47 protein-coding genes (2 of these 47 running past the window's edge) are annotated in these 57,671 nt (G+C 52.6%); 23 read left to right on the forward strand and 24 right to left on the reverse strand.

From position 1 onward, the window contains the following. The 3 genes from nagB to LX87_RS12605 all read left to right on the forward strand — a co-directional run. Positions 1-613, forward strand: partial view of a glucosamine-6-phosphate deaminase gene (gene nagB, locus LX87_RS12595; protein WP_111628598.1) — the final stretch only. Its footprint begins 1,346 nt before the window's first position; only the last 613 of its 1,959 coding nucleotides appear in the window; its start codon lies off the left edge, out of view; the stop codon is at positions 611-613. Between the two features lie 155 nt (positions 614-768). Beyond that, positions 769-1,926 (forward strand): acyltransferase family protein, encoded by a 1,158-nt coding sequence (locus tag LX87_RS12600; protein WP_111628599.1) that lies wholly within the window; start codon positions 769-771, stop codon positions 1,924-1,926. A gap of 65 nt (positions 1,927-1,991) precedes the next feature. Next, positions 1,992-4,868: a M16 family metallopeptidase gene (locus tag LX87_RS12605; protein WP_111628600.1), complete on the forward strand. Its 2,877-nt coding sequence runs from the start codon at positions 1,992-1,994 to the stop codon at positions 4,866-4,868. Between the two features lie 130 nt (positions 4,869-4,998). On the opposite strand, the gene LX87_RS12610 is transcribed toward LX87_RS12605, so the two are convergent. Continuing rightward, complete coding sequence (locus tag LX87_RS12610; RefSeq protein WP_111629182.1) at positions 4,999-5,355, reverse strand: VOC family protein; 357 nt, start codon at positions 5,353-5,355, stop codon at positions 4,999-5,001. A gap of 208 nt (positions 5,356-5,563) precedes the next feature. Between LX87_RS12610 and LX87_RS12615 the strand changes: the two genes are divergently transcribed. Further along, positions 5,564-6,436: a c-type cytochrome gene (locus tag LX87_RS12615; RefSeq protein ID WP_111628601.1), complete on the forward strand. Its 873-nt coding sequence runs from the start codon at positions 5,564-5,566 to the stop codon at positions 6,434-6,436. Here LX87_RS12615 and LX87_RS12620 read toward each other — a convergent pair. Then, on the reverse strand, positions 6,399-7,283 hold the full coding sequence (locus tag LX87_RS12620; RefSeq protein WP_111628602.1) for a sterol desaturase family protein: 885 nt from the start codon (positions 7,281-7,283) through the stop codon (positions 6,399-6,401). The two genes, LX87_RS12615 and LX87_RS12620, sit on opposite strands and share 38 nt — an antisense overlap. 175 nt (positions 7,284-7,458) lie before the next feature. On the opposite strand from LX87_RS12620, the gene LX87_RS12625 reads away from it, so the two are divergent. Further along, a complete protein-coding gene (locus LX87_RS12625; protein WP_111628603.1) occupies positions 7,459-8,184 on the forward strand; it encodes a 6-phosphogluconolactonase in 726 nt (241 codons plus the stop codon). Here LX87_RS12625 and LX87_RS12630 read toward each other — a convergent pair. After that, positions 8,181-10,109, reverse strand: a complete 1,929-nt coding sequence (locus LX87_RS12630) for a hypothetical protein (RefSeq protein ID WP_111628604.1) — start codon at positions 10,107-10,109, stop codon at positions 8,181-8,183. The two genes, LX87_RS12625 and LX87_RS12630, sit on opposite strands and share 4 nt — an antisense overlap. Positions 10,110-10,247: 138 nt before the next feature. Between LX87_RS12630 and LX87_RS12635 the strand changes: the two genes are divergently transcribed. Then, positions 10,248-11,306, forward strand: a complete 1,059-nt coding sequence (locus LX87_RS12635) for a 2Fe-2S iron-sulfur cluster-binding protein (RefSeq protein WP_111628605.1) — start codon at positions 10,248-10,250, stop codon at positions 11,304-11,306. A gap of 106 nt (positions 11,307-11,412) precedes the next feature. After that, positions 11,413-14,337 (forward strand): excinuclease ABC subunit UvrA, encoded by a 2,925-nt coding sequence (uvrA, locus tag LX87_RS12640; RefSeq protein WP_211325305.1) that lies wholly within the window; start codon positions 11,413-11,415, stop codon positions 14,335-14,337. 74 nt (positions 14,338-14,411) lie between these two features. On the opposite strand, the gene LX87_RS12645 is transcribed toward uvrA, so the two are convergent. From LX87_RS12645 to aat, 4 genes are all read right to left on the reverse strand, one after another. Beyond that, positions 14,412-15,392 carry a sterol desaturase family protein gene (locus tag LX87_RS12645; RefSeq protein ID WP_111628606.1) on the reverse strand — a complete coding sequence of 327 codons (981 nt, stop codon included), beginning with the start codon at positions 15,390-15,392 and terminating at the stop codon, positions 14,412-14,414. A gap of 121 nt (positions 15,393-15,513) precedes the next feature. Further along, on the reverse strand, positions 15,514-16,764 hold the full coding sequence (locus LX87_RS12650; RefSeq protein ID WP_111628607.1) for a glutamate-5-semialdehyde dehydrogenase: 1,251 nt from the start codon (positions 16,762-16,764) through the stop codon (positions 15,514-15,516). A gap of 15 nt (positions 16,765-16,779) precedes the next feature. Then, positions 16,780-17,808: a glutamate 5-kinase gene (gene proB, locus LX87_RS12655; protein ID WP_262511076.1), complete on the reverse strand. Its 1,029-nt coding sequence runs from the start codon at positions 17,806-17,808 to the stop codon at positions 16,780-16,782. A 102-nt stretch (positions 17,809-17,910) separates the two neighbouring features. After that, positions 17,911-18,537, reverse strand: a complete 627-nt coding sequence (aat, locus tag LX87_RS12660) for a leucyl/phenylalanyl-tRNA--protein transferase (protein ID WP_111628609.1) — start codon at positions 18,535-18,537, stop codon at positions 17,911-17,913. A gap of 360 nt (positions 18,538-18,897) precedes the next feature. On the opposite strand from aat, the gene LX87_RS12670 reads away from it, so the two are divergent. From LX87_RS12670 to LX87_RS12690, 5 genes are all read left to right on the forward strand, one after another. Next, complete coding sequence (locus LX87_RS12670; protein ID WP_111628611.1) at positions 18,898-19,602, forward strand: GNAT family N-acetyltransferase; 705 nt, start codon at positions 18,898-18,900, stop codon at positions 19,600-19,602. 203 nt (positions 19,603-19,805) lie between these two features. Next, the gene (locus LX87_RS12675) at positions 19,806-21,014 is read left to right on the forward strand and encodes an argininosuccinate synthase (protein WP_111628612.1); all 1,209 of its coding nucleotides are present in this window, start codon (positions 19,806-19,808) and stop codon (positions 21,012-21,014) included. Between the two features lie 100 nt (positions 21,015-21,114). Then, positions 21,115-22,365 (forward strand): glycosyltransferase family 4 protein, encoded by a 1,251-nt coding sequence (locus LX87_RS12680; protein WP_111628613.1) that lies wholly within the window; start codon positions 21,115-21,117, stop codon positions 22,363-22,365. After that, positions 22,362-23,345 (forward strand): N-acetyl-gamma-glutamyl-phosphate reductase, encoded by a 984-nt coding sequence (argC, locus tag LX87_RS12685; RefSeq protein ID WP_111628614.1) that lies wholly within the window; start codon positions 22,362-22,364, stop codon positions 23,343-23,345. Before LX87_RS12680 ends, argC begins: the two co-directional genes overlap by 4 nt. Positions 23,346-23,504: 159 nt before the next feature. Beyond that, the gene (locus tag LX87_RS12690) at positions 23,505-25,211 is read left to right on the forward strand and encodes an AMP-binding protein (protein WP_111628615.1); all 1,707 of its coding nucleotides are present in this window, start codon (positions 23,505-23,507) and stop codon (positions 25,209-25,211) included. A gap of 34 nt (positions 25,212-25,245) precedes the next feature. On the opposite strand, the gene LX87_RS12695 is transcribed toward LX87_RS12690, so the two are convergent. Further along, on the reverse strand, positions 25,246-25,692 hold the full coding sequence (locus LX87_RS12695) for a LytR/AlgR family response regulator transcription factor (RefSeq protein WP_111628616.1): 447 nt from the start codon (positions 25,690-25,692) through the stop codon (positions 25,246-25,248). 218 nt (positions 25,693-25,910) lie between these two features. On the opposite strand from LX87_RS12695, the gene cysM reads away from it, so the two are divergent. The 4 genes from cysM (at position 25,911) to lolA1 (ending at position 31,288) form a co-directional block, all read left to right on the forward strand. Further along, positions 25,911-26,786 (forward strand): cysteine synthase CysM, encoded by an 876-nt coding sequence (gene cysM / locus LX87_RS12700; protein WP_111628617.1) that lies wholly within the window; start codon positions 25,911-25,913, stop codon positions 26,784-26,786. A gap of 118 nt (positions 26,787-26,904) precedes the next feature. After that, the gene (locus tag LX87_RS12705; RefSeq protein WP_111628618.1) at positions 26,905-27,948 is read left to right on the forward strand and encodes a quinone-dependent dihydroorotate dehydrogenase; all 1,044 of its coding nucleotides are present in this window, start codon (positions 26,905-26,907) and stop codon (positions 27,946-27,948) included. Between the two features lie 16 nt (positions 27,949-27,964). Then, positions 27,965-30,493, forward strand: coding sequence for an FtsK/SpoIIIE family DNA translocase (locus LX87_RS12710; RefSeq protein WP_111628619.1), 2,529 nt, complete (start codon positions 27,965-27,967; stop codon positions 30,491-30,493). 165 nt (positions 30,494-30,658) lie between these two features. Beyond that, a complete protein-coding gene (gene lolA1, locus LX87_RS12715) occupies positions 30,659-31,288 on the forward strand; it encodes an outer membrane lipoprotein periplasmic chaperone LolA1 (protein ID WP_111628620.1) in 630 nt (209 codons plus the stop codon). A gap of 91 nt (positions 31,289-31,379) precedes the next feature. Here lolA1 and purQ read toward each other — a convergent pair whose 3' ends face one another. After that, positions 31,380-32,069: a phosphoribosylformylglycinamidine synthase subunit PurQ gene (gene purQ, locus LX87_RS12720; protein ID WP_111628621.1), complete on the reverse strand. Its 690-nt coding sequence runs from the start codon at positions 32,067-32,069 to the stop codon at positions 31,380-31,382. Positions 32,070-32,132: 63 nt separating this feature from the next. Next, positions 32,133-33,269 (reverse strand): N-acetyl-alpha-D-glucosaminyl L-malate synthase BshA, encoded by a 1,137-nt coding sequence (bshA, locus tag LX87_RS12725; protein WP_111628622.1) that lies wholly within the window; start codon positions 33,267-33,269, stop codon positions 32,133-32,135. A gap of 189 nt (positions 33,270-33,458) precedes the next feature. Here bshA and LX87_RS12730 point away from each other — a divergent pair, with 189 nt between their 5' ends. Next, positions 33,459-34,358 carry a geranylgeranylglycerol-phosphate geranylgeranyltransferase gene (locus tag LX87_RS12730; RefSeq protein ID WP_111628623.1) on the forward strand — a complete coding sequence of 300 codons (900 nt, stop codon included), beginning with the start codon at positions 33,459-33,461 and terminating at the stop codon, positions 34,356-34,358. Between the two features lie 19 nt (positions 34,359-34,377). Here LX87_RS12730 and LX87_RS12735 read toward each other — a convergent pair whose 3' ends face one another. Next, the gene (locus LX87_RS12735) at positions 34,378-34,941 is read right to left on the reverse strand and encodes a hypothetical protein (protein WP_111629184.1); all 564 of its coding nucleotides are present in this window, start codon (positions 34,939-34,941) and stop codon (positions 34,378-34,380) included. A 179-nt stretch (positions 34,942-35,120) separates the two neighbouring features. Here LX87_RS12735 and LX87_RS12740 point away from each other — a divergent pair, with 179 nt between their 5' ends. Next, a complete protein-coding gene (locus LX87_RS12740; protein ID WP_111628624.1) occupies positions 35,121-35,501 on the forward strand; it encodes a MerC domain-containing protein in 381 nt (126 codons plus the stop codon). Positions 35,502-35,514: 13 nt separating this feature from the next. Here LX87_RS12740 and LX87_RS12745 read toward each other — a convergent pair whose 3' ends face one another. The 5 genes from LX87_RS12745 to LX87_RS12765 form a co-directional block, all read right to left on the reverse strand. Beyond that, entirely contained in the window at positions 35,515-36,618 is a 1,104-nt protein-coding gene (locus LX87_RS12745) for a cytochrome-c peroxidase (protein WP_111628625.1), read from the reverse strand. A gap of 1 nt (position 36,619) precedes the next feature. Further along, complete coding sequence (locus LX87_RS12750; protein ID WP_111628626.1) at positions 36,620-37,426, reverse strand: MbnP family protein; 807 nt, start codon at positions 37,424-37,426, stop codon at positions 36,620-36,622. Between the two features lie 12 nt (positions 37,427-37,438). Further along, on the reverse strand, positions 37,439-38,632 hold the full coding sequence (locus tag LX87_RS12755) for a sialidase family protein (RefSeq protein WP_111628627.1): 1,194 nt from the start codon (positions 38,630-38,632) through the stop codon (positions 37,439-37,441). A gap of 20 nt (positions 38,633-38,652) precedes the next feature. Continuing rightward, positions 38,653-41,022: a TonB-dependent receptor gene (locus tag LX87_RS12760; RefSeq protein ID WP_310587910.1), complete on the reverse strand. Its 2,370-nt coding sequence runs from the start codon at positions 41,020-41,022 to the stop codon at positions 38,653-38,655. A 106-nt stretch (positions 41,023-41,128) separates the two neighbouring features. Further along, the gene (locus tag LX87_RS12765; RefSeq protein ID WP_111628628.1) at positions 41,129-41,503 is read right to left on the reverse strand and encodes a hypothetical protein; all 375 of its coding nucleotides are present in this window, start codon (positions 41,501-41,503) and stop codon (positions 41,129-41,131) included. Positions 41,504-41,634: 131 nt separating this feature from the next. Between LX87_RS12765 and LX87_RS12770 the strand changes: the two genes are divergently transcribed. Next, positions 41,635-42,834, forward strand: a complete 1,200-nt coding sequence (locus LX87_RS12770; RefSeq protein WP_111628629.1) for a hypothetical protein — start codon at positions 41,635-41,637, stop codon at positions 42,832-42,834. Between the two features lie 78 nt (positions 42,835-42,912). On the opposite strand, the gene LX87_RS12775 is transcribed toward LX87_RS12770, so the two are convergent. Continuing rightward, positions 42,913-44,988, reverse strand: coding sequence for a M16 family metallopeptidase (locus tag LX87_RS12775; protein WP_229310646.1), 2,076 nt, complete (start codon positions 44,986-44,988; stop codon positions 42,913-42,915). A gap of 76 nt (positions 44,989-45,064) precedes the next feature. Beyond that, positions 45,065-46,498 carry a M16 family metallopeptidase gene (locus tag LX87_RS12780; RefSeq protein ID WP_111628630.1) on the reverse strand — a complete coding sequence of 478 codons (1,434 nt, stop codon included), beginning with the start codon at positions 46,496-46,498 and terminating at the stop codon, positions 45,065-45,067. A gap of 239 nt (positions 46,499-46,737) precedes the next feature. Here LX87_RS12780 and LX87_RS12785 point away from each other — a divergent pair, with 239 nt between their 5' ends. Beyond that, positions 46,738-47,061 (forward strand): hypothetical protein, encoded by a 324-nt coding sequence (locus LX87_RS12785; protein WP_111628631.1) that lies wholly within the window; start codon positions 46,738-46,740, stop codon positions 47,059-47,061. Here the strand turns inward: LX87_RS12785 and LX87_RS12790 are convergent. The 3 genes from LX87_RS12790 to LX87_RS12800 form a co-directional block, all read right to left on the reverse strand. Beyond that, positions 47,058-48,236: a cation:proton antiporter gene (locus LX87_RS12790; protein WP_111628632.1), complete on the reverse strand. Its 1,179-nt coding sequence runs from the start codon at positions 48,234-48,236 to the stop codon at positions 47,058-47,060. The two genes, LX87_RS12785 and LX87_RS12790, sit on opposite strands and share 4 nt — an antisense overlap. Positions 48,237-48,313: 77 nt before the next feature. Further along, the gene (gene crtD, locus LX87_RS12795) at positions 48,314-49,777 is read right to left on the reverse strand and encodes a 1-hydroxycarotenoid 3,4-desaturase CrtD (protein WP_111628633.1); all 1,464 of its coding nucleotides are present in this window, start codon (positions 49,775-49,777) and stop codon (positions 48,314-48,316) included. Positions 49,778-49,834: 57 nt separating this feature from the next. Next, a complete protein-coding gene (locus LX87_RS12800) occupies positions 49,835-50,710 on the reverse strand; it encodes a PE-PGRS family protein (protein WP_111628634.1) in 876 nt (291 codons plus the stop codon). Positions 50,711-50,894: 184 nt separating this feature from the next. On the opposite strand from LX87_RS12800, the gene LX87_RS12805 reads away from it, so the two are divergent. Then, positions 50,895-52,721 (forward strand): ABC transporter ATP-binding protein, encoded by a 1,827-nt coding sequence (locus tag LX87_RS12805; protein WP_111628635.1) that lies wholly within the window; start codon positions 50,895-50,897, stop codon positions 52,719-52,721. Between the two features lie 5 nt (positions 52,722-52,726). Here the strand turns inward: LX87_RS12805 and LX87_RS12810 are convergent, their stop codons facing one another. Beyond that, positions 52,727-53,800, reverse strand: a complete 1,074-nt coding sequence (locus tag LX87_RS12810; RefSeq protein ID WP_111628636.1) for a zinc-binding metallopeptidase family protein — start codon at positions 53,798-53,800, stop codon at positions 52,727-52,729. A 375-nt stretch (positions 53,801-54,175) separates the two neighbouring features. On the opposite strand from LX87_RS12810, the gene LX87_RS12815 reads away from it, so the two are divergent. Continuing rightward, positions 54,176-54,850, forward strand: coding sequence for a DUF4369 domain-containing protein (locus LX87_RS12815; protein ID WP_111628637.1), 675 nt, complete (start codon positions 54,176-54,178; stop codon positions 54,848-54,850). Between the two features lie 47 nt (positions 54,851-54,897). Here LX87_RS12815 and LX87_RS12820 read toward each other — a convergent pair whose 3' ends face one another. Then, positions 54,898-55,347 carry a lipocalin-like domain-containing protein gene (locus LX87_RS12820; RefSeq protein ID WP_111628638.1) on the reverse strand — a complete coding sequence of 150 codons (450 nt, stop codon included), beginning with the start codon at positions 55,345-55,347 and terminating at the stop codon, positions 54,898-54,900. A gap of 224 nt (positions 55,348-55,571) precedes the next feature. Here LX87_RS12820 and LX87_RS12825 point away from each other — a divergent pair, with 224 nt between their 5' ends. Then, complete coding sequence (locus LX87_RS12825; RefSeq protein WP_111628639.1) at positions 55,572-57,158, forward strand: N-acyl-D-amino-acid deacylase family protein; 1,587 nt, start codon at positions 55,572-55,574, stop codon at positions 57,156-57,158. 98 nt (positions 57,159-57,256) lie between these two features. Here the strand turns inward: LX87_RS12825 and LX87_RS12830 are convergent, their stop codons facing one another. Beyond that, positions 57,257-57,671, reverse strand: partial view of a hypothetical protein gene (locus tag LX87_RS12830; RefSeq protein ID WP_146624481.1) — the 3' portion only. It continues 545 nt past the right edge of the window; the window shows 415 of its 960 coding nt (coding positions 546-960); the start codon falls outside the window, past its right edge; the stop codon is at positions 57,257-57,259.

Here is a 57,671-nt window from a genome sequence, read left to right on the forward strand (position 1 = left end):
CCTGCGGGAGAAGAAAGGCAGCGAAATGGACACGGAAGAAGTGCGTTACGTAAAGGGCCTGATCCGGAAAGGCGAAGCCAAAGCAACCTGCCGCTTTGTCGGAATTCCGGTCGAAAACGCCCACTTCCTGAATATGCCGTTCTACGAAACCGGTAAGGTGGAGAAAAAACCGCTGGGCGAAGAAGATATTCAGGCGGTAATGGATGTTATCCGGGAGGTGAAACCCCACCAGATTTATGCCGCCGGTGACCTGGCCGATCCGCACGGAACTCACAAAGTGTGTCTGGATGCGATCTTCGAAGCCGTTCGCCGGTTGAAAAACGAAGATTTCATGAAAGAATGCTGGGTGTGGCTCTACCGCGGTGCTTGGGCCGAGTGGGACATTCACGAAATCGAGATGGCCGTACCGATGTCGCCCGACCAGTTGATGCGCAAGCGGCTTGGTATCTTCAAACACCAGTCGCAGAAAGACGGCGTGGTGTACCAGGGCAGCGACTCGCGGGAGTTCTGGCAACGCGCCGAAGAGCGCAACCGGGCCACGGCGAGTCTCTACAACCAGTTGGGTCTGGCCGAGTACGAAGCAATGGAAGCCTTTGTTCGCTGGAAATATTAACCCGTTCCCATAAATCACAATGCCCATACGCAGGCCCCGGGCTCTGTTGTACGAAACGGCCCCAACCCTACCCGGTTGGGGCTTTTTTGTGAACACACTGCTTCAATCTGCCTAAAAAATTGTAACTATACAGCAGGATACAACCCACCCGTATCATGGAACAAACGGCTATTTCACCCGGCCATTATCTCAATTCTGACATCAATCGGCTCACCGGCAAGACGCGGCTCCTGTCCCTCGACACCTTTCGGGGCCTTACCGTAGCGGCTATGATTCTGGTGAATAACCCCGGCGACTGGGGCCATATCTACGCACCGCTGGAACACGCCCACTGGCACGGCTGGACACCCACCGACCTGATTTTCCCGTTCTTCCTGTTCATCGTCGGCGTTTCCATTTCGTATGCCTTGCAGGACAAAACCCGGGATGGGCTGGTCGGCAAAATCGTAAAGCGTAGCCTGATTCTGTTTAGCCTGGGCTTGTTCCTCAACCTGTTTCCGAAGTTTGATTTCGCTACCGTCCGGATTCCCGGTGTGTTGCCGCGAATTGCGCTGGTGTATCTGGCGTCATCCCTGATTTACCTCCGAACCACAACCCGAACGCAGGGCTGGCTGATGGGTAGTTTACTCATTGGCTACTGGCTGCTCATGTCGTTTGTTCCGGTACCGGATTTCGGCCCGGCCAACCTGGAACCTGCAACCAACCTCGGTGCCTGGCTCGACCGCACGGTGCTGGGCGGCCACCTTTGGAAAACCTCAAAAACCTGGGACCCGGAAGGCTTGCTGAGTACCCTCCCGGCAATTGCCACGGGTCTATCAGGCATTCTGGCCGGAACGCTCCTGCGTTCGACACGCCCGGAAGCCGAGAAAGCCGTCTGGTTGTTCGTGGCCGGTTGCCTGTCGTTGCTGGGATCCTACGTCTGGAGCGGCTTTTTCCCGATCAACAAATCACTCTGGACCAGTTCGTTTGTCCTGCTCACGTCGGGTCTGGCATTGCAGGCGCTGGCGTTGTGCTACTGGCTGATCGACGTGCGGGGATACCGCAACTGGACCAAGCCGTTCGTGGCGTTTGGCGTCAATGCCATCACGGTTTTCTTTCTCTCCGGCCTGATTCCGCGCATTCTGAACCTGATTCGCGTTCCGCAGCCGGACGGTTCGGACATTGGTGCGAAGGAATGGATGTACCAGACGTTTTTCGTACCGTATTTCGAAAGCCCGTATAACGCGTCGCTGGCCGGAGCCCTGACATTTGTCCTGATTTGGTTTGTAATTCTCTACTGGATGTACCAGAAAAAAATCATTATTAAAGTTTAAATAATACCACTAATTTCGGGTTAAAGCGGTAAACGAGCAATAAACCGTATAACCAACCTGAAACAATGAACAAGATTCTGGCTACCGGACTCATGCTGGCCTGGCTGGCAACCGGTGCGAGTGCCCAACAACCCGTTAAGAAAGCTCCCAAAAAAGCCCCTGCTAAAACGCTCCCGGCCAAAGCCGTAGCAGCCGGGATTCCGGCGGAACTCAAACAACCCATTCCGTTCGATCCGGAGGTGAAAGTGGGCAAGCTGCCCAACGGCCTGACATATTACATTCGGAAAAACACTGAACCCAAAAACCGGGCGGAACTGCGTCTGGTTGTCAATGCCGGGGCCATTCTGGAAACCGACGACCAGCAGGGCCTGGCACACTTTCTGGAGCATATGGCCTTCAACGGCACGAAGAATTTTCCTAAAAACGAGATCATTAGCTTCCTGCAATCGTCCGGTGTGCGGTTTGGAGCCGACCTGAACGCATCGACGGGTTTCGACGAAACCATCTACCAACTGCCCGTTCCGACCGATTCAGTGCGGCTTTTCGAGCAGGCGTTTCAGATTCTGGAAGACTGGGCACATAATGTAACCCTCGACCCGGCCGAAATTGACAAAGAGCGCGGGGTTGTGCTGGAAGAAGCCCGATCTGGACGCGGGGCCGGTCAGCGGATGCGCGAGAAGTATTTTCCGCTCATTCTAAACAACTCGCGTTACGCCGACCGGCTGCCGATTGGTAAGGATGAGATCATCAAAAACTTCAAACCCGAGGTGCTGCACCGGTTTTATAAGGACTGGTACCGCCCGGATCTGATGGCGGTGGTGGCCGTTGGAGATTTTGACGTGGCAAAGGTTGAAGGAGTTATCCGGGAAAAATTCAGCCGGATTCCGGCGGTGAGCAACCCGAAACCACGGGTGCGGTACCCGATTCCACCCCATAAAGACACGAAGATCGCTATTGTAACCGATCCGGAACAACCCAATACCGTGGTCCAGATCATGTACAAACGGCCCGAAATCAAGGGAAAAATCTTGTACGACGTTCGCGAAGCCATCAAGCGGGTGTTGTTCAACTCCATGATTGGCAACCGGATCAACGAACTCACGCAGCAGTCTGACCCGCCGTTTCTGGCTGGCTATAGCAACTACGGTAGTTTTCTGGGCGATCAGGATGCGTTCAGTTCCTACGTAATTGCCAAAGATGGCAATGTAAACCGGGCCGTTACGGCCATTCTGGACGAAAACGCCCGCGTAGATCAGTTCGGATTTACCGAAACCGAATTGGACCGCGCCAAAAAACAGTACCAGAAAGCCGTAGACCGCGCCTACCGCGAGCGCGACAAAACCCGTTCGGGCAGCTACGTAAACGAATACGTCGAGAACTTTCTGCACGGCGACATCCCGGTCAGCATTTCGTTCTACAACGATTTTCTGAAAAAATACCTCGACGGCATTACCGTTGGCGACGTCAATAATTTGGCCAAGCAGTTTATTACGCAGGAAAACCGGGCGGTTGTGATTATGGCGCCGGAGAAAGATAAAGACAAGCTCCCAACCGACAAACAGATTCTGGCTCTGATCAATAATGCCGGTAAAGGCCTGACAGCCTACGTCGATAAAACACTCGACAAACCGTTGTTACCGACCTTACCCGTTGGCAATCCCGTGGCGAGTGAAAAACAAATCCGCGACATCAACGTAACCGAATGGACGCTCCGCAATGGGGTCAAAGTTGTTTTGAAGCCCACGGATTTTAAAAATGATCAGATTATTTTTTCGGCCACCAGCCCGGGCGGCACGTCGCTCTACACCGACAAGGATTTTGAATCGGCCCGGTTTGCCTCGACCCTAGCCCAGATGAGCGGCATCGGCGATTACAACCAGATTCAGTTAGGCAAATACCTGACCGGCAAAACCGTCAGCGTGTCGCCGTACATTGGCGAAACCAACGAAGGCATCAGCGGCAGCACCACGCCCGACGACCTAGAAACGGCCCTGCAACTGGTCTATGCGTATTTTACCGCGCCCCGAAAGGATATGGATGTGATCAAAGGATTTCTGTCGAACCAGAAAAGTTACCTGCAAAGTCAACTGGCAACGCCAACGCCCCAGAAGGTGTTTCAGGACACGGTGCAGTCGCTGCTGGGCGCTTACCATTACCGCCGGTTGCCGCTGACGCCCAACCGACTGGATCAGGTAAACGTAGACCGCGCCGATGCGATTTATAAGGAGCGGTTTGCCGACGCCAGCGATTTCACATTCTTCTTTGTTGGTAACTTTAAGGAGAAAGACATTAAGCCCTTGATTGAGAAATACTTGGGTGGCTTACCGGTAACAAACCGGAAGGAAACTTACCGCGATCTGGGCATTCGGACGCCAGCCGGGAAGATTGAAAAAACCGTCACCAAAGGCATTGAGGCTAAAAGCACCGTTCAACTGGTGTTCAGCGGTGATTTTGTCTGGACACCCGAAAACGCCACGCAGATTGACGCCCTGGCCGAAGCGCTGGAAATCAAGCTGACCGAAACGTTGCGCGAAGAAGAAAGCGGGGTGTATGGGGTGGGCGTGAGCGGGGCCTACGCTAAAATTCCGGCGCAACGGTATACGTTCCGCATCGGGTTTGGCTGTGCGCCCGAGAACGTTGATAAGCTGATTGCCCGCACACTGGCCGAAATAGAGAAGCTAAAACAGAACGGCGCCGATCCGAAAGACATCGAAAAATTCAAAGCCGAAACCCGGCGCGAATCCGAGGTACAGTTGAAGCAGAATAACTTCTGGCTGGGCTATCTGTCCAATCAGTATTTCAATAACGACGACCCCACCGAAATTCTGCGGGAAGACGAACTGCTGAAACAGGTCACGCCGGAAAGCACAAAACAGGCTGCCAATCAGTATTTTGGCAAGAATTTTATCAAGCTGCTGCTACAGCCTGAGCGGAAACAGTAAACGGAGCTTCCCGCAAAGCCGTTGTCTCAACAGCAGTAAACTTGTAGTTACTGATCGACGGCTTTGCGGGAAACATTTCTGCGGTTTTCCAGACAAGGGTACGGTATTTATCTGGAGACGAAACGGTATTTTACGCCACAAATTGCAGCAGTTCAAACCGGTTGCCAAACGGATCGTGGAAGAAAAACCGTTGCCGCCCGTCGATTTCGGAGGAATAAGTAATTTCAATTCCCCGGCGTTCTAACTCCCGTTTCGCTTCTTCGAGGTTTGTAATTTCGAAGGCCGGATGCCGTTTGGAGTACGTTCCACCGGCTTCTTCCCGCAGGTGCAGTTCAATATCAGCAATCGAAAACCAGAGCGCCCCGCCGGGATGCTGACCGGGCACTTCTTTCAACCCCAGCACATCGCTATAAAATGTTCGGGCTTCTTCTTTTTTGCCCTCCGGAATTGGAATGAGTACGTGGTCTAACCGTTTAAAATGAATCATGATAAAAAGCCGGGCAAATACCGTTTGCCAATCGAATACATTCGGCAATATCACACTTTTTAGCCATTTCCCCGCTCTGACCTACCGGTTAATCAATTGATCTTTAGAATATTGCCGCTCACTCAACACTTTATACCGACGATTTAACAAATCGTTACCTTTTAGCATGAATGGTTTCGAATAACCTTAAGCGACAGCGATCATGCTAATGAAAATCTTAAAATGGAGTGGTATTATTCTAGGCAGTATCCTACTTCTGCTCATCGTTTTTTATACCGTAGTTTACTTCCAGACCGAATCACGCGCCAACAAACTATATGACGTAAAGCTGCAATCGCTCACCATTCCGAACGATTCGGCTTCCTACGCCCTGGGTAAACACATTGCCGGTATTCGGGGCTGCCTGGAATGTCACGGTAATGACCTGAGCGGTAACGTATTTCTGGACGAAAGCACCCCGTTGGGTTTGTTGTACGCGTCGAACCTAACCCGCGGAAAAGGCGGTATTTCCTATACCGATCAGGACTGGATTCGGGCGCTGCGGCACGGCTTGGGAAAAGACAATAAGTCATTGTGGTTTATGCCATCACCGGAAGTGAGTACGCCACTTTCAAACCAGGACATGGGCGCTTTGATCTACTTCTTGAAAAGCCAGCCACCTGTCGATAAGACGCATCCGGCCAAGGAATTGAAACCGTTGGGACGGCTTTTAACCTTTCTGGGTGAATTTCCGCTGTTTCCTGCCGAAGCAATTGACCATGATGCCAAACCGGTTGACCATATACCGGCAGCCATTGATCCTGTTTACGGAAAGTATTTAGCCGTTACGTGTTCGGGTTGCCACGGTGCAAATTTCAAAGGTGGTCCCGGACACAGCCCCGGCGAACCCCGGATTGCGGACCTGACCCAGACGGGCAATGTTGGAAAATGGAACTCACATGATTTTATCACCGCTATGCGGACCGGAAAAACGCCCGACGGACGCGTTCTGAGCGATTTCATGCCCTGGAAATACCTCGCTACCACCTACACCGACGACGAACTTAAGGCGATTCATTTATATCTGCATGACTTGAAGTAGTCGTTTCCGGACTGCCCATCGGTGGCCGATACGGCTGAAACGGTATGTTAAGCAGATTGCCGATGCGCGAATGCTCGTGCCTTTCCAGGTGCGTATCGACCCCGTAGCGCAGGTCTTTGCTTGCCATCTCCGCGTACGTTCCGAACAGCCGGTCCCAGAACGGAAAAATGTTGCCGTAGTTGGTATTGGTCTGCGGCAGGACGTAATGGTGATGAACGTGGTGCATGTTGGGTGTCACAAAAAACCAGTTCAGCGGCCGGTCGATCCAGCGCGGCAGATGAATATTGGCGTGGTTAAACTGCGACAGCAGAACCGACAGCGCCTGATACAGCATAACAACTCCGATGGGCGTTCCGGCGATAAGCACCGCCAGCGTCGTGAAAATAAACCGGAAAACGCTTTCGCCGGGGTGGTGGCGGTTGGCGGTGGTGGTATCTACGTACGTGTCGGTATGATGGATGAGATGAAACCGCCACATCCATTTAACGTGGTGTTGCAGCCAGTGAATAGACCACGCCCCGATCAAATCCAGCAACAGCAGTCCCACAACGATCTGCGCCCAGAGCGGCAGGCTCAGCCATTGCAGAACACCAATCTGATGCGCGACAACAAAATCACTGGTTTTGAGCAGAATAAAAGCCAGCACAAAATTGACGGCAACGGTAGTCAGCGTAAAAAACAGGTTGATGCCCGCGTGTCCGGCTTTCCGGTAATGGGCATCGGCCTTTCCGAATTGAAAAAGCGGAACGGCGCTTTCCACCAGCCAGAAAAAAGTAATACCGCCCACCAGAATCAGGCTGCGGTGCGACGACGGAATCGTTTCGAAATACTGAATCAACCGTTCCATAAGCCGTTTTTGCCTTTTGTATTCGATCTTCTCTTTGAAAATTACTAAATATTCTACCCAAAGCCAATCACGCAGCGTAGTTGATCGGGAAACCGAGCCCTAAAATAGATTTGGCTTTTTTTGCGGACTTGTCCACGGCTTCCCCGTATTTTAGCGTCCAAACGAAACCCTGACCATGAACTTCCAGATTTTTCCTGACTACGAAACCCTTTCCCGTCATACCGCCCAGCGCATCGCCGACCTCTTAAACCGTAAACCCGATGCCCTGATTTGTGCGGCATCCGGCGATACGCCCGTTGGTACTTACCGGGCGCTGGTGCAATTGGTAAAAGAAGGCCAGACCCGCATAGACCGCTGTACGTTTGTGGGGTTGGACGAGTGGGTGGGTTTGGGACCGGAAAGTGAAGGAAGCTGCTCGAATTACCTCCAGCGCGAGCTTTTCGGTCCGCTGAACATCGGGCCGGAGCAATACCGGATGTTCGACGCCAAAGCCGCCGATCTGGAAGCCGAATGTGAACTGATGAACCAGTTTGTGGATGAGCGGGGCGGTTTTGATCTGATTCTGGTGGGTGTTGGCTTAAACGGTCATATTGCCCTGAACGAACCCGGAACGCCGTTTACCCTGAAAGCTCACGTTTCCGAACTGGCCGAAACCACCATTACCGTCGGGCAAAAGTATTTCAACGAGCCAACGCCCCTGACACTGGGCCTGACCACCGGCCTGCAACAGCTGATGGACGCCCGCGAAGCCATTCTGATTGCCAGCGGTAGCAAGAAGGCCCCGGTGATCAAAACCGCCCTGAAAGGCCCCGTCACCGAAGAATTTCCGGCCAGCATCATGCAAACGCATCCCAACGGATTCGTCTGGGTGGATCAGGCTGCCGCCGGGGACCTTGCCTAATTCGCTTCCACGGTTACGAGCGCCTTACCCGTGGGGGTTCCCGCTCCGCAGGAGCTGCTTAAAGACGTAATCGTGTACTCCGTCGAACTCGTCGGCGCAACCGTCAGCACGTAGGGGTTCAGAAACGTGCCATTTACTTTGGTGCCGTCGGACATAACGAACGACCAGGGAGGCAGCCCGTTTTTGAACGCAACCCGCACTTTGGAGGTCTGGCCGGGCCGGATGGTGCCTTCTCCCGCAACAATGGCCTGGCTCACATTCGGGGCCAGTACCTTGATGGTGGTTTCAGAACCTGCCACCGCCGGGCTCGTCGACGTTACCCGCAGCCGCACGGTATTGAGCGTATCTTTCAGGTAAGCCGGGTTGATTACGGCTTTGAGTACCCCCTCTTTGTAGGTCGTCGCCAGGCTGACAAACCGGCCACTTGTGTCGGCCACCTGCACAACGTATTTGTTATTGGCATAAAACCGTCCGCCGGTTGTGAACGGCACCGTAATTTCGGAACCGTGGCAGATCGTCCGGGCCGAGAGGTTACCGGTTGTGATGGTCGAGGGCGGAATATTGACCTTCACAAACGCCCGACCGCTGTATTCGCCCACCCCACAGGCGCCACCCGCCGAAGTAATGGCGTAAGGCGTCGGGTTGTTGGGCGTCACCCGAATGGTGTGCGGACTTTTCACAATGTTGTTTTCGTAGGTACCGTCCGACAGCAGAACGAACCACGGTCCTCCCCCACCGAAATCAACGGTCAGTTCGGCGGTTTTACCTTCGTCGATGCGGACCGTATCGTTGCGCAGTACGGCAACCGCCTGAGCAGCTACGGCCAGATTTTCGGCGTTACTCGTGATGGAAGGCAGGGTGGATGCAACACGAATTTTGTAAGCGCCTTTGGGTGAAATACCGTATGGCAATCGCGCCACCAGCGGGCTGGCCGTTCCGGAATTGGAAATGGTGGTCCAGTTGTTGGTCGAGTCGGCCAGTTGAACCACAAAACCGTTGCCGGCCTGGTATTTACCCGTAGCCGTAAACGCCACCTGGAACGGTGTTCCGGTACAAACCCGATAGCCGCCGTTCGGGGCTTTAAGGGCAATCTCCGGGTTCGGATTTTCATTGACATTGACGATAATTTCGCCCGAAACCGTTCCGCTTCCGCAGGGGCCGCTCACGTTCACCACTTTGTACGTGGTGGGTTTGTCGGGCATTACCGTCACTTCGTACGGCGTCGTCATTGTGTTCTGCACTTTCGTTCCGTCCGACAGCCTGAACGACCACGGCCCGTGACCACTCAGGGCAACGCGAAAGGTGGCCGGCTGGCCCGGCATGACGGTAACGGCATTGCTGCCGTCGGGCAGTTCAATCCGGGCGGTGGGTGCGGGCAAAACGCGCAGGGGTTGCGGGGTTCCGTTCACCGCCGGATTGGTAGAAGCCACCCGCAGACTGTAGCGGCTTCCGGATGCGGTATTGACCGGAATAACGCCCGTAAGCGTTCCGTTTCCAAACGGCCCGGCTTTGGCGGGTTCGCCCAGGTTGGTGACTTTGCCAGCCGCATCGACCAGTTGCAAAACAAACTGATTATCCGGCGAAAACCGTCCGCCCGACGAGCTATAGGGCACCGATACCGGTGATCCGGCGCAGACGGCCAGCCCGTTCAGGTCGCCCGTTACAACTTCCGGCAAAGCCACTTTATGGCTGTCGGCCTGGGCGCGCAGGGCCGCCGAATCGACCCGAAAAGTAGTATCGCGCTGAAACATCGCCTTATAGGCGCTGTCTCTCAGGTATTTTTCGATCAGTGTATCTTTCCGGATTTCAATCAGCGTATCCAGCCTGAAGCCCGACCGGGCGGTTCGCGGGCCAACACCCGGCGCTCCCAGACTGACGATACCCACAATCCCTAAAATGACACCTAATACCGTAAACTTATTCATGCAACCGCGGTTTCAATTTCAAAACGTAATGTTCTTTCCACTGGAGTTAACGAACTTTGCGCTAACGATTTTTACCTACAAAGATCGTTAACAATAACGGAAAGTTAGTAGACCCTAGTACAAAGTTAATAAGCCCGCATGAACGAGGAATTGATCCAGCTTCAGGTATCCGAAATAATTCCGGAAACAAACGATACGAAAACGCTTATGCTGCATCCGACCGACGGACGAACGGTTCCGTACCGGGCGGGGCAGTTCCTGACGCTGTTGTTTCATCACCTCGGCCACGAAGTCCGCCGATCGTATTCGCTGAGTTCGACGCCGGGTACGGAACCGTTGAGTCTGACCATCAAACGGGTCGAAAACGGCGAAATTTCCCGCTACCTGCTCGATCACCTCAAGGTGGGCGATACGCTGACCAGTTTACCGCCCGCCGGACGGTTTACGCTGGAAACCGCCCCCGATGAGCAAAGGGATATTGTTCTGATCGGTGCCGGAAGCGGTATTGCTCCCCTGTACGGTATTCTGAAACAGGCATTACGCGATGAGCCGAAGAGCCACGTTACCCTGCTTTATTGCAATACCAGCGAAGAAAATATTATTTTTTACCGGCAACTGGAAGCCTTACAGAAACAGCATCCGGAACGGTTTCAATTGATTCATCTGCTCAGCCAGCCCTCGGACGACTGGCGGAAGGCCGGTAACATCCGGCGGGGACGATTGAACAACTGGCTGCTCGAAAACATGCTTCCCGAGTTGCTGCGGTTTGAGCGTTCGAAAGCGCAATGGTACGTGTGTGGGCCGTTTGCTTTTATGCGGATGGTGCAGGTCACGCTCGTCTATGCCGGCATCCGGCTTGATGCAATCAAGAAAGAAAACTTTGTGATTGAACCCGTTACCCGGACGCCACCGCCCGAACTTGCCAGAGACCACCGCATGCTGCTGCGGTTTCGCGGTACGGAATACGACATTGATGTTCCGGCTTACAAATCGATTTTACAGGCGGCTCTGGACCACGGCATCCCGTTGCCCTACAGTTGCAAGGGCGGACGGTGTTCGAGTTGCGCGGGTCGAATACGGGCGGGCGATGTGCACATGACGATCAACGACGTGCTGACGGAGCGGGATATACAAAACGGCTGGATACTCACCTGCACGGGGTATCCGGCTTCGGAAGGATTGATTCTGGATGTCTAGTTGTCTGCTGCTCTGGGCCACCCGAACGGCGGTTTGTTTTAGTTTGGCCTGCCCGAAACTTCATCACTTTTTTTTCTGTTAGAGTTTAGAATAAGGCTTTCACAACGTGACAGAAAACAACACCGCCCGCAACACCGGGCTTACCGACATTGAACTGACGGGCTACGAGCAGATTGAGGTACTGGGTGCCCGTGAACACAACCTGAAAAATATTGACGTTACCATTCCCCGCAATAAACTGGTGGTGGTAACGGGAATTAGCGGCAGCGGTAAATCATCGCTGGCGTTCGATACGATTTATGCCGAAGGACAACGCCGGTACATGGAAAGTTTTTCGGCCTACGCCCGCTCGTTCATCGGTAACATGGAACGGCCCGACGTGGATAAGATCAACGGCCTGAGCCCGGTTATTTCCATCGAGCAGAAAACCACGTCTAAAAACCCCCGTTCGACCGTCGGCACCACCACGGAGATTTACGACTTCCTGCGGCTTTTGTACGCCCGCGCCGGTGAAGCGTTTTCGTACGTAACGGGCCGGAAAATGGAGCGCCAGTCGCAGGACCAGATCATTGATACCATTCTGGCGCACTACGCCAACAAAAAACTGACCCTGCTGGCACCGATTGTGAAAGGCCGGAAAGGGCATTACCGCGAATTGTTCGTGCAGATTGCCAAACTGGGCTACACCAAAGTGCGCGTTGATGGTGAGGTTCAGGACATTGTGCCGAAGATGCAGCTCGACCGGTACAAAGTCCACGACATCGAAATTGTCATCGACCGGATTGTTCCCAAAGTGGAAGCCGGCGACTCGCAGTCCCGGTATCGTTTAAGTCAATCGGTCCAGACGGCGTTGAAACAGGGCAAGGGCGCCATGCAGATTCTGGATGAGAAAAACCAGTTGATGTACTTTTCCCAAAACCTGATGGACCCCGAATCGGGCATCAGCTATGACGAACCATCGCCCAACACGTTTTCATTCAACTCACCTTACGGTTCCTGCCCGGTTTGTAACGGTCTGGGCGTGATTGAAGAAATTACGGAAGAGTCGGTTATCCCGGACAAATCATTGAGCATCAGCCGGGGGGCGATTGCTCCGCTGGGCGAATACCGTGAACTCTGGTTTTTCCGAGAAATTGAAGTTATCCTAAAAAAATACAAATTAAGCCTGACGACGCCGGTTGAAAAATATCCGCCGGAATTGCTGCACGCCCTGCTCTACGGAACAGAGGAAGATGCCACGATGCCGTCGAAGAAATTTCCGGGTCAGACCGACGATCGGCAGGACACTTATAACTTTAAATTTGAGGGCGTCATTACGTTCCTGAAACGTCAGCAGGAAACGGCGGACGTGGGCGGACGCTCCGACAAAATTCAGGAGTGGCTCAAGGACTTCACGGTCATTAAAGCCTGCCCCGAATGCAACGGCGCCCGACTGAAAAAAGAGTCGCTTTACTTCCGGATCGACAACAAAAACATCTCGGAACTGGCCCGGATGGACATCACCGAACTAGCCGCCTGGATGACCGATCTGGAAAGCCGTCTGTCGGATCGTCAGAACGTAATTGCCAAGGAAATTTTAAAAGAAATCCGTAAGCGGATCGGCTTTCTGCTGGACATTGGCCTGGATTACCTGATGCTCGACCGGCCTTTGCGGACGCTTTCGGGCGGGGAGGCCCAACGCATCCGGCTGGCTACACAAATTGGCACACAACTCGTTGGCGTTCTGTACATCATGGATGAACCGAGCATCGGTCTGCACCAGCGCGACAACGTGAAGCTGATCGATTCGCTGAAGAACCTGCGCGATCTGGGCAATACCGTTCTGGTGGTTGAACACGACAAAGACATGATGCTGGAGTCGGACTTTATTCTGGACATTGGTCCGGGAGCCGGTCGGCACGGTGGGCAGGTGGTTGGGGCCGGAACCCCCGAGCAGTTTCTGAAAAACGGTAGTACGACGGCGGCTTACCTGAGCGGTCGGCGGGCCATTGAGGTACCGAAAGAGCGCCGGAAAGGCAACGGCAATCAGTTGGTTATCAAAGGTGCAGCCGGTAACAACCTCAAGAATGTAACGCTGAAGTTACCGCTTGGAGAGATGATTTGCATTACCGGGGTGTCGGGCAGTGGCAAGTCGTCACTGATTCACGAAACGCTGTTTCCCATTCTGAACAAACATTTTTACCGATCGAAGCGGGAAGCCCTGCCGTTTAAATCGGTGGAGGGGCTTGAGCATCTGGATAAAGTGATCGAGGTGGATCAGTCGCCGATTGGCCGGACGCCCCGTTCAAACCCGGCAACTTATACCGGGATGTTCTCCGATATCCGTACCCTTTTTGCGGAACTGCCCGAAGCCAAAATCCGGGGCTACAAACCGGGGCGGTTTTCGTTCAACGTCAAAGGGGGCCGCTGCGAAGAGTGCGAAGGCGCGGGGATGAAGAAAATCGAAATGGAGTTTTTGCCGGACGTACACGTCATGTGCGAAACCTGCAAGGGCAAACGCTTCAACCGCGAAACGCTGGAAGTTCGTTTCAAAGGCAAATCCATCGCCGATGTGCTGGATATGACCGTTGAACAGGCGCTGGAGTTTTTCACCAGTCAGCCCAAGATTCTGCGGAAAGTCCAGACGCTGAACGATGTGGGGCTGGGGTATATTACGCTTGGTCAACACGCGACCACACTCTCGGGCGGAGAAGCACAGCGGGTGAAACTGGCGGAAGAACTCTCGAAGAAAGATACCGGCAAAACCCTGTACATCCTCGACGAACCCACCACCGGCCTGCATTTTCAGGACATTTCGCATCTGCTCGATGTACTGAATAAACTCGCCAACAAAGGCAATACGGTATTAATCATTGAACATAACCTAGATGTAATCAAGGTTTCGGATCACGTGATTGATCTGGGTCCGGAAGGCGGTAACAAAGGTGGGCTGATCATCGCGGAAGGGACGCCGGAGAAGGTAGCAAAAGCCAAAGGAAGCTATACGGGTAAATTCCTGGCGATGGAATTGGCCGCAGACGGAAACCGTTAAAACGCGCTTCCGGTGGTTATAAGCGAAAAATAAAGCCCCACGGTTAAATCGTGGGGCTTTTCATTGATACCGTCCTATTTAGTCACTTCCGACGGTACGGATCGAAAATTTTTAACTTCTGTTATCGGCTGCAAGCCCGGCGGTTTTTGGGTAAACCGTTGTTTCGGGACGGATTCATCGATTCCCAACTGCTGGCGCATTTCGTCCGCCGTTTGGCTCCGGCCATCGTGACTCCAGCCCGGAGGAGCCAGAAGATATTTCATTTTCTGGGTAAACGGTCCGGGGATACGTAGGTCATCCACCAGTTTTTTCCATTCGTGAAAAACCAGATTAGCGGGCGATTGATCGGTGATGTTGGTCGTCAGGCCGTAGCGGACGGGGTCCTGGGGTACTTCTTCGGCAAAGGTTCCAAACAGCCGGTCCCAGATGATGAGCGTCATGCCCATATTCCGGTCGAGGTAGCGGACGTTGGAAGCGTGATGAACACGGTGGTGCGAAGGCGTTACCAGAAACCATTCCAGAAATCCGAGCTTACCAACGTATTGGGTATGAACAATAATACCGTAAATCTGAGTGGCTGAATACATAAACACAATGTCTTCGGCCCGAAAGCCCAGCCACGCCAGCGGCAGAAAATAAACAAACCGATAGAGCGGTTGCAGCACGGACGACCGGAAGCCAACCGTCAGGTTAAATTCTTCCGAGGAGTGATGGGTGACGTGAACGGCCCAGAAAAGCCGACAGAAATGGTCGATCCGGTGTAGCCAGTAGAAAGCGAAATCTTCCAGAATCAGCAGGATAGGCCAATATAGCCAGGGGTTCGTGATTTCTGTCACCCGGTGTTGATAAACCCATACCAGCACGCCCACATAAAAGCCCCGAACCAGCAGATCGAGACTCATGTTGAGCACGGTCAGGTAGCAATTTTGCAGGATTCCTTTAACCGAATAATACGTTTTATGCTGAAGATAGCTGAACAGGATTTCAACTCCGATCACAAGGGCATACAACGGTGTTGAAATCAACAACAGCAGTGATTCCCGGTACTCAACCATTTTCTTGCGTTACGATGACTACGTTGCAAGTTACAGCATTGCGTACCGCCTATTATGGGTTTAGTGATTAGAAATTTATTAAAAATAGCCCTGAATCCTCAAAAACTACAAAATCTGTTTCCTACCAGCGCACCTGCCCATCGCCAGTCACAACCCATTTTTCGGTCACCAGTTTCTCCAGGGCAAACGGGCCGCGGGCGTGCAGTTTCTGCGTCGAAATCCCGATTTCAGCCCCCAGGCCAAACACTCCGCCGTCGGTAAACCGGGTAGAAGCATTGGCATATACCGCAGCCGCATCCACTTCACTCAGAAAACGGTCGATAACGTCCGAATCCCGGGAAATGACGGCTTCCGAATGGCGTGATGAATACGTCTGAATGTGCGACAGGGCATCATCCAAACCGTCGATTACTTTGATGGCGCATTTATAATCCAGAAACTCCCGGCCAAAATCGCTCAACTGTGCCCGTTGCAGCATCGGATACTTCACTGACGACAGAATGTCGAAGGCTTCTTCGTCCGCAAACACCTCGACGTTCCACTTCGTAAAACCGTCTACCAGCATCGGCAGAAACTCGGCGGCAACGGCCCGGTCTACCAGCACACCGTCGAGTGAATTACAAACCGAAGGGCGCGACACTTTGGCGTTCACCACAATATCGCGGGCTTTTTCGAGATCGGCCGTCTTTTCCACGTAGGTATGACAAACCCCCGCGCCGGTTTCGATGGTCGGCACCAGCGAATTTTGCCGGACATACTGAATCAGCGAATCCGACCCGCGCGGAATGATAATATCGATGTACCGCGTAGCCGTCAGCAGTTCGTTGACCACGGCCCGGTCAGGCGGCATGAGCGAAACAGCAGCTTCGGGCACGTCAAATTCGGCCAGCACCTGATGAATCAACCCCACCAGCGCCAGATTGGAATAATGTGCTTCCTTCCCCCCTTTTAATACACAGGCGTTGCCCGACCGCAGGCAGAGCGAAGCCACATCCAGCGTCACGTTGGGCCGCGATTCGTAAATAACCCCCACCACGCCCAGCGGCACGGCCAGTTTCCGGAGCTGAAGCCCCTGCTCGATGGTTCGTTCCAGCAACACCTCGCCGTTCGGATCGGGTAGCTGGGCCACGGTCCGCAGGCTTTCCGCCAGATCGTTGATCCGTTTTTCGTTCAGCAGCAACCGGTCTTTTTTCGGATCGGTATCCGGCATGGCATCCAGGTCTTTCTGGTTTTCAGCGAGAATAGCGGTTGCGTTTTCAACCACTACGTCGGCTAACCGATTGAGCAAAGCGGTTTTCTGTTCGGACGACAGGCGCCGGACTGAAGCCGATGCCGACTTCGTTTCCTGAAGAAGAGGAGTTACTGTATTCATGACGACACGGTATTTTTACAAAAGTACAATATCATTGGCATTTGCCACCTCGACATTCTGCTGGTTTAGCTGCATCGATAATTGGGCCGACGACAGACGGGCGCGGGCAACGGCCACCGTCGAACCGGCTTCGTCGCAAATCTCAACCACCTCACCGGCCGCAAAATCACCCTCCACCGTTCGAACGCCAACGGCCAGCAAACTGTTCCGCCGGCCCAGCGCCTTCACCGCCCCGGCGTCGATTTGCAAACTACCCGCCGTCAGGCTCCCGCTACCGAGCCAGCGTTGCCGTGCTGAAGGAGAGGCTATCTGGGGCGTAAAAGCCGTACCGGTTTCCCCCCGCAATGCCCGCAAAATACCGTCGGGTTGTTTAAGGCCAAAAATGGCAACCTGAATACCCATGCGCGTAGCGAGTTTGGCAAAGGTCAGTTTGGACGCCATCCCGCCTAGCCCCAGGGCCGATTTCTCATCCCGGACAATACCGAATACCGACTCATCAACCTGATTAACCGTGGAGATAATATGACCCTCCTCATCCAGCAAACCGCCCACCGACGTGCAGAGCATCAGCGTGGAAGCGCCAAAACCCACCGCCATGAGTGTTGCCAGTTCGTCGTTATCGGAAAACTTCAACTCCCGGTCGCTGACCACGTCGTTTTCGTTGGCGATGGGAATAATACCGTTTTTCCAGAGTTCCTGCACGGTTTCCTTGAGTTGCAGAAACTGCTGGCGGTCGGCGAAGTGATGGCGTTCGCAGAGTGTCTGAGCAACCGGAATGTCGTATTGGGAGAAATACCGGTTGTAGACATTCAGCAGCAGCAGATTACCCACAGCCGCAGCGGCTTTCCGCTGCGCAATGTCGCCCCGATAGCCCTGAATAAATCCCTTTCCTGCCCCGACGGCCCCCGACGATACCAGGACAATGTGGTACGAACGACGCAGTTCGGCAACCTGCCGGGCAATGTCGGCAATAACGGCTTCATTTAAAGAGCCATCCGGCATGGTAATTGATGCCGTACCGAATTTAATAACTAAGACTGACACGATTGAATGGAAATAAAAGACAATAACCGATGCATTCCGTCCGCGATGAAGTAAAAGAAGGTGCGAAAATACGAAAGACTACGGATTTAGAGGAATTTAGCCTTAATCCGGTTGATTTCGGAACGAATGCTCCATGATGTGTTCGGTAAAGTGGACCTTTTTTTGCAGCCCCTGCTTCAGCAGCTTCATGTATTCCGTACGGGGTATTTCGATGGCGCCGAACCGCCGGACGTTGTCGTTGATAAACTGGGTGTCCAGTAGCTCAAATTGTTGTTTTTTCAGAATTTCAATCAGGTAATGAAAAGCGACTTTCGATGCATTTGGCACCCGATAAAACATGGATTCACCAAAAAAAACGGCTCCCAGTGCGACCCCGTACAAGCCGCCGACCAGCTCATTTTCGATGTAGGCTTCCACGCTGTGCGCCATACCCATCTGGTGCAAATCGACGTACGCTTCGATAATTTCTTCGGAAATCCAGGTACCGTCGTGTTCGGAACGAGGAAGGGCACAGGCACGCATAACCTGCTCGAAATCAGTATTAATACGCACCTCAAATGTTTTCTTGTTTAAGACCGGGCGCAACGATTTGGCGGGATGATAGGTTTCAATTGGGATAATGGCACGGGGGTCGGGCGAATACCAATAGAGTGTATTGTCCGTGTCGGCCATCGGAAAAATTCCGTTTATGTAGCCATAAATCAGGTCATCAGAGGACAGACGGTACATACAGAATGCAGAAAGTTCATATAACAAAAGTATAAAAATATCGATTGGAAAAAATGATCAAATTGATGAACGTTTACTCAATATTTTCGTTATCATATTGCACAATCGAAACTATTCCTTTATCATTGTCGCGCTTTTGGGTAATCACAAAAATGGCAACACCTGTCTATATACCGACTTTCTACCACACAACGCCATTTCGGTTCAGGTCCGAAAGGACCCGACCATTTTGTTCGCCTACGCGGTGAGCATCCGCCCCTGCGGTTCAGCCCTTTCTAATTTCATTTTCAACAAACTTTTTGATCTCAAAACCTACCGGTTTCCTGCCGGCCATGGGTTCATTTATTCGATCAATTCACGATGACTTCAGAAGTAAACAACGATACTTACCTTGTTCAGGTCGCTGATGAAAACCATCTGCAACTGGCTGAAACGATCTGCAAGGAAATGGAGCAAAGCGCCAAGGCTCGGGGTACGGGGATTGCCAAACGCTCCCCTCTTTACCTGATGGAAAAGATGCTGGAAGGAAAGGCCATTGTTGCCACCACAAAAGAAGGCGATTGGGTTGGGTTCTGTTACATCGAAACCTGGGAACACGGTAAGTTTGTAGCGAACTCGGGGCTCATTGTGCATCCGGACCACCGCAAAAGCGGGATTGCAACCCGGATTAAAAACGAAGCCTTTAAGCTGTCGCGCAGAAAATATCCCGACGCCAAAATCATCGGTTTAACGACGAGTCTGGCGGTCATGAAAATAAACTCTGATCTGGGCTACGAACCCGTAACACTCAACGAACTACCGGCCGATGATGCGTTCTGGAAAGGCTGTTCGAGCTGCGTTAACTACGATATTCTGACCCGGACCAACCGGAAGCACTGCCTCTGTACGGGAATGCTATACGACCCGGAGCAGCACAAAAAGACAGAGGTAAAAGAAAACTGGAACTTTCTGAAAGAGTCGAAGCTCTACGAACGCTGGATGCGCATCAAACAGCGTATTCTGATGCGTTTTCAGGATCGTCCCCGGACGAGGAAACCCGAACGTGAGTTGGAAGCCGTCGGGTGATAAAGTCATTGTTCGTGTATTCAAGTGATTTTAAGTCCCTTTCGGCGGTTGGCTGGAAGGGATTTTTTAGTTTTGTGCCGTATTGATCACAAGCGCAGGGCGCCGGGTAAAGGGCAACGAGGGGACAACACATCCTTGTGCCCGATGCACCATGCCCTGCGCTCCATAAATTTTAATTTCCATACGTTCCATAGTTCACTGTGATGTCTCAACAAAAAAAAGTAGTTCTTGCGTTTAGCGGAGGTCTCGACACCTCGTTTTGTGTGAAATACCTGTCCGAAGATCTGGGGTATGAAATCCATTCCGTGCTGGTCGACACAGGCGGTTTTTCGGAGGCCGATCTAAAAGCCATCGAAGCACGGGCGTACTCGCTGGGCGTAAAAAGCCACGCTACCATCGCCAAAACCGACGATTACTACCAGCAATGTCTGAAATATCTGGTGTATGGAAACATCCTGAAAAACAATACCTACCCGCTGAGCGTGAGCGCCGAGCGAATTTTTCAGGCCATTGCCGTAGCCGAATACGCCAAAAGCATCGGCGCCAATGCCATTGCGCACGGCAGCACGGGTGCAGGCAATGATCAGGTCCGGTTTGATATGGCCTTTCGGATCATTGCGCCCGACGCTGAAATCATCACGCCCATCCGCGATCTGCGGCTTTCGCGCGAAGCGGAAATTGACTACCTGAAATCGAAAGGCGTGGAGCAGGAATGGCACAAAGCCGCCTACTCCATCAACAAAGGATTGTGGGGAACGTCGGTGGGTGGCCGCGAAACACTGACCTCCAATGGATTCCTGCCCGAATCAGCCTGGCCCACGCAGGTAACCAAAACTGAACCGGAACAAATTACGCTGCACTTCGAAAAAGGCGAGTTGCAGGGTATTGGTGACGAACCCGTTGGCAATCCGATTCAAGCCATCCAGCAACTGACCGAACTAGCGGGCCCCTACGGTATCGGGCGCGACATTCACGTGGGCGACACCATCATTGGCATCAAAGGCCGCGTCGGTTTTGAAGCCCCGGCCCCGCTGATTATTCTGAAAGCCCACCACGCCATCGAAAAACACGTCCTGACCAAATGGCAACAGTACTGGAAAGACCAGATGGCCAACTGGTACGGTACGATGCTCCACGAAGGCCAATTTCTGGACCCCGTCATGAGGAACATCGAAACCTTCCTGGCCGATACGCAAGACCACGTAACGGGCAAAGTACACGTCCTGCTGGCTCCCTACCGCTTCCAGGTGCTGGGCATCGAATCGCCGTTCGATCTGATGTCGTCGACCTTCGGCAGCTACGGCGAAATGAACAACGCCTGGACCGGTGACGACGTGCGCGGCTTCTCGAAAGTGATGTCGAATCAGGTCATGATTTATGAGAAAGTAAAAGAAGCCAATAAGCAAGGATGAGGTAAGAGGTAAGAATTAAGAGTGATGACGGGGCCGCCCGGCGGTTGGCTGAAGCATTAACTCATCACTCTTAATTCTTACCTCATAATTCAAAAAGCCGTTGAACGTAATTATCGACGCCAGTCTTCCGGGTATTGGGTTTTACCACCGTCAGGCCAAAACGGGGGTGAGTCGCGTGGCCGAACAGTTAATCAAAGGACTGCACGAATCGGAGCAGATACAGCTTTCGCTGGCCGCACCGACGCATCAGGCCGAAACCTTACGGTATGCCCGGGAAACCTTCGGAAAACAGGCTCCTCCGCTGGTCAACCGACCGGGCGAACAACGCTGGGCGAAGCTGGAAAATGCCTTGCTCAATCCATTTTCTCCCCAGAGCCTTCCGTCGAAAGTTATCCGGCAGCTTTTTTACCGCAGCCACAAAGCCCTTGCTACGGAACAGGCCCGGTTTTCGGACGATCTGCTGCCCCGGGGCGCTGTTTATCATTCGCCGTTTTTTGCCATTCCGGACGATATTGGCCGAATGCCGCACATCCGCAAGGTGCTGACGGTACACGATCTGATTCCGATTCATCATCCGGAATGGTTTCCGGCGGGCGAACGGGCGGTGAAGGACGCCATTGAAACCTTGCCGCCGGATGCTCACGTCGTAACGGTTTCGCAGGCGACCAAAACGGATTTCTGTCAATTTACCGGTTTTGATCCCGGGCGCGTTACCCCGATTCATCTGGCTGCCTCACCGGACCTGTTTTATCCCGTGACGAATACCGCCCAAATCAAAGCCACCCAACAGCGTTTCGGTCTGGGCAACGAACCGTATCTGCTCACGCTGGCAACGCTTGAACCCCGAAAAAACCTCGATCATCTCATCCGCTGCTTTGTTCAACTGGCCGAAAGTGGCGAGTTGCCGAAGGAAATAAAGCTGGTTCTGGTGGGTACAAAAGGCTGGAAAATGGATCAGGTACTGGGCGAACTGGCGAAAACGGAAAGCATTCGGTCGCGGCTGGTTTTTACCGGTTTTGTGCCGGACGAAGACCTGGCGGCCATCTATTCCGGGGCGCTGGCGTTTGTGTATCCGTCGTTGTTCGAAGGATTTGGCTTACCTCCGCTGGAAGCCATGCAGTGCGGTTTGCCGGTGATTACCTCAAACGTGGCCTCGCTGCCCGAAGTAGTCGGCGATGCCGCTGTTCAGGTCTCCCCCACCGACGCCGATGCGTTGGCACAGGCCATTTTAACGGTAGTTCGCTCGGCTGCCTTACGGAAAGATTTAGCCACGAAAGCTCTGCAAAGGGCACAATTGTTTTCGTGGGAACGTTTTATCAATGAGCACATCAGGCTCTATCAAACCATATGAATACAATCAATATTGGTATTATCGGCGGAGCGGGTTACACCGGTGGCGAACTGCTCCGGATTCTCCTCAATCATCCCAACGCCCACATTGCGTTTGTTCACAGCAAAAGTCAGGCGGGCAAGCCCCTATACAGCACCCACACGGATTTGCTGGGCGATACGGAGTTGAAGTTTTCGGGCGAAGACACCCGCGACCTGGTCAATCAGGCGGGTCTTTCGGTGATTTTTCTGTGCTCCGGCCACGGCGAATCGGCGAAGTTCCTGGCCGAAAACCCCATTCCGGACACCCTGAAAGTGGTTGACCTCAGCACCGATTTCCGCGACGAATCAAATGGTTTTGTGTACGGTTTGCCCGAGTTGCAACGCGAACGCATTCAGACGGCTACCAAAATTGCCAATCCCGGCTGTTTTGCAACCAGCATCCAACTGGCGCTGCTGCCGCTGGCGCAGGCCGGACTGCTCACCGAAGCCGTTCAGGTTAGCGCCATAACTGGCTCGACCGGAGCCGGGCAGGCCCTCAGTCAGACCACTCATTTCACCTGGCGGAACAACAATGTTTCGATTTACAAAGCCTTCACCCACCAGCACCTGAAGGAGATTCGTCAGAGCCTGACGCAATTACAACCCGGTTTCGATCAGTCTATTCATTTCGTGCCGTACCGGGGCGATTTTACCCGGGGAATCATGGCCAACGTCTACACGCCCTACGCCGGAAGTCTGGAGGAAGCCCGCCAGCTTTATGCAACCTATTATGCCGGGCACCCATTTACCCATTTGAGCGATGCTCCGGTGGATGTCAAACAGGTGGTCAACACCAACAAGTGTTTGCTACACCTGGAAAAACACGACGGCCAGTTGTTGATTACGAGCATCATCGACAACCTGACCAAAGGGGCTTCGGGCCATGCCGTTCAGAACATGAATCTGCTGTTCGGCCTGCCGGAAGACGCCGGACTTCGTTTGAAATCCGTTGCCTTCTGACGTCTCTGCGCGTGGCTGTTGCTGCCCTGGGGCGTGTTATCAGAAAGTAAGACCCATTTTACCCAAAACCATTTCATTAGTCCGTAGATAGTAGTCCATAACTACAGGCGCGGTGGTTTCAGGATTTGTCTTATTTTTACAAAAAATATCCCGTAACCCATGAACGATCTGTCGACTGCAAAACCGTATCCCTGGCTGCAATACTATCCTGAAGGTATCCCAGCCGAAATCGATCCTGATGCCTATACTTCGCTGATTGAGTTGATTGACGAGGGTTGCCAGCAGTATGCTGACCGGCCTGCCTACGCGAACATGGGTAAGCAGTTGACGTTCCGGGAAATTTACACGCTTTCCGGCCACTTTGCCTCCTACCTGCAAAACGATCTGAAGCTAGCAAAAGGTGACCGCGTGGTGATTCAGATGCCGAATTTGCTGCAATACCCCGTGGCCCTTTTCGGTATTCTGCGGGCCGGTCTGGTGGTGGTCAATACCAATCCGCTGTATACCCCACGGGAAATGCAGCACCAATTCAGGGATTCCGGCGCAAAGGCCATCATCATCCTGGCAAATTTTGCCGCCAACCTGGAGAAAATCATTGACCAGACCGATATCAGGCACGTCATTATCACGCAGATCGGCGATTTGCTGGGCTTTCCCAAAAAGCAGGTTGTCAACGCCGTTGTGAAATACGTTAAAAAAATGGTACCGGCGTATCATCTCCCGCAGGCGGTTTCGCTCAGCGAGGCCCTCAGCCGTGGAAGCCGTCATACGCTGGAGAAAGTATCGCTGACCGGTTCGGATCTGGCTTTTGTGCAGTATACCGGCGGCACTACCGGCGTGTCGAAAGGGGCCATGCTCTCCCACCGGAATGTGGTGGCCAACACCCTTGCGGGGAATTACTGGATGCAGATAGATCGCATCCCGGCTTCCCAGTGCATCATGATCACCCCACTGCCCCTGTACCACATTTATGCGTTAACCGTCAACGCAATGCTGGCACTGAAAAGCGGCTGTCTGAATGTGCTGATTACCAATCCGCGCGACATGAACGCGTTCATCGACGACATGAAGAAATATAAATTCCACATGTTTGTCGGGTTGAATACGCTGTATAATGGGCTGCTCAATCACCCGCGCATCCGGGAGGTCGATTTCAGTCACCTGCGGATATCATCGGCGGGCGGTATGGCGTTGCAGTCGGCGGTGGCCGAACGCTGGAAAGAACTGACTGGTGTAGTCATCTCGGAAGGTTACGGACTTTCGGAAACCTCCCCGGTTCTGTCGTCGAACCCCTGCGACGGTACAGCCCGACTCGGTACGATTGGTTTGCCCTGGCCGAGTACCGAACTAAAAATTATGCAGGAAGACGGCACGGAAGCGCCAAGGGGTATGCCCGGTGAAATCTGGGCAAAAGGTCCGCAGGTTTTTTCGGGTTACTACAACCGCCCCGAGGAAACCGCTCAGGTGCTGGAAAACGGCTGGTTTAAAACCGGCGACATCGGTGTCATGGACGAAGATGGCTTTTTCCGGATTGTCGACCGCAAAAAAGATATGATTCTGGTGTCGGGCTTCAACGTCTATCCCAACGAAATTGAAGACGTGATTGCCAAATGTCCCGGCGTTCTGGAAGTGGCCTGCATTGGCGTTCCGGACGATAAATCCACGGAAACTGTCAAAATTTTTGTTGTCAGGAAGGATCCTAACCTAACCGCCGACGCTATTTTGAAGTATAGTAAAGATCAGTTGACCAACTATAAGCGGCCGCGTTATATTGAGTTTCGGGAAGACTTACCCAAAAGCAATGTGGGAAAAATCCTGCGACGTCCGCTGCGCGACGAGGAGCTTGCGAAAATGAATAAGAAATAAGGAAAGGCGGTTGAAAAACCGCTTTTTTGCTTATTTAGGCCATAGCATAATAAGCCGTCAGCGGCAGAAACTCCTGCTGAAACGCCACCACCAACTGCATAAACTGCGTTGTTTTCCGACGGGACACTTCAATTTCGTGGCCACTTGTCAGACAAAGCTGCATCCCCTTACCCGGACGAATTTCCTGAAGATACAGGAGGTTGATAATGCTTTTTTTGTGTGGCCGCACAAAAATTTCGGACGAAAGACGGCTTTCCAGCTTCTTTAGGGTCAATGATACGATGAGTTGGGAACCGTCGCTGAAATGCACGATGGTATAATTTCCTTTACCTTCGAGCCACGTGATCCGATAAGCCGGTACTCGTTTGCGTTGCCCCCAGAAAGGCAGGACAATGTCGGGCAGGTTCAGGTGGCGGGTAACGGCTTGTAACTGATATTCGGAGTAACTAGTCCGGGGAGTAGTATGGATCTGTAGTTTCATATACGTAGCCGAATAATTGGTAGATACCACAAAAATGATTGATAATTATCCACAAAAGCAAGGACTTTTCAAAGAACCGCAAAAAAAATTCACTTTTTTTGCTTTTTATCTTTACAATCCCTTTCTCCGCTTATTTTAAGCTTGTAGCCATGGTTTGCAACTTTGAAAAGCAACCTCGTGTTTGATCAAAAATGACCCTACTCTTCATATAAACGTTCATGGCAACCTTATTAGACTTTGTTGGAAATACCCCATTGGTTGAATTAAAGCATGTTAACCCTAATCCGGCGGTTCAATTGTACGGAAAAATGGAAGGGTATAACCCCGGCGGAAGCGTAAAGGACCGCCCTGCCTACAGCATGATTAAAGGAGCCATCGACCGGGGTGATTTACAGCCGGGAGTGAAACTCATTGAAGCAACCAGCGGCAATACCGGCATTGCACTCGCCATGATTGCCCGGCTTTATAACGTTGAAATTGAATTAGTTTTACCTAAGAATTCCACGCGTGAACGCATCCTTACCATGCAGGCTTTTGGCGCAAAAGTCACGTTGATGGAAACCATGGAAAGCGCCCGCGATTTTGCCGAAGAACAAGCTCAGAAAGGCGGCTATTTCCTGCTCAATCAATTTGCCAACCCCGATAATTATCTGGCCCATTACCGTACAACCGGCCCCGAAATCTGGGAAAATACTCAGAGCAAAATTACTCATTTTGTTTCTTCTATGGGCACCACCGGAACCATCATGGGAACGTCCCGCTTCCTGAAGGAACAGAACCCGGCCATTCAGATTATCGGATGCCAGCCCACCGAGGGTTCGCAGATACCGGGCATCCGGAAATGGCCGGAGCAATACCTGCCTAAAATCTTTGACCCCGGGCGCGTCGACCGGGTAATGGAAGTATCGCAGGAGGAAGCCACGCTCATGACCCGCCGACTCGCCCGCGAAGAAGGTATCTTTGCCGGTATGAGCAGCGGAGGAGCGGTTCATGCCGCCCTTAAACTGATCGAAGAACTGACCGAAGGAGTGGTCGTCTGCATCATCTGCGACCGGGGCGACCGGTATCTGTCGTCCGACCTGTTCGGCGAATAATCAGACACTATTGCAAATCAGGCAGGATTGGCGGGGCTGACACGAAATCGTACCGTCTGTAATCATTTATCCATCCGGCGGCTTGCACGGCAACCCCGCCGTTCTGTACATTTGTGTTATGTACAAGCGCGTCATCCTGCCTCTTCTTTTTCGCTTTGATGCTGAACAGATTCACCATTTTGTCACCTCTTTTCTGAAAATTTCGCTGGCCATCCCGGGTTTTCGCTGGCTGGCCCGGCAGTTTTTCACCGTTGACGACCCGCGGCTGAAGCGGGAAGTTTTTGGCATTTCCTTTCCCAATCCCGTCGGTTTGGCCGCGGGTTTCGATAAAAATGCCGAGTGGGTCGATGAGCTGGCCTGCCTGGGTTTTGGCTTCCTTGAAATTGGTACCGTTACGCCCCGCCCCCAACCCGGCAACGACCGCCCCAGGCTATTTCGTCTGAAAGCCGACAAAGGGCTCATTAACCGCATGGGTTTCAACAATGAAGGCGCGAAAGCGGCTGCCATTCGATTACGCAAACGAAAGTCGGGCCCGCGGCTGATCATCGGCGGCAACATTGGTAAAAACAAAACAACGCCAAACGAACAGGCACTGGACGATTACCTGGCCTGTTTTCATGATCTGTACGATACCGTCGATTATTTTGTCGTTAACGTCAGTTCACCCAACACGCCGGGGCTTCGGGCTTTGCAGGAGAAAGAACCCCTGATGGCACTGCTCCAGCGGTTGCAGGACGAAAACCGACGCAAACCCGTTGCCAAACCGATTCTGCTCAAGATCGCCCCCGATCTGACCGACAGCCAGCTGGACGACATCATCGAAATTGTTCGCACCACCCGGATTGCCGGGATCATTGCCACGAACACCACCATCAGCCGCGACGGCTTACAGACCGACGCCCAAACCGTTGAAAAAATGGGCATGGGTGGCGTCAGTGGAGCGCCCCTGAAAAACCGTTCGACGGAAGTCATTCGTTATCTTTGTCAACAGTCGGGTCATGCATTCCCGGTTATCGGCGTTGGCGGCATCGCTACTGCGGAGGATGCGCTCGAAAAACTGCGGGCCGGAGCCAGTTTGGTGCAGGTCTACACAGGGTTTATTTACGAAGGCCCTGCGTTAGCTAAACAGATTTGCAAAGTATTGGCAGAAGAGGTAGATTAATGCAGTTTATACAAAGATGACACAACCCATCAACCGACAAAACACCCCTCGGACTGAGCGGACGAAAGCGCGCCCGGCGTCGGTTTCGATGAAATGGCCTACTTTTCAGGCCGATCAGCGGTCAAGGCTGGCTTTCGGCGGGTTGCTGATGCTGCTGGCCGTTGGGCTGACCGTGGCCTTTTGCTCCTACCTGCTGACCGGGCAGGAAGATCAGAGTGTCCTGAGTACCGTAACCGATTCATCGTTGCGCGAATCGGGGGGCGAAATGCGTAACTTTCTGGGCGTTCTGGGGGCCTTCATCGCCCACGTGTTCATTTTCCGCTGGTTTGGCGTCGCTGCGTTGGGGCTACCCCTCATTCTGTTTCTGGCGGGCTGCAAACTCGCCTTCAACCGTGAGTTGCTGCCACTCAGCCGGACCACCAAAGCTACGCTGTTCTACATGGCCTGGTTCAGCTCACTGGCGGGTTATATCGTGCTGGCCACCGATGCGGTCGGTGATGGCAGCGTCTGGTGTGGCGGTATTGGTTACGAAGTAAACGTCTGGCTGTTTAACCTCATTGGCTGGGGCGGTCTTGCCATCATCGGTTTTGCGCTGTTCCTGTTCCTCGTCTTTTTCTACGGAATGACCAAACTTCCGTCTGTTTCCTTACCCAAAAAACCCGCTGCAAAATCCGGCCCTGTTTACGATGATGCGGAGGCAGACGAGGAAGAGGCAGACGAGGACGAAGACGAGGTTGAAGATTTTATCGACGTAAAAGCCAGGGTCAACAGCGTTCCTAAACCGGTGCAACCGCCCGTTGTTGAGACGCCCGAACCAGTCGAGGAACCTGAACCCGAGCGCCAACCCGAGCCTAAATTTGAAAAAGTGAACGGTACAGGTAGCTCGCCAAACCCGGCCGCAAAAAAACCGCTGACCTTTACCATTTCCGATACTACGTCGATTGAATCGTCGGCGGAACCCGCCCAACCCGTTGCGGAGCCCTACGCCGGGCCAACCGATGAGGTTGACGAAGATGCGTTGAAACTGCACGGTTTATACGATCCGACGCTCGATCTGCCCCGTTACCTGTTCCCGACCATCGAGCTACTGACCGAATATCCGGAAAATCAGAAAGCGCAGGTTTCGGCGGAAGAACTGGAAGCCAACAAAGACCGGATTGTTGATACGCTCCAGAACTACGGCATCACCATCGACAGCATCAAGGCCACGATTGGCCCGACCGTTACGCTTTACGAAATTATTCCGGCAGCGGGGGTCAGAATTTCCAAAATCAAGAGTCTGGAAGATGACATTGCGCTGAGTTTGGCAGCCCTCGGTATCCGGATCATTGCCCCAATGCCGGGCAAGGGGACCATCGGTATTGAGGTTCCGAACAAAAACCGGGAGATGGTGGCCATGCGGTCGGTAATCAGCACGGAGAAGTTTTCCAAGAGCAATTTCGAGCTACCAATCGTGATGGGTAAAACCATCTCCAACGAGATTTTTGTGGCCGATCTCGCCAAAATGCCCCACTTGCTCATGGCCGGTGCTACCGGACAGGGGAAATCCGTGGGTCTGAACGTACTGCTGACCTCGCTGATTTATAAAAAGCACCCGTCGCAGCTCAAACTCGTGCTGGTCGATCCGAAAAAAGTGGAATTGACCCTGTTTAATAAGCTCGAACGGCATTTTCTGGCCCAGCTTCCCGACAGCGACGAGCCGATTATCACCGATACGAAGAAGGTCGTCAACACGCTCAATTCGCTGTGTATCGAGATGGACAACCGGTATAACCTGCTCAAAGATGCGCAGTGCCGCAACCTGAAAGAATACAACGCGAAGTTTATTCAGCGCCGGTTGAACCCCGAACGAGGACACAAGTTTTTACCCTACATCGTGCTGGTTATCGACGAGTTGGCCGACCTGATGATGACAGCGGGCAAAGAGGTTGAGCAGCCCATTGCCCGGCTGGCGCAGTTGGCGCGGGCCATCGGTATTCACCTCGTGGTGGCGACGCAACGGCCTTCCGTCAACGTTATTACGGGTTTGATCAAGGCTAACTTCCCGGCGCGGCTGTCGTTCAAGGTAACGTCCAAAATAGACTCCCGGACCATTCTGGATACGGGCGGGGCTGAGCAGCTGGTCGGCATGGGTGACATGCTGTTTTCCTCCAACTCCGACATCATCCGGTTGCAATGTCCGTTTGTGGATACGAACGAAATTGAAGAAATCTGTGAGTTTGTGGGCAACCAGCGCGGCTACGATTCGTCCTACAACCTGCCGGAGTTTGCCGGTGACGATTCAGGCAACAGCGAGGAACGCGAAATTGATCTGGAAAACCGCGATCCGATGTTTGATGAAGCCGCCCGTTTGGTAGTCAATCACCAGCAGGGCAGTACGTCGCTCATCCAGCGCCGTCTGAAACTAGGCTACAACCGGGCCGGTCGTCTCATCGACCAGTTGGAAGCCGCCGGTATTGTGGGTGCCTTCGAAGGCAGCAAAGCCCGCGAAGTGCTGGTTCAGGATATGAACACGCTGGAAGAAATGCTCAAGAACATGAATTAACCGAAAACGGACGGAACCTCTTCGTCCGTTTCTCATTTCTGTCGCTTCTCCCCTTTTCGCTCGATTAAACTTTTTCCCTTAAATCTTGTCTACCTACAAAACGGTCAGCAACTTTGCGGGCGGTTTTGAGAGAAACAACCCAGCATTTCATAAAAGATAAATCACATGAAAAAAGTAGCCTTATTATGGGCGTTAATGGTAGGATTAGTATACCCTTCGGTAGCGCAGAAAGACAAGAAAGCGTCGGAGATTCTGGATGCTATGAGCAAGAAATACCAATCCCTGAATTCTTACAAAGCCACCTTTAGTTATGCGGGAGAAGGCGGTAAGTACAAAGGTGATCTGGCGGTCAAAAAAAACGCCTTCCGGCTGAAACTGGCCGGGCAGGAAGTGTTCACCGACGGCAAAACAATGTCGACATACATTAAGGAAACCAACGAAGTGAACGTGCAGGACTACGACGCCGGATCGTCCGGTGAATTTAACCCGACCAAGATTTATTCCATCTACAAGCAGGGCTATAATTATAAATACATCGGCGAACAGAAACAGGGCGGGCAACCGGTTGACGTGGTGGAACTAACGCCGGAAAAGAAAAACACGCAGATTACGAAAGTACAAATTGCCGTCAACAAGAAAGATAAATCCGTGAAAGGCTGGAAACTAACCGACAAAAGCGGCAAAGTAACCAGTTATACAATCGACTCGTTTACGCCCAACGTAGCCATTGCCGATACCTACTTTGTGTTCGACAAATCGAAATATCCGGGCGTTGAAGTCGTGGATCTGCGGTAAGCAATACCGGGTCCGGCTTCTGAACGAATAGGTATATCACACAAAAGGCGGCCACGAGGGACCGCCTTTTTTATTTTTCGGTGAGTTGGTTTTATACCAGCACCGCGTTCAGCAACTGCTCCAGAATCAACCGTCCGTCGGTATTACCCAGCATCGGATCGGCAGCCCGCTCGGGGTGGGGCATCATGCCAAATACATTTTTACGTTCGTTCGTCACACCCGCAATATTGTCCAGACTGCCGTTCGGGTTGGCTTCCTCCAGAATAGTACCGGCTTCGTTGCAATACCGGAAAATAACCTGATCGTTGTCGTTCAGGCGCTTCAGCGTATCGGCGTCGGCAAAATACCGTCCTTCACCGTGGGCGATAGGAATTTTATAAGCTTTATCTTCCAGCTCCGCCGTCACCAGCGCACTTTTCGATTGCGGACGGAGGTAGATGTTTTTGCAGGTATATTTCTGGTTTGTGTTCCGCAGCAGCACACCCGGTACCAGCCGCGCTTCGGCCAGAATCTGGAAGCCGTTGCAGATACCCATCAGGTAACCGCCCCGCTCGGCGTGCTTGATCACCTCATTCATGATGGGTGAAAACCGGGCTACGGCACCCGTACGCAGATAATCGCCGTAGGAAAAACCGCCCGGCAAAATGATAAAATCACAGCCTTGCAGATCGTGATCTTTATGCCATAGCTTGACAACGTCCTGTTTCAGTTGATCGCGCAGCGCGTGAACCGCGTCGTCGTCGCAATTAGAGCCGGGGAATACTACTACACCGAATTTCATAAGTCCTTGATTTACCCACAAAGTTAACATTTCTCAGGCAGAAAGTCACCCGGAAATGCAATTTCAAACCAATGCCTGGCTTTCCTGCACCACTTTTTCGTAGTACGCTTCATACAGCGGCAGAATACGCGAAATCTCAAACTCCTTGGCCCGCTCCAGCGCATTGTGTTTAAACGTCGGCAGGTTATTATCGTCTAGAATGAACAGGGCATTTTTGACCATATCGTTGATATCGCCCACGTTGCTCAGAAAACCCGTTACGCCCTGCACATTTAATTCGGGCAAACCACCGGCATTGGACGTAATCAGCGGTACTTCGCAGGCCAGCGCTTCCAGAGCTGCCAGCCCGAAACTTTCATTTTCGGAGGGCATCAGAAACAGGTCTGCTACTGACAGCACCTCCTCTACGGCATCAAGTTTCCCCAAAAACCGTACATCGCCGTAAATACCCATATCCCGGCATAATTTCTCAATCCGGGGCCGCTCCGGCCCGTCGCCCGAAAGCAACAATTTACTGGGTATCTGCTGGTTGATCTTATTGAAAACGTGAACCACATCGTCGATGCGTTTCACCCGCCGGAAGTTCGAGGTATGAACAATCAGCTTCTCGTCATTGGGACAGATGGCTTTTTTGAAATGATCTTTCTTCTGGCGTTTGAACCGGTCGAGGTCAATGAAATTCGGAATCACCTGAATATCGCGTCGAATCGCAAACTGGTCCAGCGTTTCCTGCCGGAGTTGCTCCGAAACCGCCGTTACGCCGTCCGACTCGTTGATGCTAAAGGTCACGACGGGTTCGTACGACGCATCTTTCCCGACCAGCGTAATATCGGTTCCGTGGAGGGTGGTTACAAACGGCACATTCCGGCCCTGCGACCGCAGAATCATCTTCGCCATGTAAGCCGCCGACGCATGTGGAATGGCATAGTGAACATGCAGTAGATCCAGTTTTTCGTACTGCACCACATTGACCATTGCGCTCGAAAGCGCCGACTCGTAGGGCGGAAACTGAAACAGCGGATAAGTCGGTATATTTACTTCATGGTAAAAAACGTTCTCGCTGAAAAAATCCAGACGGGGCGGTTGCTGATAGGTAATAAAGTGAATTTTATGGCCGGCTTTCGCCAGCGCCTTGCCCAGTTCGGTCGCTACCACACCACTTCCCCCGAACGTCGGGTAACATACGATGCCAATTTTCATAAATTCGATAAACGAAGGAGTGATGGAGCGACGGAGTGACGTCAATCACTCCCTCAGTCTTCAATACTTCACATAACACGAATTGCTGTCAATTGTGTTCACGGATTCGGTCGGACGGAGAAAGATTTTAACGGTGCCACGGATTCGGTCCGGAAACCGTATCTTTGGTATTGAATGTCTCGTTTGGCCATGAACCCTAAAGTTCGGAGCAAAGCCGCCCGCACGGGTACTCCGCCGTTTTACGTATTTGTATTGGGATTTCTACGGTTGATCCGGGTGCAGAACCTGCTGATCATCGTGGCTACTCAGTATTTTGCCCGGCTAACGCTCATCGGCCCGCGGGGTGACTGGCCCAGCCTATTGCTGGACACCAAACTCTTTTTGCTCTCGTTGTCAACGGTTTGCATTGCCGCAGCCGGTTACATCATCAACGATTATTTCGACATTAAAATTGATATCATCAATAAACCGGACCGGGTTATTATCGGACGGTATCTGAAGCGACAGATTGCGATGGGTGCCCATCAGGCCCTCAATTTCCTGGGCGTAGTCATTGGTTTTTACCTTAGCAAATGGATCTTCGTGGTCAATGTCCTGTCGGTAACGCTGCTCTGGTTTTACTCGTCCACATTCAAACGGCAACCGTTCATTGGCAACCTGATTGTGGCGTTTCTAACGGCGCTGGCGCTTATTGTGCTGGCGGTTTATTACCGGAAACAGGTGGACCTGCTGCTGATTTACGCCCTGTTTTCGTTTGTGATTACGCTGGTTCGGGAGATTATCAAGGACATGGAAGATGTAAAAGGCGACGCCCGGTTTGGTTGCCGGACGCTGCCCATCATCTGGGGACTCCGCCGGACCAAACAGGTGCTGTACGCCATTATTGCCACCTTCATCATTTCGCTGTTTACCATTGCGTATTTCCTGCAAAACCAGCAATTGACCTGGATGTTTGTGATTCTGCTCATCCCGATTGCGTGGCTCGTTTACCGGCTGGTCAGGGCCGACACCAAGCGGGATTTTGCCTACCTGAGTTCCCTCTGCAAACTGATTATGCTCATCGGCGTTGCCAGCATGGCGTGGGTGTAACCACCGTTTGTGGGATCGACTACTGCACCGTCAAATCGAACGTCAGATCAACATCGCTGGTACCCGGTCCGGCAGTACCGTCTTTCGTACCGGCCTGGTGCCGCAGTTGAACGCGCAGTTTGCCCGCTGCGGCCGCGTTGGTTTTGAGCGTTCCTTTCAAACCGATGGGCAGGTTGTTGGCGTCTTTGTCGGCGTAGGTATAGGTGGCCAGCGTAGCCGGGTTTGTGGTAAAAACAAATAAATGCTCGTCACTTTCTTCCGCCACCTCATCCGAAATGTTTTCCGTCGGGGTTTTGCTTTCGTCCAGCAGTTCCACCGTCAGGTCGTAGGGGGTGTTCGGCTTGAGCGTGATTTTGTCAAATCTGGTCGGTGCCTGCCCCCCATCGCCGTCTTTGTCCTGCCACAAAAAGGTCTGGCTCGTGGTCGTGCCCTGCTCCGTGAATGTCAGATTGACAGTGGTGATCAGTTCGTTTTCGTCGGCGGGTTGTGGCTCATCGGCCTTGTCATTGCAACCTGCCAGCAGCGTCATCGACGCTCCCAGCATGATCATCCATAGCCGGCTACGGGTTTCTTTTCTGGTCATACTCATTCTGTTTAACGGTTTTGATCGGCCTTCTGTGGCGGTTTTCTTGGCCTGAACGATGGCAAAAGTAGCAATGCGCAACAAGGTTGCAAAAATAAATGCAACTTTATTGCAAAAATCTTGCCCCATACAAAACCTTCCGCTTATTTTGCAGGCCAAACACACCAGATAAAAAGACTATGAGAGTGGAAGAGCTAAACCGTAAGGCCGATTATATTGGAATCAGTGGGTCTATTTTGTGCATTATTCACTGCCTCATTACCCCAGTTTTACTGGTTTCAACGTCGTTTCTGACGAACGATACCGTTCGGATTGGCTTTCTGAGCCTGGATTACGTGTTTATTGGTGTCAACGCGCTGGCCGTCTATTTCGCCACACGGCATTTTACCACGCCCGCCGTCAAGATTGGTTTGTGGTTTTTCCTGAGCGTTTTTGCCCTCGCCATCCTGCTGGAAGATGTCAGCGAAACGTTTGAATACATCGGTTATGCGGCCTCGCTGGGCCTGGTATTGACCCATCTGACCAACATCCGGCTGCATCGGCTACGGCATGTACACTGAAACCGTCGGTCTTTCAATCCGGCTGAAAATTCCGGTTTTCCAGAAATTCGTAATCCGTCAGCGTCCGGAGGAAAGCAATAATGTCGGACTTTTCATTTGGTGTCAGCGGGATGCCGGGTTTCCCGTTTTTCTTCAGCAACGGGTCCAATTGGGGCGTATCCTGAACATCGTTGATGTAATGCTCCAGCACCTGCTCCAGCGTCAGAAACCGACCATCGTGCATATAGGGTGAAGTCCGCTCGATGTTCCGCAGGCTCGGCACCCGAAATTTATTGTAATCGTTCAGGTTCAGCGTAATCTGATACCGGCCCAGATCGTAGTCTTTGCTGTTCGCCAACTGCTGCCGTAAACCATTGTTGCGGTAACGTTGGTCGGTAAACAACTCACCCTTATGGCAGCCCGCGCAGTGTTCCTGAAACAGCGACAATCCGCGCGATTCCTGTTCGGTCAAACTTACCCCGGCTTCTTTGCGGGCAAACTTGTCGTATTTGGAGTTGGCCGAAACCATCGTCAGCATGAACTGCGACAGCGCTTTCATAAACCGCTCCGTCGTTACTTCTTCGGTTCCGAAAGCCGCTTTGAACAGGGATGGGTACTGCCCGCTCGTCCGAACTTTCTGCAACACATTGGCCAGCGAATCCCCCATTTCGACCGGGTTCTGGATGGGTGAAATCGGCAGCAGGTCCAGATCTACAATACCGCCGTCCCAGAAAAAAGCTTCCTGCCAGGCCACATTCTGAATACCGGGTACGTTACGGGTGCCGATTTTGTCGCCAATACCGTGGCTGAGTGCGTGGTCGTTGTGTGCAAAACCGGCCGTTGGCTGGTGACAGAATGCACAACTGATGCTCCCGTCCTTCGATAACAGGCCGTCGTAGAATAAGGCTTTGCCAAGCGCCACGCCCTCCACCGTCAGCGGATTTTTGCTCAGGTCATAGTGCGGATCGCCGAAATTGGCCGGTTTTTTCCAGTTGTAAGGTGTCGTCTGAAACTCAACGGGTTTGGTGCCCGGGTCGGGTTCAATCGGCCCGTCTTTTCCGCCATCGCTCTGACATGCAACCGTAAAGGCGTAAAAAATAAGGGAAGCCAGTATGCCGACGTATTGCCAAGACTTCATATCAATCTGCCTGAACGTTACCGATGCTAAACATTGTCGCGTAATTGGCGGCCACTTCCGCCGACTGCGAAGATACCATGATTGTCGGCGATTGGGCAATGCTGAGTGGTTTAATACCGTCGAACAGCTTCATTACATCGGCTTTCACCTGTACCGCCGTTGTGCCATCCGCCGTAATGCGGACGGGCGTACTCTTTGACGACAATTGAATGACTTTCAGGTTGTTGATTGTCTTTGATTGGTAACCACCAAACAGCCCGATGTGGTACGTAAAATTCTGCTTACCCGTGGCATCAGTTGGTGCTGCGGTCGATGTACCTTCCAGTTTGAGAAAAATGTAGCCCGAGTTCCAGTCCCAATACATCCCCGAAGCTGTCCCGGCCGGATCGAGCGCCCCGGTTCGTTTCTCGATGCCCATTGTGTTGCGCAGACTGTCTACTCCCACCACAAAGGTAATACCGGTGTAATCGTCTGCCGGAATGTTCCGAAGCGAAAGGGTTTGTGATGCGGTATTGCGCTCGGACACCAGAAAATAACTGCTGTCCTGGAGCACGACATACTCCGACCCGTCCGCTTTTTTCAATGTAATGTTACTGATAAAGTAATCCAGTTTGGTCACGACAAACGGTTCTCCGCTGCCGTTGGTGTAAGTGGTATTGTCCAAGTTTAACTCCTGTGTTCCGACGACGTTGTCAAATTTCAGTTGCAGCGCCCCGGTTTTCGGTTCGACCGGTTCTTTCTGGCAAGCCACCAGAACCGTTAAAAACAGGAATAAACTTATGATTGAGAGGGAAAAGTGATTTCTCATAATCTGCAACGCTTAAAACGATTCAACCCATCTGCTTACTATAACGCTGTTTTGTCCTTCTTTCTGTTGTTCATAGGCGACTAAAAGCCCCTTTTTTGTTGCTAGAACCACCGGATAAGCGGCATTTACCTCCGTTGGAGTGATGTACGTTACGGGCGTAACCCTGCCATCAACGAGCTTCCGCATCCCAATCCGCTGAATAAACCGGCTCTCACCATCGGCATTTTTTAGCGCCATCGACTCGTCCCAGACCCATACCAGCTGCCCGTTAACGGTGGTCATTTGCGGATGTTTGGTTCGCTCGGACACCCTACTCGCCACCAGTTCCGGAGAGCCTAACCGGGCCAGTTTGATACCCGGCTTGTCGCCACCCGAAAACCAGGTGACGAACAAATCCTGACCCACCTGCGCCACATCCGGACCGGTATGCGGGCAGGCATTGATTTTCCAACCGTCGTTATACACGACTTTCGGGTTCGTAAACGTCCGGCCCCCGTCGGTTGAAACCGCCTGGCTGATGTCGCGGGCACCGTCGTCCAGCAAATCGCGGTACGTTACGTGAATCCGGTTCTGATTATCCACAAACACGTTGGTCCGGCAGCACTGGCAGGCGTTGTCGTCCACCAGCACTTCTTTCCCAAAACCGCCCCCGGCCACGGTTTGCGCAAACTTCACGGTTCGGCCTTCTTTTCCGGGCGCTTTCTCGTCCAGCCAGGCAATACCGATTTCACCGTTGGGCAACCGGCTCACGTTACTGAACGAATGGCCTTTGCCCGGCGTCACATCGCGGTGAACGGTTTTCGGCTCGGCCCAGGTTTGTCCGCCGTCGGTCGACGTTACGTACAGTAAATCGCTGGCGCGGGGTGCATCGGGGGTCGGTTTCGAAACCTCAAACACGGCCAGAATTGTCCCGTCTTTTTTAAATGCTACTTTCGGCATTCCCTCGGCGTGGGTCGAAAAAACCGGGGGCGTTTTGACCCGAATTTTCGGCCCAAACGTTCGCCCACCATCTTCCGATACGGAGAAGTAAAAATGGCTTTTATCCCCTTCTTTTTCGGTCCAGCTCAATACCGGGTTGTTGTGATGGTCGGTGGTCAGGCGGGGTGTTGCTCCGACAAACTGCGGGTTCGAAAGGCGAATTTCCCGAACGGGTTTCTCTACGAAACCAAGCAGGAGAGCCGCAGCAATAAGAATGATGTTTTTCATTTGGGAAATGGTTTTCAGGCTTACTTCGAGAAATTATATTGAATACCGCCTACCAGCGTCCGGGGTGCCGCCGGGGTGTAGGTGGTGCGGTCGGTGGGGTTGTTGCCGCGTGTGGCCGACGTAGCGTAAAGTTCGTTCGTCGCATTCAGCAGGTTCGCAAATACCTCAAACCGCCGGAACGGATACCCGGCCCGCAGGTTGATGACACTGATGCCCCGCCCACCGAACGCGCCCCGGTCGTTATACGAAACCGTGTTGATCTGGTTCTGATACCACGAGCTAATCCGCTGCCATTCCGCCGAAAGCCGTAAGCCTTTGGCCCATCGGGGCTTATAAGTCAATTCCGTATTGGCAACCCAGCGTGGAGCCTGCGGCATATCAAAACCGTTGACGTTTTTTACAGCGTCCGACGCCCGGGTACTCAGGGCAAAATGGACAAACCGGTGGAGGGCGTTCGTGCCGCCAAAACGGAAAAACCATTCGCGGGTCGGGCGATACGTCAGGCTGTACTCAATGCCGCGGTGCAGTGTTTTCCCCGCCGACTGGTAATCGGTGCTGTTGTCGGGCTGGCGGATGTTGAGCAATTCGTTGCGGCCTTCCATCTGGTACAGCGCCACGTCCAGGTAAATCTTCCGGTTCAGCAACGACGCCCAGCCGCCGATTTCGTAGTTGTTGAAATAAGCCGGTTGCAGGTTGTAGTAAAACAGCGGCTCACCCGGCTGGACGTTGGCACGTCTGGTAAAAACTGCCGTCAGACCCGGCGGAGAAAAACCCCGGCTGTAGTTACCGTAAAGCCCGCGGTCCTGCCCCAGATCATACGTTACCCCCACCTTCGGCGTAAATTGACGGTATGCTTTCCGTCCGCTGCTCTGATCGAGGTAATTGTCGTAATCGAACGTCATCTGGTCAAACCGGCCACCCAGCGAAAGCCGTAGCGGTGGAAGTGGATTCAGGTCAAGCTGGGCGTAAACCGCCGAGTTCAGGAGGTCGGCGGCATAATTGGCGAGTTGCAGATCGGGCCGTTCCTGTACCAGCGTATACCGTTCTACCGATTTTTTGTCGGGTCGCAGTTGCGCTTCCAGGTCAATCTGGTAGGCGTTGTAGCTAGTTGGGGATGCATCCACCATCAAACCCGCCAGCAGACGGCTGTTCCAGAACGGTATTCGCTGGCTGTGCTGGGCAATGAGTCCGTAGCTCGTAAACGCGTTGACGTTTATCTGTCCCGTTGCTTTGGTTGACCCGCTCGTCCAGCGAATGCCGTAACTCGGGTTCTGCCCAATTGAATTAGCGCGGTAAAAAGCCGTTACGTAGCTATCGGCGCCGTTTTTCCACTGGTGATCGAGCGTTAGCCGGGCGCGGGTGGCCTTCACGTTCCGGTACGTAAAATCCGATGTCGAAGTGTATTCGCGGTTATAAAAAGCAATGCTATCGACACTGCCGCCGGTCTGGGAATCATAGTCGTTGTACGCAAATGTGCCGGTTAGCCGGGTCCGGCTGGTAAAGGCGTATTCGGCCCGGGCGTTAAACGACGTTTTATCGTAGTCCGAACGGGTTTGCCAGCTATTGCGCTGCCGGGCAAAAAAGCCGCCCGCATAAATCCCGAGCTTTTTGGTCAGCATACCGCCTGCACCGTACTGAATCCGTCCGTAGTTCCACTGATCACCCTGAACGCCAATCCGAAACGTAGGTACAGCCGTAGGACGTTGCGTAATAAGGTTAATAGCGCCCCCTACAGCCTCCGGGCCATACAGCGACGAAGCCGGGCCTTTGACAACCTCCACGGAACTGACCGCAAAGACGTTCATCTCGATCAGCGCATTGTGGTTGAACACGCCCATCGGCCGGAGCGGCAAGCCATCTTCGAGGTACAGAAAGTAGGCAGTTGTGCCAAACGGCTGCCGAATGCCCATACCGTGTTGCTCGTTGTTGTAATTGAGCATCACTACGCCCGGTGTTTTATTGATTAGTTCGGCCAGCAGGGTCGGCTTGGTTTCGTCGATCAGCGTGGGCGACAGCCGGGAGATAGCCACCGGGGCTTCGGTGCGCTTCCGGGCTTCCCGGCTGGCCGTTACCACAATCGTTTGCAGGTTTTCGACTGTGGGTTCCAGAGCAATCGAAAGCGGTTTTTCGGCCAATTTTACGGTTTGCGGCTGATAGCCAACGGCTGAAATCAGGACGTTGGTAGTGATGGAAGTGAAGGAAAACTTGCCGCTGGCGTCGGTTATGGTGCCGGTGGTACGGTCTTCGGACGAGACGCTGACGCCCGCCAGGGGTTCTTTGGTTCGGGCATCGAAAACCGTACCCTGCACACCTGATTGATGCTGACCAAGCAGCCGACAAGGAGCCATTACCACCCAAACTGTGGTAAGCAGCAGATATAGAAATTTCATAAAAACGCAGGTTAAAACAACATGAAGACCGGACCAATGGGCGAATGCCACTAGTCAGAAAGTTGCGGAACAACAACGCCCACCGATGGGCTGCGTTATCGGCTCCTTAAACCCGCGGAGGCTGGAAGGGATGTGATCGTGGGGAAGAATAATTTTTTAACAGATACGTGGGCAACTTTGTTACCGTCCCCACACTTACCTGCCGAAAGCAAAAAGGCAATGTAAGCTGAAAAAACAATTGAAAATCAGGCGTTTTCAGAACACGCTCCGTTGTGGCCTTATCCTGCTGCTCCTGCTGTGCCGTTAATTTCTTGGCCAAATAACATTTTCCATCGCAGTGCAACTGCGGTTTGGCGCGGTTTTCGCACAGGACTTTAGCAATATAATCTTTGTTAGCATGGTAATATGCGATCGTCCCCCACTGACTAAAAGTCGGCAGCAGTGTGGCAACTAACAGAAGGTAAGCCAGGACTGGGCGCATACGGTTACAAAATCCGCGCAATAGTACAAAAAAATGTTAAGATGGTGGCTCAACTGCCTATTGATAAAGTAGCTGAAAATTCGTTAATTCGCATACCGACCGTATATTCTATCGCTTTTGCTTAACCAAAAATGACATTATTCCGAAATGCACTAATTTTTGGTGTGTTTAATTTATTCTGCTCTACTGGTTTCTCGCAGCTGGCGCCCGTGGAAACCGTTAGTGAGGCTTTAACACACATTTCTTCCTCGTCTGTAAAAAGTTCGCTGAACAATCGTCAGCGCGTGTCGGTTGCGGTCGGTATGGAGCAGCAGCTCTTTCCATCGTATCTGCTGGCGCGGGCAACGATGCCCGAAAAAAGCAAAAACTACAAATTAGGCAATGGCGACGGTAACGTATCGGTGATGTTTCATAATCCGGGCCTGAATACGTCGGTTCGGGTGGAAGTGGCCCCGACTCCATTCAGTGACGCGGCCGTTTTTGAAGGCGTTTTGCAGGAAGCCGATCGGGATTACGAAATCTCGCCCCGAATTCCCTGGAATTTTGAAAAACTGCGCGGGCTGCTGCAACCCACGCCCGTCAATTTTACGGTAACTACGTACATCGACAACGAAAAAGTAAGCCATCGTACGGTGGTAGCGACCATGCGGTCCGTCAACGATTGCCCGTACTATTGGGAAGATGACGAAACCGGCTCCGGCGACCTGGATTTGAATTACATGTACGTCGCCTACATTAATGAAGATGATCCGGTGGTGGATGAGGTCCTGAGTCAGGCTCTGCAAAGCGACATTGTAGACGCGTTCGACGGGTATCAAACCGGTGACAAAAAGCGGGTTGACGACCAGGTTTTCTCCATCTGGTACGCGCTTCAGAAACGCGGCATCCGCTACAGTTCAATTTCGACCAATTCAAGCACGGGCGTCTCGCCAAACCTCTACAGCCAGCGCATCCGGAGAATTGACCAAACCTGGAATAACCGGCAGGCTAACTGCGTCGACGGCATGGTTTTGATGGCGTCCGTACTGCGTTCCATTCATATTGACCCCGTGCTGGTGTTGATGGCCGATCATTGCGTACTGGGCTATTACCGCGATGCCGAACACAAGGACCTCGTCTGCCTGGAAACCTCCATGATTGGTGATGTGGATTTGCGCAAAGTAATGTCGGTCCGGCGTCGGAAAGCATCCCGAAAACTATTCTCAGAAGCCCGTCAACGCGCCCAGCGGCATTACCGGAACTCTAAAGAGTTTTTTGAGAAAGATCCGCGCTACCGGGTTATCGTGGTTGCCGACGTCCGCAAATCCGGCATCCGGCCCATCGGACGGTGATCACTTGAAACCATCCTCATTTAAGCAAAAAAGCGGGACTGCTCAGTCCCGCTTTTTTGCTTCCCTAGGTCAAGTCAGTTACTGAATTGCAAACTCCTTATCGTCCAGCCCCGAATTGACCACCAGCGATTGGGTTTCCATCTTCATCACCATCGGTCCAAAGTTTTGCGTTAACGTGTAGGGAAACTTCACGCCGTTCACCTCCTTGTAGTCACTGAAACCGACATTGACCGCCATGTCGCCCTGCGGAGTCTGTTCAACACTGGTGGTCTGCACTTTCAATCCGCTTTCCACGTCGTAGAAAACCGAGAATGATTTGCCCCCCAACGCTACGTCCACTTTGTAGGCATCTTTGTCGTTTACCTTCTCGGTTCCGGCCAGCGTTGTTTTTGCCCCAAAATTGCTAAACAGCAACTCCGGGAAGAGCGATGCTTTCAGTATCTCTACTTTCGCTTCGTCGTTGGCCACATCTTTTGACTGACCGCCCCCTTCCATTTTGACCTTCGTGCCGTCGGAGGTTATTTTCTGCACCACCTGCCCCATCGCCGTTACCGACAGGATAAACTTGGTCAGTCCTTTCTGCTTCGATTCCACGTCAATTTTAGTACCCTGAATTTCGGTCGTCAGCTTCTGGGATAAGTCCGTAATTTTGGCCACGGCCTCTTTGCCTCCAATTGCTGTAAGGTATTTGCCAACCACCTGCTCGGTGGTCAGTCCGGCGGGTGTTGCGGTCGTCAGTTTACCGGCAGCCGGAGCGTCCACTTTATTACCGTTCATGTCGTAATAAACCACCTCACCAAACCGCTTCAGTTTGTCGGCTACGTCGGCGGCTTTGCCAACCACCACAATGTAGGCGTGTTCGGGATCAATGAGTTTGGACGCCGACGTCTGAATCTGCGCATCCGTTACGGCTTCGACGTTTTTCAGGTAATTGGCAAAAAAATCGTCCGGCAGATTGTAGCGGGCGGTATTGATCGCAAATTCCGCAATGGTTTCGGGGTCTTCCAGCGTAAAAATAAAATTGCCGGTAAACGTATTTTTCGTATGGCTCAGTTCGTCCGCCGTGGGCTTCGAATCCCGGATGGCTTTCAGTTCGTTCATAAACTCGGCCACGGCACTGTCCGTTACGGCATTCCGGATGCTGGCATTGGCCCGGAACCGGCCCACCAGCCGGTCGCTCGTCAGGGACGAATAAGCGCCGTAGGTATAGCCGTGTTTCTCGCGCAGGTTGTTGAACAGACGCGCATCGCCACCACCCAGAATATCGTTGGTGAGGCTGGCCTGAATCGACTCCGTTGTATACGGTTTTAGCTGAACCGGGTGCGTAATGTACACCACCGACTGCACGGCGCTGGGCCGGTCCACCATCGCAACGATGGTTTTGGCGGGCGGCTTCGGCATTTCGTAGTTCGGTTTCGGCACTTCGCCCGGCTGCCATTTACCGAAATATTTCTCCACCATCGACCGGGCTTCTTCCGGCGTAATGTCGCCCACCACGGCCAGATAACCGATGTTGGGCCGGTAATAGGTTTCGTAAAATTTGCGGCAGTCGTCGAGCGTAATGCGGTCTACGGTTTCCTCCGAATCGGGTTCGCCGTACGGATGATCTTTGCCGTATACCAGAATGCTGCTGACGCGGCCAGCAATAGCCGCCGGGCTATCCTTCTGCGACGCCAGTCCGGATTTGGTCTGCTTTTTCAGTTTGTCCAGTTCCTCGGGCGTAAACTTCGCGTTCAGCACCACATCTGACATCAGCTCGAGCATTTTCGGCGTGTGCTTTTTCAGCGACATCGCGTAAACACCGGTTGGCGACGTGCTCAGCGTGCCACCAATGAAGTCAACGGCTTCGTCGATCTGGTCTTTGGTCCGGGTTTTGGTGCCGGTTTTGACCATCTGACCGGCAATGCTGACATACCCCGCCTTATCGCCCTCGCGGATGGGCAGATAGTCCAGAAGCAGACTGAAAGCCACACGGGGCAGTTTGTTATTCTGCACCACGAACACTTTCAGGCCGTTGGCGAGCGTAAAGGAAACGGGTTTTCCGACCTTGATGGTGGGGGCCGGACCATCTGCCGGCAGTTTCGACCGGTCAAGCGTCTGCGCCTGGACCGACAGACCGAGGGCGATCAGACCCGCAGCCACTATGGATTTCATTTTCATCGAAATCATTCAATATTCGTTATCAGGATTTCTTTCTATAAGAAAAGTCTCTACTCTTAAATCGTGTCTCTTAGTCGCCTTTGCCTTCTTTTTTGGGCTCCATCGCTTTCGGCAGGTAGTACAACACCACCCGGTTTTCTTTCGTCAGGTATTTATTCGCAACCCGGCGCAGGTCTTCTTTCGTTACTTTGTTATACCGCTCGAGTTCGGTATTGATCAGGTTGGCGTCACCCAGATACATTTTGTAATTGGCTAGGCTCTCGGCAATTCCGGCCACACCCGCATTTCGGTTCACGAAACTGGTTTCAATCTGATTTTTGACCTTCTGAAACTCGGCATCCGTCACCAGATTCTTCTTCACTTTTTCGATTTCCGCATTCATTCCGGCTTCCAGGTCTTCGGCCTTAACGCCCATGTTGGCAATACCGATGGAAATAAACAAACCGGGGTCTTCGGTCGATAGCGGGAACACACCCGTCTGGACGGCTTTCTGCTGTTTATCAACCAGTTCCTTATTCATGCGCGAACTTTCACCGCCCGCCAGCAGGGTTTGCAAAACGTCCAGCGCGTAATAGTCCGGATCGCCCTGCGCCGGCATATGATAAGCCTGAAAGACGCCCGGCAGCGAAACGTTGTCGTAAACAATATCGCGAACCTCGGCTTTCTGGGCCGGCTCTTTTACATTCGGTCGATACGGTGTTTTGGTTCCCTTCGGAATTTCGCCAAAGTACTTCTCAATCAGCTTTTTGGTTTCATCCGGATTAATGTCTCCGGCGATGGACAGAATGGCGTTCTGCGGGATGTAAAACTCTTTATAAAAGTCCCGGAACTCGTCGATTTTGGCCGCATTCAGGTCTTCCATCGAACCAATAGGCGCCCATTTATACGGGTGAACCTTGTAAGCATGACTCAGCACCTGCGGAAAAAAACTGCCGTATGGCTGGTTCTCATACCGTTGCCGCCGTTCTTCCTTCACCACTTCGCGCTGGGTTTCTACGCCTTTCTCATCCACCTTGGCGTGCAGCAACCGCTCCGACTCCAGGTAAAGGCCGAGTTCGAGCTTGTTGGACGGCAAAATTTCATAATAGAAGGTACGGTCGTTGGACGTGTTGGCGTTCAACTGCCCACCAGCGGCTTTAACGATTTTCATGTATTCGCCCCGCTTGATGTTATCGGAGCCTTCAAACATCAGGTGTTCGAAGAAGTGCGCGAAACCCGACCGGCCCGGTTGTTCGTTTTTCGAACCGACATGGTACATCATCGTGACGGCTACCAGGGGCGTCGTGTTGTCCTGATGCAAAATAACGTGCAACCCGTTTGGCAGATCGTATTCGGTGAATTTGATACGCGGAGCGGTTTGGTCCGCCGTTGTTGTCGCTGCCTTCTTTGGAGCCGCTGCGGCCGGTTTTGGCGCGGGCCGGGGAGCGGGTTTCTTGGGCGTTTGCGCCACAGCCGACCAGAACAGGCACTGGCTCAACGCAACATAAAGCACGGTTTTTTTCATAAAATGGTTACTAGAATGGAGAATAGGTTGATTCCGGCAATCCGGCCTTTACCAAATATACAATTGTTTTTTTTCGCGTAAATGGTCTTCCCTAAAGCCGAATGTTAAAGTTTGTCAAAAGGCTGAAAGTGAGGGATGAGCGGCAAACGTGGCCGTTTTTTTGAGGTAGCTAAAATGGTGATTAATCCGGCAACCGGTATTTTTACGAAACGTATCGTTGGCCCTTTAGAAATCAGATTATGATCGTAGTTCGTGTCCCGTTTTTATGGGTGAGTGGCATGGCCTTATTTCCGTTTGTTCTGGTACGGACGAAACGGCCGGACGCGGTATTGCTCCACCACGAACGCATTCACCTGCGGCAGCAGCTGGAACTGGGCATCGTGCCGTTTTACGTCTGGTACCTGGCAGAATACCTCATTCGGCGCTGGCAGTACGGAGATCATTATACGGCCTACCGCAACATCAGCTTTGAGCGCGAAGCCTTTGAGAATGAGTGCAATCTGACGTACTGGAAAACCCGCCAATGGTACGGTTTCTGGAAATACCGTACCCGTAGACTTTAAAGCGGTTCGGTTTCGCGGTAGCTGATCACGCCCAACATCATTACCAGCGCCGTCAGAATTACCATCACCGTCAGAATCCCGTCGCGAAAACCGACCAGTTTGAGGTTATCCGGGATACTCAGGGACAACAGGATGGTAACTAACCCGCGGGGCGCAACAAACACCACCGGATTAATGCTCCCCGGCAACGAAAACCGCAGCGTACCGGCCCGCACAGCATAAAGAACCAGCAGCAGTAAAAAGCTGACAATCAGCGCGTCGGTTTCAATCAGCGCCGGCACATTGGAGGCATAGCCAAACAGCAGAAAAAAGAATGTCCGGACAATGAACGCACCCTCCGCCGTCAGGTTTTTGAACTGGTCGAGTTCTTTTTCAAAGAGGTCATTCTTGAAGATTTCGTCGAGCCGCCCGCGGATGAAAAGCTCCGTATTGTTCAGAAACAACCCAAAAACTAGAATGAGCAGCAGTGGCGAAAGCTGATAAATCCGACTGACCGCGTAGACCAGAAAAAGCACGGAAATAATGGGCAGAAACTTGATGTGGTGGCTGATTTTACTGATCAGGTACAGCAGAAAAAAACAGCAGATCAGGGAGATAACGACCATGATCAGCGTGTCTTTGGCGAAAGAAAGAATGGAAAAAATACCACCGGATGCGTTGTAAACCAGAAAGTTAAAAATCATAACCCCCAGAATATCGGACAGCGACGATTCGTAAACGATAAACTCCCGGCTCAGCGGATTCAGGGTTCGGGCACCGGGCACGGCGACGGCGCTGCTGATGACGGCAAACGGCATGGCGGCCACCAGGCATTTGAAAAAGGACGCTTCCATCAGCACGTAAAACAGGGCGGCCATGAGCAGCGACGTGAGCAGAATCGACGCCAGCGACGACCAGAAAGCCCGGCGAATGATCCCGAATTTGTCGCCCGTCAACTCCAGTTCCAGCGCCCCTTCCAGCACGATCAGAATCAGGCCCAGCGTACCGAGCGTGGGCAGAATGGTATCGACGTAAGGGAGTTGAAACGCAAAATAGTTGGTCACCTGACGCATCAGCATCCCCAACGCCAGCAACAGAATCACCGACGGCAGTTTGTAGCGGCTACTGAGCAGATCGAAAACGTAGGAAATCAGAACCGATAAGCTAAAAATGATAATCAGGTACGAGGTATCCATGCCGTCGAGTTTCGTACAAAAACGCAATATACGGTTTTCGTTCTTTTGGTAGCCAGGCGTCTTATTTACCAGACGGTCTAAATTAAATCCGTCGCAATTTTAGCGGACAACAGACAGAGCGGAATACCGCCCCCCGGATGCACGCTGCCACCGACAAAATACAGATTCCGGAACTGGTGGGAGAAGTTGGCATGGCGCAGAAAAGCCGCAAACCGGTTGTTGGAACTGTTGCCATACAACGCTCCCTGCGAGCTTGACGTACGGATTTCGATGCTGCGGGGGTCCAGGATGGATTCGCAGGCAATCAGCGATGCTACATCAACGCCCAGATTCTGGCTCAGTTTCCGGATCACATTCTGCCGGGTTCGGGCAATCAGATCATCCCAGTCCTGACCGGAGTTGTTCGGCGCATTGATCAGTAAAAACCAGTTTTCGCAGCCCGGTGGCGCATCGTCCGGTTTATGTTTGGACGTAATGTTGAGGTAAACCGTGGGATCGTCCGATAGCGTTTTTTGGTTAAAAATCCGGTCGAACTCGGTCCGGTAATCGCTGCTGAAGAAAATGTTATGCAACCCCAGTTCTGGAAATTCCCGTTTGATTCCCCAGTAAAAAATCAGGCCCGAACTCGACTTTGGCTGGCGCAAAATCCGCTCCGGCTGGCGGGCGTTGGGCAGGAGCTTTCGAAACGTGCTGACCACATCCATGTTGGAAACAACGGTGTCGTAAGGTTTGGGTTGGCTGCCTTCGGTAACGACACCCGCAATCCGCGCCCCCTCCGTCAGCAGCTTCGTTACACGGGTATTGAACTGAAACCGGACGCCCAGGTCTTGGGCCAGCCGGACGAGGCTGTTGGTGATGCCGATCATACCGTCTTTCGGAAAAAAAGCGCCGATGTTGTATTCCAGATGCGGAATAATGTTCATCGTGGCCGGTGTCTGGTACGGATCAGAACCGTTGTAAGTCGCGTATCGGTTGAAAAACTGCACCAGCTTCGGATTCTGAAACCGTTGTTCATTCGCCCGGTTCATGGTTTTAAAAACCTCCAGTTTGGGCAGGTTCAGATAACCGTGGAGCGCATCGCGGTTGGCCCAGGTGGATAGTTTGTGCAGCGAGCGGTGCAGAAAAAGCTTCTCGGTGATCGCGTATTTGGTGGCGCTGTCGTCCAGATGGGCCAGCAGGTGATCGGCGGGTTCACCCAGCTGGGTTTCCACTTCGCGGGCAAAGGCCGTCCGGTCGGCCCAGGCGGTCAGGCGGGTGCCATCGTCCCAGAAATAACGGCAGGTTTCGTCCAGCCGAATGTAATCAAAGTAGTCTTTCGGATTGCGCCCGGCCAGTTCGAACAGTTCGTCCACCAGTTGCGGCATAGTAAAGAGCGACGGCCCGGCATCAAACCGGAAACCGTTCTGCTCAAATCCCGACAGCTTACCACCGGGATACGCATTGGCTTCAAATACATCAACTGTATACCCTTTGACCGCCAGACGAATAGCGGCCGCAATACCGGCAATACCGGACCCAACAATAGCAGCGGTTTTCGACAAGACAAGGGGTGTTTAAGAATTTCCGACGGAGAAGCCTGTTCCCAATTCGTCAATTTTCTATAACCGTTTGTAGTAGTTCAAGGTTACGGATGCCTGGTTGCCTTTTTCGGGCAGGGTGTAATACCCGTTGCCGCCCTTGTCGAAGCCAATGGCCTCACTCTGCGTTCCAATCGGATCGGTCGCCAGCGATTTATACTTGTTTTTCTGCATCGCATCGGCCAGCGACTGTCCGTTTTCCCGACGCCAGTGATAAGCCCCGAAGTAGGATATCAGCAGAATTTCGTTGCCATCAGCCGAAACACTACCGCCCGTAATCATGCTCAGAGGGAGTTCTCCGTAATAATCCGCTTTGTTGACATCGGTTGTGCTTTGCGGATACGGCAGCCGATACACCCGGACTTTGCTTTCATCCTTGGTTACGACCCACAAGTCGCGGGTTTGCGGATCGAGCAGGATGGCTTCGGCGTTGCGCGGCCCGTCGGAATACCGGAAGCTGATTCGTTCGATGCCGCTGACGGTTTCTTCCGTGTTTTTCGGTTCCGGAAACCGGTAAATATAGCAAATGTCGTATTGCTTTAAATTATCGCCAATGTCGGCCAGGTAGAGGTACGAAACACCGTCCTGCGGGCCGGGTCCGATGGCCATATCTTCCCAGTCGCGGTTGGCGATTCCGGGTAGCGGAAACCGTTTTTCCAGCTTGCCGTCGGTGGTCATCAGGTTGATCTGGGCCGGTGTTCCGCTGTCTTCATGCACCCACAACCGGCCGTCCATGGTGCGGCTGGCCACAATTCCGGAGGCTTCATCGACGATTCCCGGCTGAACAGGAAATTTATCCGGCGTGGTGGAAAAGCGGTCGGAGGACTTGCTGGGAAAGATTTCGTTACACGAAGAAAGCGTGAACAGCAGAAAAACAGTCAGATACCGGAAATACATTCGTCTCAAGGTTGGTTGTATGTTACAAATAACGTTAAAACGGGTGCATCTGATTGGAAGAGCTCTAAAATTTTGAGTATACGTAGTGACAAATCCGGGTCTCCGGCCCATTCATGCGTTTGTCTGATCAGTTTACAGCAGCATCCGGGCGAGAATCCTGATTCAAGCCGTATCTTTGCAGGACATGAAAACGTATTTCCGCTTACTTTCATATGCCCAGCCCATCGGTCGCTTCCTGACGCCGTTCCTGATTACGTCGTTGCTGGCCAGCGTGTTTGGGGTACTGAACTTCACCTTGCTGATTCCGTTACTGGATGTTCTGTTTGACAAAGTTGACCCGGTTGAGTTGCAAAAACTGCTGAGCCAACCCGCTCCAACCCTGTCGTTCAACACGTCGCCGATTGACGCTTTTCGCTATTATTTCGCCCATTTTTTTCAGGAATACGGTAAAGTCGGCGGGTTGAAATTCGTCTGCGTGATCGTGGTCATATCGGTTATGCTGAACAATCTGTTCAAATACCTGTCTGTCCGGCAACTGGAGAGTTTCAAGGCCCGGATGGTGGCCCGGCTGCGCGAAACGGTTTTTACCAAAGCCATTCAGCTTCATCTCGGGTTCTTTTCAAACGAGCGCAAAGGCAACCTCATCGCCCGCATCCTGACCGATGTGCAGGAAGTCGAAAACTCCATTGCCAACAGCCTTTCGGCGGTTTCCAAAGAACTGTTTCTCCTGCTGGCCTACGTCATTACGCTGTTTAACCTGTCGGCCAACCTGACATTTTTCGCCCTGCTGGTTATTCCCGTATCCGGCGGATTTATTGCCATGCTCGTTCGCCGAATGAAGCGGGATGCGCAGGCCGGGCAGCAACGCCTGAGCGGTATTCTGAGTCTGCTCGACGAAACGTTTGGCGGTATGCGCGTGGTAAAAGGCTTCAACGCCGAACCGTTTGTTACGCGGAAATTTCAGGCCGAAAACGAGGGCTACCGGCAGTCGGTCCGGTCGCTGGCCAACCGGCGCGAACTGGCCTCGCCCTTCTCCGAATTTATGGGCGTAACGGTGGTTGCCATTATTCTGCTCTACGGCGGTTCGCTGGTTCTGAACAACCAATCAGACCTGTCGGCTTCGGACTTCATTACGTTTATCGCCATTTTCTCGCAGGTGACGCGCCCGGCCAAGGAGATTTCCAACGCCTTCAGTGCTTCGCAACGCGGGATTGCGTCGGGCGAACGGGTGCTGGAACTGATCGATACCGTACCGGCCATTCAGGATAAACCCAACGCCACCGAGCTGACCGGTTTTCAGCGGACTATTGAAGTCAAAAATGTATCATTTGCCTACCAGCCCGACCGTCCGGTGTTGAAAGAAGTCAATTTTACGCTCGAAAAAGGAAAAACCATCGCACTCGTCGGCTCGTCGGGGGGCGGTAAATCGACCATCGCCGACCTGATTCCCCGGTTTTACGACCCCGCAGCCGGCCAGATTCTGATCGACGGCGTTGACCTGCGGGATTGCACCATGCAGTCGCTCCGGAATCTGATGGGCATCGTGACGCAGGAGAGCATTCTGTTCAACGATACCATTTTCAATAACATTGCCTTTGGCAGCGAGGCTACGGAACAGGAGGTGATGCGGGCGGCCCAGATTGCCAATGCGCACGATTTTATTATGGCCCAGCCCGAAGGCTACCAGACCGTCATCGGCGACCGAGGAGGGAGGTTGTCGGGCGGGCAGCGCCAGCGCATCAGCATTGCCCGGGCCGTGCTGAAAAATCCGCCCATTCTGATTCTGGACGAAGCGACCTCGGCGCTGGATACCGAATCGGAAAAACTGGTGCAGGAAGCCCTTACGCGCCTGATGGCCAACCGTACCTCACTGGTGATTGCCCACCGACTGAGTACAATCCAGCATGCCGACGAGATTCTGGTGGTTCAGAACGGCGAAATTGTGGAGCGCGGTACGCATCAGGATTTGCTGGGGCTGGACGAAGGCTTTTACCGGCGGCTTACCGTCTAAAACCGTCAGTCGGCTCCGTTACGCCGGGTTTGGTAACATACCTGGTGGATAAAGCTCAGTTTTTCCATCACGCCGGGCGGAATGACAAACGGGTAGAGGTCGGCGTGGCCCATGCTGCGGTTCAGGTTGTTCATGGCAAACGACAACGGCCCCCACAAATCCATCAGGGCTTTAAAATCTTCCGGATCGTAGGGATCGGTTTTTTCGTCTCCAACCCCGCTCAGGGAGTCAACCACCGACTGAATTTTAACGCTCAGGCCAAACGCGTGTGCGGTTTCGAGCGTATCCAGAATGTGCAGGTAGTGCGCCCAGGTTTCGGCCCAGTCTTCCCACGGGTGGGCGGTGGCGTAGGCACTGATGTAGCTGAGGTTCCAGCCCGCCGGGGGGCCTTCGCGGTAATGCCGTTTCAGAGCCTCCTTGTAACTCTGGCGTTCGTCGCCAAATCGCTCGCGGTATGCGTCGATCCAGTCGGTATTCCGGATTAACCGATCCCAGTAATAATGCCCGATTTCGTGCCGGAAGTGGCCCAGAACCGTGCGGTACGGTTCGTCCATTTTCTGGCGGGTCATCTCCCGTTCTATGTCATCGGCTTCGACGATGTTGATCGTAATCAGCCCGCGCAGGTGCCCGGTCCGCACCGGGCGTTGCATACCGTCGGCCAGAAAATCAAAAGAAAGGCCGTTGTCGGGATCAACCGATTTGCTCACCAAAGGCAGCTTCATGCGCCGGAGCGCGTAAATCAGGCGGTGTTTGGCGGTTTCGATGACCTTCCAGCGTTGCAGGTACGCCGGTTTGCTCAGGTTCGGAATGGTCCGGTTTAACTGACAGGCTTCACAATACCGGGAGTGTCCGCTTTTGTCTTCTACCAGCCAGTTGCAAACCCCGTATTGCTGGTTGGCACAATAGCGATAACGGGTTTCATCCTGACCGTAAATCTGAAACGTCCCGGCATCGTTTGCAACCAACGGCAACAATTCCAGTTGGCCCGCCAGAAAACCGAGCGGATATTCGCACTGTGGACAGCGGTTATTTTCAAAATAAATCGGTTCTCCGCAGTGCGTACATTTAAAAAGTTTCATACTCAAACAGACCGAAGAACGTCCACAAGCTTTTTTCCCTACCCCCGCCCTGACGTTCACTAATTCTTCCTTGTAACGTCTTTACGCTGAAATGGTTCGATTGTCCGTCGTATAGCGGTAAGCTCCAAACAAAATGAAATTAAAAATAAACGGACCAAAATTGTCCCTGGAACCGTTCCGGGCGACATCTTAATCGTATACTGTCCGATCGTTTTGATTTGATCAGGCCAGACGATAAGTTTACTGGTTGATTCGAAAAATAAACGCAGACAGAAGGCAGGCTTTTGTGGTTAGGTAGTTGTCCAGCTAGCGGTTATTGCCTGTAAATCAAACTCATTTATAAATGGCAGTTGTCGAGAATTGTCTCCTATCAGCATGAAAACCCGTTTTATAGTCACTTTATGCCTGGCCGGTCTGGGCTTTTTACCGTCGGTTTGGGCGCAGAAAAACGTCCGGCTGCAAGGTAACGTCAGCGGCCTGGGCTCGGCGATGATCTACCTCAAGAAGACCGACAATTCCAACAGTCGGCCCGTGGTGGTCGATTCCGTCCGGGCGGCCGATGGGCGGTTTTCGTTCAGCCGCAGCATTCCGGAAATTGATTTTTACAATGTGGTGGCCGCCGGTTTGCCGGGTCAGGTGCAATTTATCTGGGACGGCGACCTGACACTCGAAGGAACCCGCGATTTATTTCGGGAATCGGAAATCAAGGGCTCTCCGCTAACCGATAGCTGGCTGAAGTTTCAAAACGAAGTAGACCGTCCGTACCGCGATGTGCTGATGGATTTATACAACGAACGTCAGCGCTCGAGCAGTGATACCGCGATTGCGAGCCGGGTTGCACGGGAGGAAAAACGGCTGAAGCAGGAACAGATCCAAAAAGTAGCGCAGCAAATTCGGGAAAACCCCGACTCGCAACTGAGTTTGTACCTGCTGAACTGGTACTGGCCGCAACTACCCAAAGCCGAAGCCCGCGCCATGTACGACAAGTTAAATTCATCGTTGAAAAACCATTCACTGGCGAAGCGTTTGCAGAATCAACTGCATAAGTAAGCCTTACGGTATGGCCCGAACTTCTATTGCACAGAACGAATCCAGTATCAGTCTTTCACCCGTACGTACGTTTCGGTAATCACCCGGTCAATACCCAGCTTGTCAACCTTTTCGATTCCTTTCTGGATCAGTGTGTCCCCCGCAATTTTCACCACAAACTCGAATTTGTTGTTTTCCCAGGCCGGGTCGATGTAGTATTCCAGATGTTCGGTGTAAACACTGTCGGCCAACGTGTATTTTCCGCCACCGGCTGTAAACGCAGCCGCCGAATCGCTGCCCGTTTGCCGATTATGGCTCATGAAGGCAAAGTGCGTTGGATTGATCATTTTGATCATTCTGACGCTCGGATTAAACGTGGAAAATGTTGTATCCTTTTCGGTAGTTGTGGCCGAAATTAACTCCCAGGTGCCAATGATGGGCGGGTTAGACGGCTTTTGCTGACAGCTACTGATGGCCGAAATAAGGCCGATAAAAAGAGGTACAAATTTGATATTCATAAAGCTAATCTATTGTAAATCAAACCATAGCCAATAGTCAAATGATTACCTAGATGAAGTCGGCCTTTTAACAGCAGACCGATTCAGCTACCGGAGAAAATTCTGCACTTGCAAAGAAGCTCCCATTTTTATCCTTCTGAAGCATTGGCAAATACCGCATTTGTTCGGTAAGTTAGGGGTTTCATGCCAGAATAGGCACGTCTGTTCATTATCATTACCCATTCATGAAGTCTTTTCTTTACCTCCTCTTCCTTTCTTCGTTCGCTTATGGCCAATCCTACGATCTGGTTATCAAAAATGGCCGTGTCGTGGATGGAACCGGCAACCCGTGGTACTACGCCGACATAGCCATTCAGAACGGAAAAGTGGCCCGAATCGGTCAAATTCCGGCTACGGATGCCAAAACCGTGATTGATGCTAAAAATCAGATCATTGCACCCGGGTTCATCGACGTTCATACACACGTGGAAGGCAGTTTACAGGACCGTCCGGGCGCCGAAAATTTTCTTTATGACGGCGTGACCACACTCGTTACGGGCAACTGCGGGAGTTCGGCGACCAACCTGCGGCTTTTTTACGATTCACTGCGCATCAACGGTTTTTCGCCCAACCTGGCGTCGATGATCGGCCACAATACCGTGCGGCTGAAAGTGATGAAAATGGCCTTCCGCGAACCAACTGCCAAAGAACAGGCCGAGATGGAAGCGCTGGTGGAACAGGCCATGAAGGACGGAGCCGTGGGCCTTTCGACCGGTTTGATTTATACGCCCGGCACCTACGCCCGCACCCCCGAAATTGTCAATCTGGCTAAAATGGCGTCGCGCTACGGCGGGGTGTACGCATCACATATGCGCAACGAGGGGCAGGAGGTGAAAAAGGCGATTGAAGAAGCCATCCAGATTGGCCGCGAAGCCCAGATTCCGGTCGAGATTTCGCACTTCAAAGTAGCCAGCAAACCCATTTGGGGATCGAGCGCCGAAACCGTTGGCATGGTGGAAGCCGCCCGGCGCGAAGGACTGGATGTAACCGTCGATCAGTATCCGTATACGGCTTCGAGTACCTCGCTGTCGAGCATCGTTCCCTCCTGGGCGCTGGCCGACGGCGATTCGGCTACGCTGGCCCGGTTTCGCGATCCGGCCACCCGTACCAAAATCCGAAAGGAAATGCTCGACGGTTTAAAGAAAAACGACCGCAAAAATTACGATTACGCCGTGGTGGCCTATTACCCCGCCGACACGACTTTCAACGGCCTGAGCATCAATAAAATCAATCAGAAACTGGGACGGAAAAATAAGGCAGAAACAGAAGCAGATCTGGTGCTGGAGTTGATGGAAAAAGCGGCCATGAAACGCATTCAGATGGTGTACCACACCATGTCGGAAGAAGACGTAGCGACCATCATGCGCTACCCAAACACGATGGTGGCGTCGGATGCGGGCGTTGCGCGCTACCAGTCCGGTATGCCACACCCGCGCGGATACGGCACGAATGCCCGCGTGCTGGGGCGGTATGTCCGGGAGAAAAAAGTGATTCCGGTAGAAGAAGCCGTTCGCCGGATGTCGTCGCTGCCCGCCCAACGGTTTAAACTGGATGATCGCGGAATTTTGCGCCCCGGTTATGCCGCCGACCTCGTTATTTTCGACGAAAAAACCGTATCCGATCAATCGACCTACGAGGCCCCCCACGCCTATTCAACCGGATTCTCGTACGTGCTGGTCAACGGCGTTCCGGTCATCGAGAACGGCAAGCACAACGGCAAACGGCCGGGGCAGGTGCTGATGGGCAAGGGATTTGTAGGGAAGGCGGAGTAATGAAAACGGAGTCGATGTTATCACCACTCGTAAAGGACCTGTTCCCACAACCGTGATGTAACCAGAGGAAAGTCATTTAGAATCTCTGTGCTTTAGCTTTAATCTGGAATGATCAATGGCAGGTGTTTTGCCGGGTTAAATACCTCGTACTGATACCGGATCACATCAATCCGGTTGTTATAGGCAATCCCTTCAAAAAAACGCTTTTTATCCCACTCCACCGATCGCTTTTCGGCAATCGAAAAACTGCCGGTATTGATTTCCCGTTTATTTCGCATATCGGCCGTATAGCGGTGTCGCTCTCCTATTAACCGGTTTTGTGAATTGTATTGATACCAGATCGTATCAGGACCAGCTGGTGCATAAAAACGGCCTAAATACATGCTGTCGAACCAGGCCATTTTTAACTTTCCTTCGGAATCATATGCAAACTGTCGCGAAAAGTGATAAATCGTGTCAGGTTGAGGGTCGGCAGGTCCTTTAAAAACATACAAGCGGTAAAAGCGCCGAATA

Origin of the sequence: Larkinella arboricola, assembly GCF_003259745.1 — a bacterium.
GTDB lineage: Bacteria > Bacteroidota > Bacteroidia > Cytophagales > Spirosomataceae > Larkinella > Larkinella arboricola.

Coding starts and splice junctions, on each gene's coding strand:
- LX87_RS12790 (WP_111628632.1), bottom strand. CDS start 48,236: ATGGATACCTCGTACCTGATTATCATTTTTAGCTTATCGGTTCTGATT.
- LX87_RS12810 (WP_111628636.1), bottom strand. CDS start 53,800: ATGAAACTTTTTAAATGTACGCACTGCGGAGAACCGATTTATTTTGAA.
- LX87_RS12670 (WP_111628611.1), top strand. CDS start 18,898: ATGACTTCAGAAGTAAACAACGATACTTACCTTGTTCAGGTCGCTGAT.
- LX87_RS12625 (WP_111628603.1), top strand. CDS start 7,459: ATGAACTTCCAGATTTTTCCTGACTACGAAACCCTTTCCCGTCATACC.
- LX87_RS12620 (WP_111628602.1), bottom strand. CDS start 7,283: ATGGAACGGTTGATTCAGTATTTCGAAACGATTCCGTCGTCGCACCGC.
- LX87_RS12765 (WP_111628628.1), bottom strand. CDS start 41,503: ATGCGCCCAGTCCTGGCTTACCTTCTGTTAGTTGCCACACTGCTGCCG.
- LX87_RS12775 (WP_229310646.1), bottom strand. CDS start 44,988: ATGAAATCCATAGTGGCTGCGGGTCTGATCGCCCTCGGTCTGTCGGTC.
- LX87_RS12785 (WP_111628631.1), top strand. CDS start 46,738: ATGATCGTAGTTCGTGTCCCGTTTTTATGGGTGAGTGGCATGGCCTTA.
- LX87_RS12800 (WP_111628634.1), bottom strand. CDS start 50,710: ATGTATTTCCGGTATCTGACTGTTTTTCTGCTGTTCACGCTTTCTTCG.
- LX87_RS12815 (WP_111628637.1), top strand. CDS start 54,176: ATGAAAACCCGTTTTATAGTCACTTTATGCCTGGCCGGTCTGGGCTTT.
- LX87_RS12705 (WP_111628618.1), top strand. CDS start 26,905: ATGTACAAGCGCGTCATCCTGCCTCTTCTTTTTCGCTTTGATGCTGAA.
- LX87_RS12645 (WP_111628606.1), bottom strand. CDS start 15,392: ATGGTTGAGTACCGGGAATCACTGCTGTTGTTGATTTCAACACCGTTG.
- cysM (WP_111628617.1), top strand. CDS start 25,911: ATGGCAACCTTATTAGACTTTGTTGGAAATACCCCATTGGTTGAATTA.
- LX87_RS12820 (WP_111628638.1), bottom strand. CDS start 55,347: ATGAATATCAAATTTGTACCTCTTTTTATCGGCCTTATTTCGGCCATC.
- LX87_RS12780 (WP_111628630.1), bottom strand. CDS start 46,498: ATGAAAAAAACCGTGCTTTATGTTGCGTTGAGCCAGTGCCTGTTCTGG.
- lolA1 (WP_111628620.1), top strand. CDS start 30,659: ATGAAAAAAGTAGCCTTATTATGGGCGTTAATGGTAGGATTAGTATAC.
- LX87_RS12770 (WP_111628629.1), top strand. CDS start 41,635: ATGACATTATTCCGAAATGCACTAATTTTTGGTGTGTTTAATTTATTC.
- LX87_RS12825 (WP_111628639.1), top strand. CDS start 55,572: ATGAAGTCTTTTCTTTACCTCCTCTTCCTTTCTTCGTTCGCTTATGGC.
- argC (WP_111628614.1), top strand. CDS start 22,362: ATGAATACAATCAATATTGGTATTATCGGCGGAGCGGGTTACACCGGT.
- LX87_RS12635 (WP_111628605.1), top strand. CDS start 10,248: ATGAACGAGGAATTGATCCAGCTTCAGGTATCCGAAATAATTCCGGAA.
- LX87_RS12755 (WP_111628627.1), bottom strand. CDS start 38,632: ATGAAAAACATCATTCTTATTGCTGCGGCTCTCCTGCTTGGTTTCGTA.
- LX87_RS12605 (WP_111628600.1), top strand. CDS start 1,992: ATGAACAAGATTCTGGCTACCGGACTCATGCTGGCCTGGCTGGCAACC.
- LX87_RS12600 (WP_111628599.1), top strand. CDS start 769: ATGGAACAAACGGCTATTTCACCCGGCCATTATCTCAATTCTGACATC.
- LX87_RS12650 (WP_111628607.1), bottom strand. CDS start 16,764: ATGAATACAGTAACTCCTCTTCTTCAGGAAACGAAGTCGGCATCGGCT.
- LX87_RS12690 (WP_111628615.1), top strand. CDS start 23,505: ATGAACGATCTGTCGACTGCAAAACCGTATCCCTGGCTGCAATACTAT.
- LX87_RS12735 (WP_111629184.1), bottom strand. CDS start 34,941: ATGACCAGAAAAGAAACCCGTAGCCGGCTATGGATGATCATGCTGGGA.
- LX87_RS12630 (WP_111628604.1), bottom strand. CDS start 10,109: ATGAATAAGTTTACGGTATTAGGTGTCATTTTAGGGATTGTGGGTATC.
- LX87_RS12730 (WP_111628623.1), top strand. CDS start 33,459: ATGAACCCTAAAGTTCGGAGCAAAGCCGCCCGCACGGGTACTCCGCCG.
- LX87_RS12675 (WP_111628612.1), top strand. CDS start 19,806: ATGTCTCAACAAAAAAAAGTAGTTCTTGCGTTTAGCGGAGGTCTCGAC.
- LX87_RS12760 (WP_310587910.1), bottom strand. CDS start 41,022: ATGAAATTTCTATATCTGCTGCTTACCACAGTTTGGGTGGTAATGGCT.
- LX87_RS12805 (WP_111628635.1), top strand. CDS start 50,895: ATGAAAACGTATTTCCGCTTACTTTCATATGCCCAGCCCATCGGTCGC.
- LX87_RS12710 (WP_111628619.1), top strand. CDS start 27,965: ATGACACAACCCATCAACCGACAAAACACCCCTCGGACTGAGCGGACG.
- LX87_RS12740 (WP_111628624.1), top strand. CDS start 35,121: ATGAGAGTGGAAGAGCTAAACCGTAAGGCCGATTATATTGGAATCAGT.
- aat (WP_111628609.1), bottom strand. CDS start 18,537: ATGTACCGTCTGTCCTCTGATGACCTGATTTATGGCTACATAAACGGA.
- LX87_RS12615 (WP_111628601.1), top strand. CDS start 5,564: ATGAAAATCTTAAAATGGAGTGGTATTATTCTAGGCAGTATCCTACTT.
- purQ (WP_111628621.1), bottom strand. CDS start 32,069: ATGAAATTCGGTGTAGTAGTATTCCCCGGCTCTAATTGCGACGACGAC.
- LX87_RS12610 (WP_111629182.1), bottom strand. CDS start 5,355: ATGATTCATTTTAAACGGTTAGACCACGTACTCATTCCAATTCCGGAG.
- LX87_RS12745 (WP_111628625.1), bottom strand. CDS start 36,618: ATGAAGTCTTGGCAATACGTCGGCATACTGGCTTCCCTTATTTTTTAC.
- bshA (WP_111628622.1), bottom strand. CDS start 33,269: ATGAAAATTGGCATCGTATGTTACCCGACGTTCGGGGGAAGTGGTGTG.
- LX87_RS12695 (WP_111628616.1), bottom strand. CDS start 25,692: ATGAAACTACAGATCCATACTACTCCCCGGACTAGTTACTCCGAATAT.
- LX87_RS12750 (WP_111628626.1), bottom strand. CDS start 37,426: ATGAGAAATCACTTTTCCCTCTCAATCATAAGTTTATTCCTGTTTTTA.